Origin of the sequence: Piscibacillus sp. B03 (assembly GCF_052246295.1) — a bacterium.
Classification (GTDB): Bacteria; Bacillota; Bacilli; order Bacillales; family Alkalibacillaceae; genus Piscibacillus.
The window spans coordinates 56,478-114,148 of record NZ_JBQQCO010000003.1; the positions used below are offsets into that span (position 1 = coordinate 56,478).

A 57,671-nucleotide genomic window follows, 5' to 3' on the forward strand; every position below is an offset into this window, starting at 1 on the left:
CGACCTAGTTGAGGCTGAGGCAGGGGACGTCCCTGCATTTGACACACTGAACAATCAACAAGTAAAAGAGCTCAAAACGCAGAAAGAAGAACAAGCCATTTTGCATATAAAAGAATTAGTTCGTGGTGAGCAAGGAAATGAATGGTATCAGCTCTGGCATGAATTTGAAGCTAAAGAAACTTATGAAGCTAAAGTCGCCAATGCTCTAGATAAACTCGAAGCCCAAATTCAGCATAATGAAGCCGACATAAAAACATGGTTACCTATCGAGTACGACATGAGCTACATGCTTGGACGACATACTTCATTTAGCCCTGTTCTCGATCAATTGAAAGACGTCATTGAAGAAGAAGCAGATAAAAAAATAAAACAAACAACAGGATCTGGTTAGAATACAACCAGATCTTTTTTGCACCTTTCAAATAAACTTATGCGTCATACAAGTACAAGAAAGGAGGCACATAATGTCAAATAGCTTTGAGGCACGATTAAATCAAGAAGAATTAACAGAACAGCAACGCCTCGAAATATTAGAAGAATGTATGAGTCAATACGGACATGAAATTAAGCGCGTTGTAAACTCATATGTAAAAAATAAGTCGGACACTGAGGACATTACTCAAGATGTTTTTGTTAAAGTCTACGAAAACTTAAACACCTTCAGAGGTCAGTCCTCATTACGTAGCTGGATTTATTCTATCGCTATAAATAAAAGCAAGGATCATTTAAGGTCTTTAAAGAATCGACAACGAATTTACAAAGAAAAAGTCGTAAACCTTTGGCAGCACAAAGACGAGGAATCACCTGAGAAGCATTCCATGAAACAAGAGGGAATGAAACAAATTTTAAGTAAAGTGAACGAACTGCCCTTAAAATATCGAGAAGTGATCATACTTTATTACTTTGAAGAGTTGGCTTTAAAAGAAATTTCAGAGGTCTTGTCAATCAAACTAAACACCGCGAAAGCACGTCTTCAAAGGGCTCGTAAAAAGTTAAAACCAAAGTTGGAACAAAATGGAGGTGATCAACTTGGATAAAGAGCTACAAAAGGCTAAGGAACAGTATCAGAACGAAGTTGAATTTACAGACCACGACCGAAACCAAGTACTTGAAAAAATCTCTGAAGCTCATCAAAGAACGCCCAAAAAAAGGGTTTTTCATCCCTTTCCAATAGCTGCAGCTTTAATCGCTACATTATTAATTGGCTTTCTATTTTTAAGTAATTACGATCAATTATTTAAACAAAATACGGCATCTCCAAGTTCTGAGTCCGTTGCAGGATATATTGTCAAAATAGAAGATCAACGCGCTTTAGTCACAAATTCGGAGAATGAAACATCAATATGGATTAATGATTTACCCGATCCACTTGATCTAGGGCACCAGATAGAAGGTTCATATGAGGATCATGAAGAATCAGCCATTGAATTAAATGAATACGAAATCACAAATAATGAAACAGTTGAAGATTCTCGAATGACAAAGAATGAAGCAGTCAGAATCGCGCTGACAGAAGCTGATACTAGTGATTATGAGAGAATTGTTATTCGCAACGTTATATTTAATCAGAGCGAACAATTTTGGAGTATCGGAATTGACGTTGATGATTCTGCGATTATCATTAACATCGACGATCAAACAGGCGAAATTCTTTCAGAAGAACATCCTGAAGCAGAGGAACCAAACTTAGATGAAGTCATAAGCAACTATGAAGAAACCATTACGTCATTAAAAAATGAAAACACACAAGAAATCGATTTTGACTCAAAAGATGAAGTTATGGATTATCTAACCCAAGCGATGTCATACTCGTTGGCTGAGAGTCATATTGACACTTATATCGAAGAAAGAGATGACGGACTGTACCTAGTACCAACAGAATTTCCTGTTTTTATTAATACAGATGAAGATTATCAAACATCACAAGAAGACGCTAACACGTACCATGTCACTCAAGAGCAAGATACTGAGTTAACAGACCATATTGAAATGACGTTTATCATTACTAACCATGATGGCACTTGGATTGTAGATGAAGTCGAGGTTGAACAATTAAACCAACCTTCAATAGAGATAGAGTCTGACCAACAAGCAGAGGAAGAGGTCGAGCGCGCCTTACAACTAGGTGATCAATATCAATATAGTTATGAAGGCCAAAAATCTCCTTCTGAAGAATATGAAAACCAAAACCTTGCCTTAATTCATGTCTACGAAGAAAACGACAACGCAACTGCGACATATGGTTGGTATTATATTAACATGGATACTCGAAGCATTTACGAATATGATTTAGCGAACAACAATCTCAATTTACGTTACGAATACCATGATGGAGACTATGTAGAGGTTGAATAACTATTAAGCCTATCGAGGACTAATAAATCTCGATAGGTTTTTTATTTTCTTTAATTAAAATGCGAAACATCTGTTAGAGAAGCGGTTGCAACCTTCCCAAACCATTATTACGAATCTTCTAAAAAATTTCGAGCTCCGTACTATTTATTTTTTTCATTTTTCGATAAAATAAGGAGTATTGAGGATTTACATAGATGGAGGCTTCAACATGAAATACGTTGCTCGTTACTTAAAACCCTATTACTTTCATATGATTATCGCCTGGATACTCATGTTAATCGAATTAACCGTTGAGTTACTCCTTCCATTCTTTTTAGGTAAAATGATTGATGAAGGTATCTTAAATCAAGATCTAAACACTGTTATTTATTGGGGCTCCATAATGATTGTGCTAGCCCTTGTCTCATTTGCAGCAGGAATCATTAATTCGTTTTATTCCGCTCACGTGACATTCAAGTTCGGTTACGATGTAAGGCAAAAGTTATTTGAGAAAGTGCAAGCTTTTTCATTCAAAAACCTAAACGAATACCCAACATCATCACTCATCACACGTTTCACGAATGATATACGAATGATTCAGAATGGTATTTTCATGGGCTTACGCATTATGCTTCGTGCTCCACTGTTAGTTATAGGTGGGGTTATAATGGCCTTCATTGTTAACTGGAAAATTGCGCTTATTTTCTTAGTAACTGTGCCATTATTAATCGGATTTTTACTAATTGTTGTACGCAAAGCCGGAAAACTTTTTAGTAAAGTACAAGAACGATTAGATAACGTGAACCGCGTCATGCAAGAAAACTTATCAGGAATACGATTGATCAAAGCATTTTTAAGAAAGAAACATGAAACGAATCGCTTTGTCGATGCGAATTCAGAACTTATGGACTATACGAAAAAGTCCTTGCGCCTAATTGAAACCGCGATGCCTGTCCTACTATTTGTGATGAACATGAGCTTGTTGTTCATTCTATGGTATGGAAGCAGTGAGGTTCGAGCTGGTAATGCACAAGTTGGTGATGTCGTTGCGATTATAAACTATGCACTACGTGTTTCCATGGCCATATCAATGTTCGGCTTTTTAACGATGGCTATTGCGAGATTAAAAGCATCAGCTGATCGAATCGCAAATGTGTTAGATGCTGAAATTGATCTATTGGAGGCCGATGATGCGAATGATCAATATCAAGTAAAAGACGGTTCCATTGAATTTTCTAATGTGTCATTCCGTTATCCTAACTTAAAAGAAGATGTATTAACTGAATTATCGTTTACCGTGAAACCCCAAGAGAAGATTGCAATCATTGGAGCAACAGGCTCCGGTAAAACGTCACTATTTCAGTTGATTCCTCGTTTATATGATGTTAATAAAGGTGCTGTCTACATAGATGGTCATGATGTTCGTGATTATAAGTTGGACCATCTGCGCCGAGCAATTGGTTATGTTCCTCAAGCCCCGCTACTTTTCACTGGGTCCATAAGAGAAAATATCCGGTGGGGTAAGAACGAAGCTACAGAGGACGACATTATACAAGCGGCTAAAGACGCTCAAATCCACGATACAATTAAAGAACTCCCACATGGTTTTGACACGAAAATCGGTCAAAAAGGGGTTAATTTATCAGGTGGACAGAAACAACGTGTCTCTATTGCGCGCGCGTTAATTAGAAGACCGAGAATTTTAATGCTAGATGATAGTACAAGTGCCCTTGATTTAAAAACCGAGTCTAGATTATTGGATGCCATTCAGGATTATGAATGTACAACATTAATTGTGACGCAAAAAATCACAACAGCAATGAACGCGGATCGTATCTTCTTAATTGATGATGGACGCTTGTTAGACGTTGGACGTCATGATCAACTACTTAAAACATCTGATCTTTATCGTAAGATTGTTGAATCACAGTTTGGGAAGGAGGGTGTGCATGAGCATTAAACAGATTTTCACAGAGCCCTTTAAATATGAAAAAATTGACCTACAAGAAGCTGAACGTGTGGATGACCCAAGAGCCAAACCGAAAGTTCGTGATTGGAAAGGGACTTTGAAACGGATTTGGAATATGATGATGAATGAAAAATGGAGACTAATTTTCGTATTTTTCATGGTGGTCATTTCCTCTGCCCTTGCCATCCTCGGACCCATGATGATTGGTACAGCAGTCGATGACTACATTGATGTTGACCGCGAGTTTGCTGGGTTAGGTCAAGTTATGGTTATCCTTTTATTGATCTATGTATTTTATTCGTTAACGATGTTTTTACAACAATATGTGATGATTGGTATTGCTCAAAATACTGTCTACGATTTAAGAAAAAAACTGTTTAATCAATTGCACCTTTTACCGATTGCGTTTTTTGACAAAAGACAGTTCGGTGAAATTATGAGTCGTGTTACCAATGACGTTGATAATGTTAGTAATACTTTGAACTCATCTGTTATTCAGATTTTCTCAAGTGTATTAACACTAATCGGAACCGTCGCGGTGATGTTTTATTTAAGTCCACTGCTAGCGATTGTGACTCTGACGATTATCCCGATGATGGTATTCGGCATGAAGTGGATTACGAAGAGGACTGGGCCTTTATTTAAAATTCAACAAAAACGACTTGGCGACATGAACGGTTATATTGAAGAAACCGTTTCAGGTCAAAAGATCGTTAAGACATTTTCACAAGAAGATCGAGTCAAACAAACGTTTGATTTAAAAAATGACCAAGTTATGAAGTCCAGCTTTTGGGCGGCTGCCATATCTGGTTTTATTCCAAAGCTAATGAACATGTTGAACTCATTTAGCTTTGCGATCATCGCATTCGTTGGTGGTGTTTTAGTCATTTATGAAATGGCATCCGTCGGTACGATTGTGATTTTCACTGAATTAGCAAGACAGTTTACTCGTCCATTAAACGAACTCTCGAACCAGTTCAATCAACTGTTATCTGCTGTTGCAGGTGCTGAACGCGTGTTTGATATTATTGATGAAGATAGTGAAGAGTTAGATGAACATAAAGCAATTGAGATTGATGAGCCTAGAGGCGATGTGGAGTTTGAAAACGTCACCTTCTCTTACGATGAAGATGATGTGGTGCTGAAAAATGTTTCCTTTAAAGCAAAAGCGGGTGAAACCGTTGCCTTTGTTGGGCACACAGGTGCAGGTAAAACGACGATTATCAATTTAATATCACGCTTTTACAACTATGATAGTGGTCGTATTTTGTTAGACGGAACAGAAATAAAAGATATTAAACGAACTAGTTTGCGACGATATATGGCCTTCGTGCTGCAAGACGCTTTTCTTTTTGAAGGAACTATAAGAGAAAACATTCGCTATGGACGTTTAGATGCTACTGATGAAGAAGTTATTGAAGCTGCGAAGAATGCCAACGCCCATTCGTTTATTATGAAATTCCCAGACCAATACGATACGGTGCTGGACCCCAATGGAAGTGGGATCAGCCAAGGGCAGATGCAGTTACTAACGATTGCCCGCGCATTACTTGCAGACCCTAAAATATTAGTACTCGATGAAGCGACAAGTAGTATTGATACGGTGACAGAAGTTAAAATCCAAGAAGCGCTACAACGTCTAATGAAAGGCCGCACAAGCTTTGTGATTGCTCACAGGCTTAACACAATCCAAAGTGCTGATCAAATTATCATGCTAGAGCACGGGCAAATCATCGAAAAAGGTACGCACGAATCATTGATTAAGCAAGACGGCCATTATGCTGAGTTATATCAGAGTCAACTAGATAGTTTAGCAAATTAGTAATACCTCATGGCGCCACCTTGGCACCATGAGGTATTTTCGTGATTTATCGACCCTATATCGGATTTTATCGACCCTTTTTCTTAAAATATCGACCACGAAATTTGTCGACGGGGTAAAAAAACTCATTTTATCGACCCTTACACTGAATTTATCGACCCCATATCGCAATATATCTACCCTTTTTTGTGATTTATCTACCGCGAATTTTGTCGACGAAGTAAAAATGTGCATTTTATCTACCCTTGTAGAGCATTTATCTAACTTTTAATTAAACCCTAACCTCTGAGCCCAATTCTTTTTCAACAATGCCTGAATGTCTTCATCGATCTGAATCTCTGCTTGAGGCATTCCAGCGGCTCCAGGAGTGATTTCATACTTATCAAACCTGAAAATCATTTTTCCATCATGGATGTACATGTTTTCAAACATATACTTAGGCTGGCTCACCCATTCTTCCAGCTCTTCTTCAAATATTCCTAAACCTTCTTGTTCTAAAAGAGCGTCTTGTACTTTAGGTCTGATGATTTCTCTTGCTTTACGTACATTCTTAAATAGTTCACCTTGCTTTAAAATTCGATTTGTCTTCACATCGACTAACCAAGCATGACCGGTTTCATTAACGTTAGCGCCACCTGTATATTCTGATTCCGTGAAAACTAATGAGTATAGATCTTCACCTGCTTGATACATATCCAAGTTAACCGTTAAGTTGCCCGGCCTCTCTTTAGTGACGTTCCCTTCGATTGCTGATAAAAACTGGTCATTCGTGCGTTTCATATATCCTTTGAAAAAGTTGTTTAGCCCGTCTGATTTAAAAACGGGCAACTCAAACTTAATGCTATAAAGGTCTTCACTTGTTTCATACGTTAATAACCTAATCCCATCAAAATCTGTTTCCACAATATCGAAGCCTTTTTCTTGGTCAACATAAATTTCCTCTGCACTCGAGAAAATAGCTGAGAGTATTTGACCAATAATAAAGCTAATAATAAAAGCAATAACGAAATACTTAACAGTTTGTTTGGCATTGTAATTCATACCGACTCCTCTTTCTAGTGTATTTGTATAGTTTTAGTTAAACCAACATTAGAAGAAATATGCATTTTTACCATAAAAAAATAAAAGCCTTCTTGATTGAAGGCTTTTACTGATTAATCTTTTTGATGTTTATTTAATTTTTTCTGAATGCGCTCATGTCTCTTAATTTCTCGTTTTGTAATTGGAATTGTCTCTCGTTTTAACAAGTTCCAAATGGCGAGTAGCATGATGAGCATAATTACGGTGAACGGTAAGGCGGACACAAGTGACGCCGTTTGCAGCGCGTCCAAACCACCTGCAAGTAATAACACACCTGCGATTGCTGAAATTAAAATCCCCCAAACAAACTTGTGCGATAACGGAGGGTTTGTGCTACCACGTGACGTCATGCTACCTAAAATATAAGAAGCTGAGTCAGCGGACGTCACCAAGAATGTAAAGATTAGTAGTACCGATAAAACAGACATAATAAATGTAAACGGGATATGGTTATACACTTACGGCTATATCATTGTTGACCGCTTCAGCAATTCCAGCTTGATGGTTCAAATCAGCATCAAGTGCTGTACCACCAAATGCTGCAATCCACACACATGCGATGACTGGCGGAACAACCATTACACCTAAAATGAACTCACGAATTGTACGTCCTCTTGAAACACGAGCGACGAACGCCCCAACGAATGGTGACCACGCAATCGCCCAAGCCCAATAGAATACGGTCCAATCTCGAACCCAAGTTCCGCCTTTATATGGTTGAAGCCTGAAGCTATAATTAATAAAGTTCGATATATAATCACCAATGCCTAGCGTGAATGCGTTTAAGATAAAAATCGTTGGCCCAAAAATTAATACAAATACCAAAAGTAATAAACATAATCCTAAGTTTAAATTACTCAGATACTTAATCCCTTTATCAAGCCCTGTAAATGTTGAAGCCATATAAGCTAAAAACATTACAGCTATGATAATTAACTGAACCCACACGGCTGAAGGAATTCCAGAAATCGTCGACAACCCACCGTTAATTTGCATTACGCCTAGGCCCAGTGAAGTCGCAACCCCCATCACCGTTGCAATAACAGAGAGGACGTCAATTGTGTTTGTCACAACAGGTTTATTACCCGTGACAGGCTCCATCGCTTTTGAGATTAGTCCCGCATCTTTTCGTCTAAATTGCATAAATGCAACGACAAGCCCGACTATAGCAAAGACTGACCATTGACTGACACCCCAGTGAAAAAATGAATAACCCATTGCGAGCCTTGCCGCCTCTTCAGTTAATGGCTCAACGCCTTCAAAAGGGGTCTCTAAATAATGAGACATCGGTTCGGCTACTCCCCAGAACACAAGACCTGCTCCGAAACCAGCTGAGAATAACATACCAATCCATGTGAAAAATGGATATTCTGGTCGTTCGTCCTCACCACCGAGTCTGATCTTCCCATAACGACTAAAAGCTAATCCCGCTAAAAATAACACCAAAATAAAAACAGCAATCAAGTAAAACCAACCAAAGTTTGAAGTAGTGAACAAAAATAAACTATTAGCGACTTCACCGAATTGCTCCGGCAAGACCGCACCGATTAAAACTAATATAGTTATGACTATTGCAGACACATAAAAGACTGGATTTTTTAAATGTTTACTGTCCATAAGCTCCTCCTATTCCTATGAATAGAAGAGTTCCTGCTGCTTATAGAACTTTATCTAGAAAGTCTCTCGCACGTTCTGTTTTAGCAGAGGCGAAAAACTCTTCTGGTTTTGCTTCCTCTACTATTTTTCCGTAATCCATAAAAATAATTCTATCTGCGACTTCTTTTGCAAAACCCATTTCGTGTGTGACGACGACCATGGTCATGCCCGTATTCGCAAGTGATTTGATGACGTCGAGGACTTCTTTAACCATTTCAGGGTCTAGTGCAGAGGTTGGTTCATCAAACAGCATGACTTCAGGCTCCATAGCCAATGCACGAGCAATCGCAACACGTTGTTTTTGTCCTCCTGATAAGCTGTTCGGGTAGGCATATTCTTTATCACTTAACCCAACTTGATCTAATAATTTTTTAGCTCTTTCGTCTGCTTCCTTTTTCGATAAACCCTTCACAGTCATAGGTGCGTAAGTTAAATTATCAATCACCTTCATATGTGGAAATAAATGAAAGTGTTGAAAGACCATGCCGATTTTTTGTCTAACTTTAAGAATGTTCGTAGACGGTACTGTAAGGTCTTCTCCATCTACAAAAACATGACCGCCTGTTGGTGATTCAAGTAAGTTCATGCACCTTAGAAGCGTAGATTTCCCTGAACCAGAAGGACCTATTACAGCTACCACCTCACCTTGCTTGATTTCAGTTTTAATATCATGTAACACTTCTAATTTCCCAAAACTTTTACTTAAATGTTCAACCTTAATCACTCTGACTCAACCTCCGTTCAAGCAATTTCCCTAATAAAGTTAAAATCATGACCATCGCATAATAGATCATACCTACAAATAATAAAGGCTCAAAATTCCTGTAAATATCAGCACTCACAACCGTAGCACGGCGCATTAAATCAAGGTAATTAATGACTGATACAATGGCCGACTCTTTTGTTAACGTAATAAATTCATTCATAAGCGCAGGTAAAATATTTTTCATCGCTTGAGGCAAAATGATTTTAAACATCGTTTGCCTGTAAGGAATTCCTAAGGCTTGAGCTGCCTCTTTTTGTCCTTTATCAACAGCCTGAATGCCTGCTCGGATAATTTCCGATACATAAGCTGACGAATTTAAGCCGAATGTTAAAACGGCAGCTAAAAACTCTGGTATATCATAACCTAATAATTGCGGAATACCGTAATAGACCAACATTAATTGTAAGATCAGTGGTGTGCCGCGAAAGACCGATGTATAAAAATCAGCTAACCATCTTAAATATTTGACCTCGCTTATTTTAACTAAAGCAATGACGGCACCTAATATAAATCCGATAATAATTGCGATAATCACAAATCGTAACGTTACCCATATTCCTTCCAACATAAAAGGAATATAAGGCACGATTTGGGTAAAATCCAAATTCATGCCTTAACACCTCAATTCTATTTGTTTAGTCTTGTGTTAGTTCCCATTTTTCCTCAAGTTCAGCAATGGTTCCGTCTTCTAAGAACTGTTCAATCACTGCATTTACATCTTCTTTTAAATCGCTACCTTTAGGAAATGCAACAGCCATACCAGGTGAACTCGTAGTCGGATCATCAAAACCAGCTAACCCTTGTTCTTCGATATAACCTTCCGCAACGGTTTTATCCATGTAACCAACATCGATACGACCCGTTTTTAGTTCTTGAATTAACGTTGTTGCTTGGTCCATCGACTTGATTTCAAAACCATATTCATCTTGAAGTTCCTCAGCACCTTCATACTGAATCGTACCTAGCTGTACACCCACTACTTTCCCTTCTAAATCTTCTAAGCTCTTAATATCGGAATCTTTTGCGGTTACGAACATCTCACCAGAGTGGTGATACTCCGTTGAAAAATCCACATTCTTTTTACGATCATCTGTCGCTGACATACCAGCCATAACCATATCCACACGATCTGCCTGAAGTGATCCAACTAACCCGTCAAAATTCATATCTTTGATTTCTAATTCATATCCAAGTTCCTCAGCAATTTTATGAGCTAAATCAATGTCGAAACCTTCAAATTCCCCTTCCGTTGTAAAAGACTCAAATGGCGGGAAGTCCGCTGATGTCCCCATCACTAACGTCCCTTTACTTTCGTCATCTCCACTACCTGAATTTGAATTTTCCTCAGCTTCACTAGTTCCGCACGCAGCGAGCACCATTGATAGAATAATAGATAAGATCGGTAAAACGATTTTTTTAGACATTGTATAATCCCCTTTTCGAATTGTATATTTATACGATTAAATGAATATTAACACAAAAATATGCATAAAAATACCCTTTCAATTAAAATAAAATAATTCAGATAATTGAAAGGGTTTACAATATAAATAAAAAGTACACCTATTTATTGAGTTAATATTCTATACAAAATCGAATACAACAAAGGAAACTAAATAGAAGCCAATCGTTAGAAAACTCACCTAACAATCAGCTTCTATTATTAGCTACGTCAAAATGCAACTATCTTGTTAAATATATCATCCTTTATTCTAATTTCTATACTATTCATACTCACCAATAATCTCTAATACTTCTTCCACAAGAGACGTGTCGATGGCTTGATCTAAATCTACTTCACCTTTAATGGCTCCATTTGCTTTATACACTTCATACTGATTCTTAATATCCTCGACGAACATACGACCGTTCGGATTTAAACCTGTTACGCCAACTTTTTTCCATAATTCAGGATCTTTTAGCGCCGTATACTCAGTCATAATGTCAATGACTTGATCCACATCACCTGTTCCTTTTATAAATGCGTCGTTATAGTCTCGAACACCTTTTAAATAAGCTGCCATGAAGCGTTGGGCGACATCACGTTTCTCCGTTAAAAACTTAGGTGACCCAAGTACCATCGCAATTTGTGCTTCTGGTGCATAATCCGTTGCATCTTTAAAACGAACATGTAGGTCTTGAGATTCCCCTTGTGTAATAAGTGGCTCAATTTGTAAGGCTGCATCGATCGTCTTGTTCCCCATTGCAGCAAGCATATTACCGAAGTCCGACATCAAGACAAATTCAACATCGTCTCGTGTTAGACCGGCGTGTTTCAACATTTCACCGAAAATATAATCATCTACGGCGTTTTGTGATGACACGGCAATGGTTCTTCCTCTCATATCCTCATAATCAACAATTTGGTCCTGTAAATCTTCTCTAATGACAAATGTAAAATATGAACTACCTTCATTGTTATGTCCTTTATCAGCAATCATTCTGACGTCGATTCCTTGAGCAATTGAGTTGAAGAATGATGCTGTTGAAACACCTCCAGCAACATCAACTTCACCTGCAGCAATAGCAGGAAGCATTTCATCACTGTTTCCAAATGTCGCAAATTCAACTTCTATGTTATAGTCTTCAAAATAGCCCATCTCGTTCGCAATGTAAAAGCCTGCTCCAGATGCTGCGCCGTCTTCAGCAATAACGACAGTTGCGCGTTCTTCTAACGGTTCAAGGCCTTCTTCCGCCTCATTTCCAGAACCTTCTTTAGCCTCATCTTGGCTACAAGCACCTAACACCAAAACGAGTAATAAAAGCGGAATGGCTAACCACTTTTTAATCATACTCACTCTACCCTTCTTTTTGATTTCGTGATTCTTGGACTTCATCCTGTAGATGAGTCCATATTTTTAAGAAAGTATCAGCTGTTTTTGGATCTGACCGTACTTTTGTCATTTGACGCGGTCTTGGTAAATCAATCTTAACCTCTTCTTTAATCGTCCCAGGTTGTGAACTCATTAAGAAAATTCGATCACTGAGTAAAATCGCTTCATCAATACTATGGGTGATAAAGATGACCGTTTTTTTCGTTTCTTCCCAAATTGAAAGTAATTCCTCTTGTAGAATAAATTTGTTCTGTTCATCGAGAGCTGCAAATGGTTCATCCATTAATAGAATTTCTGGGTCATTCGCAAACGCTCGAGCAATACTAACACGCTGCTTCATGCCACCAGATAATTCTTTTGGATATAACTTTCTGTACTTCGAAAGTCCAACTTTTTCAAGATATATATTGGTTCGCTCTTTAATGATTTGCTTAGGTGCATGACGCATCGTTAATCCAAGTGCCACATTCTCTTCAACTGTCATCCAAGGAATAACACCTTGTTCCTGAAACACCATCGATTGTAAAGGACGTTTGGTACCACTTGCTTGAATATCATAATATCCTGAACTAGGTTTTTCTAATCCTGCTAGAATTCGAAGTAGCGTCGTTTTCCCACAACCACTCGGGCCTAATATACAGACGAACTCGCCATCCTCTATTGAAAAGTCTATGTTTTCAAGGGCCATGACGCGCTCTCGATTTTTGATAAATACCTTGGTCAATCCATCCACATGAATTTTTTCCTGATTAGACAACGTCATCCCCTCCTATTTCCATGGAATCAACTTACTTTGTAGGCCTCGTAATAATAACGAGAACAAGTAGCCAAAAAACGATATTAATATGAGTCCTACAAACATCTCAGGTATGAGGAATGCTTTATAATTCATCCAAATCACATAACCTATTCCTGAACGCGCTCCAATCATCTCTGCTGCAACAATTGTTAATAACGCAATCGCCTGCCCCATTTGTATGCCTTCCATCATGACTGGCATAGCCCCTGGCAGTGCAATTTTCATAAAAAAGTCTTTAGGATTTGCACCATAGTTTTTAGCGACATCGGCATACACCTTGTCGATGCTCATAACCCCTGCTACGGTATTGATCACTACTGGAAAAAATACACTTAGTGCAATCGTAACCATTTTTGAAAACTCGCCGATTCCAAAAATAATTAAGATAATCGGTAACATCGCTAGTGTTGGAATTGGCATGAGCGCCATAATTAATGGAGAAAAGAAATGTCTAATCGATGAATACATCCCCATAATTAAGCCAAGTGTAATAGCAGGAATAACCCCAAGTAAAAATCCAAATAGTATTCGGATTAAGCTGACTCTGACATGTTCAAACAGTTCCCCGGATGATCCCATTGATATTAAGGTTTCAATAATGACCGTTGGTGGTGGGAAAAACCTCGGATCGATTACTGACGCTCGTGATAAAAGCTCCCAGAACAGCAACATAAAAACAGGTGATGAGATTGTTAACACTTGTTTGATGCGTTTACTGCGTTGCCGACGTTTTAGATCCTCTTGTTCCACCTCAACAGCTTTTTTTAACTCTTCCACGGCTCTCACCTCTACGCTTCATACTATGCGCTGGGCGTTTATCCGTGCCTGTCCGAATTTTTTTATTCGTAAAAATCTGTGAAAGAGCCTACACGTTTAAAAATAAGACCTAAAATTTGCAAGAATTATTAATATAAATTTGAAAATGAAAATTTGTGAGACATCAGTAATCGTTTATGAGACATAAGGGGCCCAGATGAGGAGTCGATTTTGTCGAAAATGGGTATTAAGCTTGATCTATGAGACATTGAAGCCAATATATGAGACATTGGCTAAACAATCTAACTTCACAAAAAAATCCTAAGGTCCACTTTTGGAACCTTAGGATTTTTCATTTATATTATTAGGGGGAGTTTATGCTTTTAAAGCTATCTTTTTAAAAGGGTGAGAGCTTAAAATTCTTGTTCAGAGTCCTTATAGATTAGATTACATATCAGAGTCAGAATCTTCTTCTGTATCTTCACCTAGATCAGAATCTTCTTCTGTGTCTTCGCCCATACCATCATCTGTTGAATCTTCTTCACCAGTAGTGCTATCATCTGTAGTACCGTCTTCAGTTGTACCGCTATCTTCTTCAGTTGCTGGATCCTCTACTGCTGGATCTTCAGCTGGATCTTCTTCACCGCCACCACAAGCTGCTAAGAAACCTGTACCTACTAATAAAGAACTGATAATTAATTTTTTCATTCTAAACACTCCTTTTTTATATGTTTAAAAATTGTGTGATTGCAACCTGTTTTTGGAGTTGCACTAATCAGATACCCGGCTCAATCACATCCAAAACACATGTCACTGACTTGTAATTAAAGAAATGTTTAGTTAAAACTATAAGTGTCTTAAGTCCTAGATTAGTTTATAAAACATTGGCAAACTAATTAACTCGTCCTCACAAATACCGACCTATTTTTACAAAAATATTTCACCCTCACTCAATTACTCCAACATTTTGTTTAAAAAGTTCTTTTTTTTTATGTTTTAAGATTTAAAAAAACTGGGGTTGATCACCCCAGCTAATTACTTTACATTTAGTTTTAGTTTACCAATGTTTTCGAAGCTTGCTTCATATACTCCTTGCATTAGTTTTTGCGGCATAATAAAAGTTCCAGATGAAACAATCATGTCCTTTTCTAACTTATTTCCTTCTGTGCTCAACTCTTGAACTAACCATTTCATTGAGTTGATTGGGTTTCCTAATACATCACTAGAACAACCAGTGGCAACCGTGTCGCCGTTAAATGTAACTTTTGCGTTAATTGAGTTTAATTGCTCGACTGTAACTCCAGATATAGGTTTACCTACTACTACTTTACCTGCCACAGCTCGATCTGCAACAATTTGAGTTAGGCTTAAATTAGGAAACCAGTCTTTATAACGAGAGTCTGGCACCTCAATACCCGGTGCAATTCTTGTTTTGCTTAGAATCGTATTCTCATCATCGTTTGGATTAATCTCTTGGTCGATTAGAAACATTAACTCTATTTCAATTAATGGTTCAGATAACTTTTCTATCAAAATTTCTCCACTTACGACTGAGTCCTCTGTCAAAGCACCATACAAAGGGGCATTTGCTCCAAATAATTCTTGTGTTTCCTGGCTGGTTAGACTAATCTTATAACCTTTTAAATGATTTCCCCTGTTAGACTCGATTTCTATAAGCTGTCTTTGATATTGATAGGCTTCTCGTAAAGACCCATTGACCTGATAATCGACACTCAGTTTGTCCCCACCTTGATGGGCTTGTTCTAACTTTTCTAGTAAACTCAATTACGTCACTCCCTTAGTTTGCATTCGATTGGGCAACACTTGGGTAACCGTTATGTTTCTCTTGATAGACTTGCCAAGCAAACCAAGTGATAACCACCAACCATAGAATGGATCCAAGAATCATAGATAATGAGTAATCAAGGCCAAACCCTTCTGGTGCGTAAAAGATATATGTTGATGTAACACCAGTCATAACGGTCGCTGGCACACTACAAATCCAGTGAAACTTAGCTTGTTTTAATAGATAAACAGCTGCTGTCCAAAGCATCACCGTGGCAACCACTTGGTTTGTCCAACCAACGTAACGCCATAAAAACGAATAATCGATTTGAGTTAATAGAAATGCTGGTAATGCAACAGGGACAATTAGTAATAGTTTTGATTTTTTCCCTCCAAAATCAATTTTAGTTGTCTGGTTTAATAAGTCACCTAGCATCATCCGCGATGAGCGTAAGGCTGTGTCTCCCGTTGTAATTGGTAGGATAATAACACCTAAGATGGCTAGAATTCCGCCCAATGTACCAAGTGTTGTTTGACTAATCTCGTTAACAACACCCGCTGCTCCACCTGCTGCTACTGCCTCTTGCAACCCTCCAGTGCTACCAAAGAACGTCATACCAGCTGCCGCCCAAATTAAAGCGATCACACCCTCTGCAACCATAGCACCGTAAAATACTTTTCGTCCTTCTGATTCCTTCTTAATCGTTCTAGCAAGAATAGGACTCTGTGTACTATGAAACCCAGAAATTGCACCACAAGAAATGGTGACAAATAATAAAGGCCAAAGCGGTAGCTCACCAGGATGCATATTAGCAAATGTTAAATTAGGAATAGGATTTTCAAATAAGAACAGCATGCCAAACGCAACAGCCGCTGCCATAAATAATAAGATTCCTCCAAAGATCGGATAGACTTTCCCGATTACTTTATTAATTGGTAAAACAGCTGCAACTAATAAGTAAATGAATACAAGAATAATCGCTGTTGTGAACGTTAATGGTGTGATTTGTGCGATTAATTCAGCTGGACCTGCTGTAAATGCAGCAGCTACCAAAATCATAAGTACGATTGAAACAATATTAATCGTTGATTGTGCGTATTTTCCTAAGTATTTTCCAACAATCGTCGGATATTGTGCTCCATTATGTCTTACGGACATCATTCCCGCAAAGTAATCATGTACGGCACCTGCAAAAATCGTTCCAATTACAATCCAAATAAATGCAACAGGTCCATATAATGCTCCTAAAACAGCTCCAAAAATTGGACCAAGCCCAGCGATGTTTAATAGCTGGATTAAGCTTCCTTTCCACCAACTCATAGGACTGAAATCAAAACCGTCACGTTTAGAATAGGCGGGCGTCTGTTTAGTATCGTCCGCGCCAAAAATTTGTTCAACCACCTTTCCGTAAATGATATAGCCAAAGATTAAGATAAAGATGGATGCGATGAATGTCAGCATCACTGGACCTCCTTTCGTTTTTTGAAAATTTAATCGTTATTCTACGCCTCAATTTTGGTCAAATCAACCCCTTTCCAATTAAATTTTTAAAATATTCAAATAAAAACGCTTACATTAAAAAAAGGGGTTGAAAACGCGTCAAACGTGTATTAAGATAAATATTAAAATTTTCGGAAAACAAGGAGATGACAACATGGAAAATCGTACACTAAGAGTCTTTAAAACTACTGACTATCGAGAAAAACCTAACAGCGATGAACTAGCATTCGGCCGAACATTTACAGACCACATGTTTGTAATGGATTATTCAGAATCAGAAGGCTGGCACGATGCCAAAATCGTACCTTATGAACCTCTCAAAGTAGATCCTGCTGCGATGGTATTCCACTATGGTCAATCCGTATTTGAAGGCCTTAAAGCGTACCTTAACCCTCAAGGTGAACCTCTTCTATTCCGCCCACAGAAGAACATTGCGCGCTTAAACCGTTCTAACGAGCGCTTATGCATCCCACCCATTGATGAAGACTTTCTCTTACATGCCTTAAAACAATTAATTCATATTGAAAAAGAATGGATCCCTGAAGCAGATGGCACTTCACTTTACATTCGGCCTATGATTATATCAACAGAACCATTTCTAGGGGTGGCACCATCTAAACAATACAAACTCGTGATTATCCTGTCGCCAGTCGGAGCTTACTATAAAGAAGGGATTAATCCGATTAAAATTGCGGTTGAGAATGAATACGTTCGAGCAGTCCGAGGTGGAACAGGTGAAGCTAAAACAGGTGGGAACTACGCTTCTAGTCTAAAAGCGCAAGAGGTCGCTTCCAAAGGTGGCTACTCTCAAGTTCTTTGGTTAGATGGTGTTGAGAAGAAATATATTGAAGAGGTTGGAAGTATGAATGTGTTTTTCAAAATTGGTGATGAAGTTGTGACACCTCAGTTAAACGGAAGTATTCTCAGTGGTGTTACGCGTAGTTCTGTCATTCAATTATTAGAACATTGGGGTGTTAACGTTCGCGAAAGTAAATTAACGATTGAAGAACTCTACGAAGAATATACGAATGGAAATGTTGAAGAAGTTTTTGGCTCTGGTACAGCTGCTGTCATCTCACCTATTGGTCAATTGGATTGGAATAATCATCAGATGGTGTTTAACAACGGAAAAACCGGCAAATTGGCAAAAGAATTATATGACACACTAACAGGAATTCAATACGGTCGTCTAGCTGACCCGTTTAATTGGGTAGAAAAAGTCACTGCCCATAATGAAATGCACAAAGTAGGTTAAGGCACGAGGCCTTAACCTACTTTATTTTCACTTGATATTGACGCATCCAATAATCTATCTGGCACAAATGTGCGATCAATTGTGGACCTTGCATCAGCTGACCATACCAAGGCTCTTTAAAATCAGCTCCTTGTGAGTCTACCAGTTTCTGAATTTGATCTTTTGACATTACTTCAAGCAATGGACTATTAGAATCTTGTAAAATCTCATTCATCCAATTCATAACTAATTCCGTGTATTTAGGCTGAAATGTTTTCGGATAAGGATTCTTTTTACGATATAAGATGTCATGAGGTAAAATGCCCTCTAACGCTTTACGAAGCAACCCTTTTTCCAAACCGCCTACATTTTTCATCTCCCAAGGGACATTCCATACATACTCCACTAAGCGGTGATCCGCGAATGGCACTCTCACTTCTAAGGTTGCTCCCATGCTCATTCGATCTTTACGATCCAATAATTGTGTCATAAACCAGTTCATATTAAGGTAAAACATCTCACGGCGTTTGCGATCGATCTCACTTTCTCCATCTAATCGTGGTGTTTCGGCGACGGTATCTTGATACCGTTGTTGAACGTAATCTTTAAGGTTTAATTTTTTCTTCCATTCAGGTAAAAGAAGTGCTTCACGATGGTCTAATGAACGAATCCACGGAAAACCATCATCCCCACTCGTCTCTGGGTTATGGAACCATGGGTAACCTCCGAAGATTTCATCAGCACATTCACCAGATAAGCTAACGGTCGTGTCCTGTTTAATCTTATGGCAGAACCAAAGTAAGGATGAATCGACATCTGCCATTCCGGGTTGGTCACGAAGAATAACGGATTCTTTCAACGTATTAAATAGTTCTTCTTCAGTAATAATGCAGTCAGAATGCTTCGTATTAAACTCATCGACCATAATCTTAATAAAATCCCGATCATCTGACGGTTGAAAAGTACTTTTTTCAAAATGTTTGTCATTACCTTTATAGTCAACTGAATAAGTCGGAAGCTGACCTTGGTCCGTTTCTTTGAAATGGTTAGCCGCAATGGCTGTAATGGCACTCGAATCGACCCCACCTGATAAAAACGTTGAAATCGGCACATCAGATACAAGTTGGCGCTTTACTGCATCCACAAATAGGTGACGAACTTTCTCAACTGTTTCATCAAACGAGTCTTGGTGTTCTTCGCTTTTCACGTTCCAGTAGCGCCACTTCTTCACCCCTTCCCTTGTGACCAACATCGCGTGACCCGCTCTAAGCTCATTAATTTGACTAAATATACCATGTCCGGGAGTTCTAGAAGGACCAAGTCCGAACACTTCTGCTAACCCGTCACAGTCGACAGTAGGTTCAATCGAAGGGTGTTCTAAAATGGCTTTAATTTCTGACCCGAAGATGACCTTTTTGTCTGTTTCAGCATAAAAAAGCGGCTTTACACCTAGGCGATCGCGTGCAATAAAAACCCGTTCATTTTTCTCATCCCAAATGGCAAACGCGAAAATTCCATTCAAATGGTCAAGGCAATCTGGTCCCCAGTGTACATAAGCGTTTAAGAGTACTTCCGTATCACATGTCGTTTTGAAGCGATACCCTCGCTTCATTAGCTCTTTTTTTATGTCATTAGTATTGTACAATTCACCATTGTAAATAATGGTATAAGTATTCCCAACATGATTGACAATCATCGGTTGCTTTCCTTTTTCAACATCAATAACCGCAAGCCGTCGATGCCCGAAAGCGACATGCTGATTTAAATAGTAGCCTTCATCATCTGTTCCCCGTTTAATAATCCTACTTGTCATTCTCTTAATAATTTCATCATGTTCCCGATGGTTGATCCCTTCCCATTCAACCCAACCGGTAATTCCACACATATTGCCAACTCCCTTTTTCGTGTAAAAATGCACTTATGGAGTATTATATGAAGGGGAGACTGTATGGTTCTTATTTCTGAATAGACCATTCTCAAGATTATTGTTAAGATAAAAATTACTACATACAAAAAGTGGGTTGTTTTATGGACCAACGTTATTCAAAAGCACAATTCGCATCTATATTAGGAATTATAGCTAACCTTCTTTTAGCCATTATAAAAGGCGTAGCAGGTGTTTTCACCAATAGTAAAGCCCTAATAGCCGATGCTTTCCACTCTGCATCTGATGTTGTAAGCTCTTTTGCAGTACTAATCGGAATTCGAGCCGCCCGTAAGCCACCAGACCCTGAACACCCATATGGGCACGGGAAGGCCGAGAACATAGCGACTTTAATTGTCTCGATCTTATTAATTGTCGTGGGTTTTGAGATTTTACTCGATTCGATTCAATCTATTTGGGATCGAACAACAGAAGAAACAAGCGTTTACGCCTTGTATGTTGTTATTTTTTCCATCGTAGTCAAAGAAGCGTTATTTCAATATAAATACCGACTCGGTAAAAAAATAAGTAGCCCAGCAATCATGGCTGACGCCTGGCACCACCGATCAGACGCCATTTCTTCTTTCATAGCTTTAGCCGGGATTGGACTATCCATTTTAGGACGAGAATATGACATTACCGCTTTATTGTACTTCGACCCAGTTGCAGGAAGTTTAATCGCGGTCTTAGTCATGTGGATGGGCTTCAAACTTGGTAAAGACGCAGTCCATGTCACCCTTGAGACTGTTCTTGATAATGAAGAGGTTGAACATTTCTTCGAATGCGTTATGACCGTAGAAGGTGTCAAAAGAATCGACACCTTCAACGCCCGAACCCACGGCTCTTACGTCATCATTGACGTTAAAATCAGCGTCGATCCGAACATTACGGTTGATGAAGGTCACGCGATCGCCGCACGGGTTAAAGAAAAACTAATGGACAACCACGAGGAAGTTCAGGATGTATATGTACACGTGAATCCGTTTCATTAAATGAAAATCCCTCCCGCTTTGATGTGGAGGGATTTATTCATATCAAAGTTTATGAACGGGTTTTTTGACTTTATGAACGTGTTCCGCTCATTTATGAACGGGTTTCTCTCACTTATGAACGGGTTTCTCTCACTTATGAACGGGTTTCTCTCACTTATGAACGGGTTTCGCTCACTTATGAACGGGTTTTCCGTCTTTATGAACGGCTTCCACCCATTTATGAACGGGTTTTCCGTCTTTATGAACGGCTTCCACCCATTTATGAACGGGTTTTCCGTCTTTATGAACGGCTTCCACCCATTTATGAACGGGTTTTCGAATTTTTATTTTTTCTCTTTAAGTAATCAAAATCTCGTTTATAATCAAAGTCCAACTGATAACGGGTGCCTCTTCTTTGACCTAACTGTTTAAGGCCCGACCTAGCTAATAAATCTCTAGTCGTACTATGTGATTGAATACCCGTGAACTGGCGAAACTCTCGATTGGTAATCTCCTTTTTTCCTAGCAAAAAACTATCTTTTAATGCTGTCATATAGGCATCCGATGATCTTAGTTGACAATTCGGACATTCAAAACGAAGCTGAAAAATTTTCGTACCTAACACTCCGCACTTCGGACACACAATCCCTCTTTGAAGCACGCTCTCATTAACCCGAAACCTCTTAAACACATCCGCTATGTAGTTTTGGTGATTCGCTACCATCTGACTTCCCACCCATTTCATATCACTGATACTCATAACAGGGGTTTTGTAGAGTTCTGAAAGCTCACGTATTTTACTCGAAAGCTTAGGAAGCGTGATCACTTTATCCTGGTATTTGGAGACTGAAGATTTTAGTAGTGCTTGGGAGTTGGTCATAGTTACGAGAGTTTCAACGGAGATTGAAGAAGCACCTATCATTTCTAACCACATTTGTAATTGATATTTTTGTTCTTCAGCTTGTAAAACTGGGTCTTGATAGATTTTATCTTTGTGCAAAACTTGGTTGAATTCATTAAACTCAACTTGATCGCGATAATTTTTAGCTTCAATAATCAGAAAAAATCTCGGAGTTAGTAGTAAGCAATCTATTTGGAAGTAGTATCCGTTAAAAGGTAGGCGTATTTGGAAAATGATGTCGTGCTGAAAATTCATTTTGGATAATTGATAACGCAGCTGGCTTTCTCTATAATAACCGGCGTACTCACGTGAAAGTTGATCCTGGACCATAGTGTAGTTTTCAAAGTGGGAGGTAAGACGTCTAATAAAAGCCTCAAGTTGAAGTAAATAAGGTGGAAGATGAAGTTCTTTTAAAATCATTATTACATAAAAAACCCCTTTCTGTTATTTATATATTTATTATAAAAATTAATCCCAAATAATCAATATAAAAACCAGCCACAAGCCATGGCTGGTTTTCGACATTTATTTAACCGCTGCACGTTCACGCTGTCTTAATTCCACTCGACGGATTTTTCCTGACGTTGTTTTCGGTAACTCTTTAACAAACTCAACTTTACGTGGGTATTTGTAAGGTGCTGTTAGTCGTTTGACGTGATCTTGTAATTCTTCAACTAGCCCGTCACGTTCTGGGTCAACATCGTCTTTTAACACGATAAATGCCTTAACGACAGCCCCGCGCACTTCATCGGGGCTGGCGACGACCGCACACTCTTGAACGTCCGTATGCTTAACTAGCGCATCCTCAACTTCAAATGGTCCAATTGTGTAGCCTGAACTGATGATGATGTCATCACTACGTCCTTCAAACCAGAAGTAACCATCTTCATCCTTCTTCGCCTGATCACCTGTTAAGTAATAGTCTCCACGATAAGCCGCCTGTGTACGCTCAGGGTCTTTATAGTACTCTTTAAATAAAGCCGGGGTCGATTTATGCACCGCAATGTCGCCTACTTCATCAACACCCACTGGTTCACCGTCTTCATTAACAATCTCAACGTGGTTACCTGGTGTCGGCATCCCCATCGAACCAGGGCGAACCTCCATATCACGAGTGATCCCTACTAATAACGTGTTTTCTGTTTGGCCATAACCATCGCGAACGGTTACATCAAAATAACGACGGAATGTATCAATCACTTCACGATTTAGCGGCTCACCAGCAGAAACGGCACTCTTCAAGCTTGATAAATTATACTGATCGAGTCCGTCAACCTTCGCCATTAAACGATATTCAGTCGGTGTACAGCATAATGCATTCACCTTATACTCTTGTAATAGTTGTAAGTACTTTGTTGGGCTAAACTTACCATTGTAAACTAGCCCCGTTGCTCCAGAACCGAGAATGGATAAAAACGGACTCCATAACCATTTCGCCCAGCCTGGTCCAGCGGTAGCCCAAGCGACATCGCCTTCTTCAACTCCTAACCAATTAGAAGCAGACGTCTTTAGGTGAGCATAACCCCAGCCATGCGTATGTACAACACCTTTAGGGTTTCCTGTCGTGCCTGAAGTATATGACAGGAATGCCATATCATCACGCTTCGTATCTGCAATGACAAATTGATCAGAAGCACGAGTCATCAATGCGTCTAAATGTAGCCAATCGTCATGATCAGATCCTACTACGAAACGCTGTAAGTCATTCACCCGACTAACTTTCTCAAACTCAGAAACATATGGATAATAACTAACGACAGCTTTTGCTTCACCGTGAGATAAACGATAATCAATATCTTTTGCTCGTAGCATTTCCGATCCTGGAATGACGACCAGCCCTGCTTTTAGTGCCGCTATATAAATCTGATAAGCTTCAATCAATCTCGGCACAATAATTAAAACTTTATCACCTTTCTTCAAACCATTATCTAAGAAAGCGTTTGCAATTTTATTTGCGTTTTTCATTAAATCCACATAGGTTATGTCTTTTTTATTACCCGCTTCATCCTCCCAGAGAACCGCTTTACGACTACCTTCAGTCGCAAACTTTTCAAACTCTGATACGATGTTGTACTGATCTGGTGCGATTAATTCTTCTCTCTTCATTCGATCCCCTCCGGTAAAATTTATTGAGCGCTCGCTCAAGACACGTTTATTATAACAAAAATTCAGAAAAATTTAAAATATAAAAATATAGAAGACTTTTGACTCCTATATGTATAAAAAAATATGTTAAAATATCATTTAAAGAAAGGGGTAATGTATGATGAAAAATGTTTACTCAACTGATCAAGCTCCAGCTGCAATCGGCCCATATTCACAGGCTGTTGAAGTTGGTGATCTCGTATTTATTTCAGGTCAGATTCCACTTAATCCAGAGTCAATGGAAATGGTCAGTGATGATGTCGCCCAACAAACTGAACAAGTTATGAAGAACTTAGGTGCAATTTTAAAAGAAGCTGGACTTGACTACAAAAATTTAGTTAAAACTACTATATTACTAGATTCAATGAACGACTTTGCTACTGTTAATGAGATTTATGCTAGCTTTTTAGACGAGCCTTACCCTGCTCGAGCAGCATTTGAAGTAAGCGCATTACCTAAAGGTGCCAAGGTAGAAATAGAAGCAGTTGCATCACGAGCGTAGAGTAAAAACTACGCTTCCCTCTCAATTATTCACTTAAATTCTAGCCAAATGAAATGGCATATTTTCTAACCATTTTTATAAAATACCGGTTTACCACCTCTCAGACCTCTGCATATCTCTCATTATATTTTGTAGTAAATTATAATCATTTTAATTTACAAATCATTATTAATAGGTTAATATATAACATGTACTCATTTTAAGAGGAGGAATGATTTATGGTAGACAAGAACCGTCTAACCACTTCAAGTGGTGCCCCTGTCGGTGACAATCAAAATTCAATTACGGCTGGTAGTCGTGGACCGACACTTATTCAAGATGTACATTTATTAGAAAAATTAGCTCACTTTGATCGCGAGCGTATTCCAGAGCGTGTCGTTCACGCTAAAGGTGCTGGAGCGTTCGGTTACTTTGAAGTGACAAACGATGAAATTTCAAAATATACAAAAGCAGACTTTTTAAATGAAAAAGGTAAACGTACTCCTATGTTCATCCGCTTCTCAACCGTTGCAGGTGAATTAGGTTCAGCAGATACAGTACGTGACCCACGTGGTTTCGCTGTAAAATTCTATACACAAGAAGGTAACTATGATTTAGTTGGTAACAACACACCTATCTTCTTTATTCGTGATGCGATTAAGTTCCCTGACTTTATCCATACACAAAAGCGTAACCCACAAACAAACTTAAAAGACAAAAACGCAGTATGGGATTTCTGGAGCCATTCACCAGAAGCACTTCACCAAGTAACTTATTTACATGGTGATCGCGGTATTCCTGCAACTTACCGTCATATGAACGGTTATGGTAGCCATACTTATAAATGGGTAAACGAAGAAGGAGAAGCATTCTGGGTTAAGTATCACTTCATTAGTGACCAAGGCGTGAAAGGAATGGATGTCAACGTAGCTGATGAAATGGCCGGTACAAACCCCGATTATCACACGGAAGATTTATTTAACTCCATTGAAGAAGGAGACTACCCTTCATGGACGTTATACGTGCAAATCATTCCGTACGAAGACTATAAAACTTACAAGTGGGATCTTTTTGATGTAACTAAAACAGTAAGTAAAAAAGATTACCCTAGAATCGAAGTTGGTAAGATGGTATTAAACCGTAACCCTGAGAACTACTTTAATGATGTAGAGCAGGCTGCGTTATCTCCAGCACACTTAGTGCCTGGTATTGAACCATCTCCAGATAAAATGTTACAAGGTCGCTTGTTCTCATACTCTGACACTCAACGTTATCGTTTAGGTGTTAACCATGAACAGCTTCCTGTTAACCGTCCTATTAACGAACCGAAGAACTATCAGCGTGCTGGTTACATGCAAATGGGTGTAGGTCATAATGATACTAACATTAACTATGAGCCAAACAGCTATGACGAAACACCTAAAGAAGATCCAACAAACAAAGTTAATCCGTTTGAAGTTGAAGGAGAAGCAGCTCAAGTAGCTTACAACGAACATGACCACTTCACTCAAGCAGGTGATTTATACCGCCTAATGAGCGATGATGAGAAAACTCGTCTTGTTCAAAATGTGGTAGACCACTTAGGACAGTGTACAATTGAAGAAGTTAAGCTTCGTCAAATTGGTCACTTCTATAAAGCTGACTCAGAATACGGTGAGCGAGTAGCAGAAGGTTTAGGCCTACATGTGCCTGAAGAGGTAAAAGCTTAATAGATTAATTAAACCAGTCGTGAAGATCACGGCTGGATTTTTTATTAAGTAATAATTTCATCTCACATGACATCCTCCTAAAAACATATACATATAATGACAACCATTTAGGAGGAGAAATATGAAACATCGAAACAATCCTAACCAGCATAATCACCCTTACTATTATTATCCTTGGTATGATGTTTACCAAACGTATCATTCCGGACAAATGCCTAGACAGAATTATCCTGAGGTCGATCCAACGGTTTTTAAAGAATCAGCTGAGGCATTTCGTGATTTACTGAATGATGCAAGCGGCATTTTACAAAGGCTTTCGGAATCAGAGGATTTTGCTTTTGAAGTAATGGATGCGGCTCAACAGAATGATATTGAACGTGTTCAAGCTTTACTTGAGTCAACAGGTATCCATAACGAAGTTGAAGTCGACTACAACCCAGATGGCATCACCATGACAATGCAAGCTAATGTTGAAGGAGCAGACTGTTGTCATCTGACAATGGATTTAAGATGGTAAAAAGGTCTGGCTGTTCATTCACAGCCAGACCTTTTCTATTTACTCACTTCAACTTTACTTACGGTATACCCATCCATTTCTTTAATTAAAAATGTGACGTTTTCATATTTAACACTGTCACCTACTTTTAAATCATGCTTCTCGGTTAACAGCCAACCACCTAGCGTATCAACATCGTAAGCTTCTATATCCAAGTCAAACCATTCATTGACTTCACTAATTAAGACACGCCCTTCAACTAAGTATACATTGCGTTCTAATTCTTTGAATAACTCTTCCTCTTCATCGTCAAACTCATCTTGAATCTCACCGACAATCTCTTCTAATATGTCCTCAACTGTTACAATTCCAGAGGTCCCTCCATATTCATCTACTAAAACCGCCATATGAATATGTTCTTTTTGCATTTTCTTAAGTAATTCCTCAATAGGGATGGTTTCAATTACTCTAATAACTGGCCGTGTAAAAGCCTCAATTGTGTCATGTTCAAAATCTTTAATATCAAAAAAGTTCGTGATCACTCGTTTGACATTAATCATACCAACAATGTGGTCATGATCACCTTCAATCACTGGATATCGTGTGTATGTCGCATCACGCACACGCTCTAAAAACTCTTGTATCGTTGTATCTTTTTCAAATGCTTCAATCTGCATCCTGGGCACCATTATTTCTTTAGCAAGTCGGTTATCAAACTCAAAAATCCGATTCACATATTTGTATTCAGCTTGATTAATCTCCCCACTCTGATAGCTTTCAGATAATATAATTCGAAGCTCTTCCTCAGAATGGGCAATCTCATGTTCGGAAGCCGGACTAACTCCAAACAATCGAGTTAGAAGTCGAGCTGAACCATTCAACAACCAAATGAATGGAAACATGATTTTATAGAACCAAATTAAAGGACGTGAAGTCATAAGTGCAATTTTTTCGGTTAATTGAATGGCTAATGTCTTAGGTGCCAATTCACCGATTACAACATGTAAAAACGTAATAATCGCAAATGCAACAGCAAACGATAGCAGATGAGAGATGGAAGTCGGTAGTTCAAAGTAATCAAAGAGTGGTCGTAATAATCTCTCGACTGTTGGCTCACCTATCCAACCTAATCCAAGGGCAGTAATAGTTATACCTAGCTGACAAGCTGATAAATAGGCATCAAGCTCACCTATTATCTTTTTCGCCGCAATTGCACGTTTATCACCTTGTTCAACTAAATGGTCGATCTTACTACTTCGAATTTTGACAATGGCAAATTCAGACGCTACAAAAAAGGCGGTCAATGCGATTAATAAAATGATTAATAATATGTAAATAAGCGTCATTCCCGACATGAGTCACACCTACTTTTAGATAACATCATGACTAGCTTTCCCCACAGGTTCCGTCTTTATCACTAGTTGATTGTGATATAATGGGAATATATCGTTATTAGTTAGAGGGGAACAGTCATGATTTATTTGTTTATCTTAGTCGGGTTTTTAGTTGTGTCGGTATTAATTCATTATATTCAAACTGGATTAGGCTTCAGTCGAGATTACAACTTCTATATTTTTAGTAGCGTTTTAATATTAAGTATTCTTGCCTTCGGACTTGGCTATTTCTTTGACTTTAAATATCATCTATTCTTTATGGGTTATGGCTTTCTCTTTTTTATTGGTTCTCTCATAAGCCTCGCTGTTTCATACTGGTTCAAAGAGTTGAGTTAAAAACCACTGTAAGAGTCTCTATGGAAACGCCCATTTGCCTGATACAAATACTTTTCTGGTATGGCTTTTTCCATTAACGGAAACAACTGTCGCTCTTCCAACCGAACATGCTCATCTAATAACTCTCCTAATAAACGCATATTCTCATAATCAGTATCACTTTTTTCACGTAATTCTTCGATTAACCCTCGAATTTGCGCATGTTGATAAAGCATTTCTTTTACTAAATCCTGTTCTGAATCGTTCACATGTTGTAAGTAAAGTGGAACAAGTATTTCTTCCTCGTCTCGAAAATGATCTCGACCATCTTTTTCCCAAAAATTAATCATGTCACGAATGAGTTGCTTATAAGAATGGTCACTCTTTTCTGTCCCTGCACGCTTCATGTTCAACGCCATCACTAGTGCATGATGGTGGTGATGGGATAATGGATTCAACGCTTCATGCCTTTTCATATCAATCACCTCTTAAAAATATAGTATGTGAAAATATTGACCCCTACCCATCATTTAATAAGTAGAGGTCATAATATTTTTAATTAACAACGATTGTTGCAACCATATCCATATGGCCCTGACCACATGGTACACTGCATCTTACTGTGTACTCACCTGGATCTAGGTGGACAGTCTGACTTCCCGCGTCTTTTAATTCAAAACCATCCACACCATCGATTGTAATGCCATGCATACCTTCCACATTAACAAGTTCGATTTCAATATCACCTGAGTTCACTTCATACGTATCCTGATTAAAATCGAAGTTTGATGCTTCTAACGTAACTTTCTCAGATGCTTCTACTTGTTCAACTTCGCCACTGGAATCGTTATCTCCTCCACAGGCTGCTAATAAAATCATTGAACCTAACAACATCAACATTAACTTTTTCAAAACCATCAACTCCTTAGATTTTTTTACCAGAATTTAAATCCTTTAGATCCTGGAGGGGCATTTTGAATAATATCGATGATTGGGATGGTATAAGCAAAAATAATTAATGCAAATGCCACTCCAATCCAAACTTTCCAATTCTCCAAAATGGCTGGTGGACGGATAGATTCGTCCGCTTCTACGCCAACCGGAAACTCCTCCTGACCTTTTGGTGCAAAGAACGATAGGTTAATCATTAAGACTAGGTAAAGAATTAATGAAATGAATAATAGAGTTCCGCCTATTGCCATGCCTGTTTCATATGCACCCCAGCTTGATGCGACTGGGTGATCAAAGTATGATGTCAATTGCGTACGTCTTGGGTTGCCTAGTAAACCTGAGAAGTGCATTGCACCTGACATGATTAACATTCCGCCTACCCAAAGAATCGTTTGATAGATCGCTATTCCATTCATCTGTTTAGTTAAAACTCGACCTTTTAAATGTGGAATTAACCAATAGCTGATTCCGAAGAATGTTAGAGCAACTGTTGCACCAATTGTTAGGTGGAAGTGGCCTGTAACCCATATCGTATTGTGAACAACTTGGTTCATCTGGTTACTAGCGTTGATTATTCCACCTGCCCCAGCAGGGATGAAAATCAACATCCCCATAAATGGAGCAAAGAATCTAACATCTTTCCATGGTAGTTTTTTAAACCAACCGAACAATCCTTTACCACCTAAACTGCGACCTCGCATTTCAAATGTGGCTAATAGTGCGAATGCTGTCATTAGAGATGGAATAATGACTGCAAACGTTAATACAACCTGGATGAACTTCCACTCATGACTAATTCCTGGCTCTAGTAGTTGGTGGTGGAAGCCTACCGGAATTGAGAATAAGATAAAAAGTAGAAATGCTAGCCTTGCAAGTGAATCGCTGAATATTTTTCCTCCAATAATTTTTGGTACGATTACATACCATGCCATGTAAGCCGGTAATAACCAGAAATACACCAATGGGTGACCGAAGTACCAGAATAATGTTCTACTGAGGGCAATGTTAATCTCATCTACCCAACCGAATGACCATGGTATGAACTGAAGAACAACTGTAGCAACAACCCCAATAGTTGCGATTAACCAAAGAACTAATGTTGCCACTGCCATAAAAGCGAGTAATGGACTTGTTTCTCCTTTGTTCTCTTTTCTCCAATGGTTATATTGACGAATAATCGCGAATGATCCGAAATAAGTACCAACAATGATTAGTGCTAAAGCAATATAAAATAATGGGTGCGCTTCTAATGGTGCATAGAATGTGTAAAGTACGGTAGCTTCACCAAGCATGATGATGATAACACCCAACACCATTCCAACCACCATCATCCAGTAACCAATCCATGCAGACCGCCTTCTACCTTTACTAAAAGCACCTGTTGTTTTGACAACACTGGCATACAGAAAGCCGAAGATAAAGAATGTTGTGAAGACAATCGCCATTAGTACACCGTGAGCGGTTAGAATTTGGTAGTAGTTTAATGACGGCGGTAAGGTTATCATTTCACTTCTAACTAATGTTTGGAGTAAACCAAAGAGCCCTCCAATGGCGATAGCAATAAATGCAATGTAAAAGTGTGCCATACTCAACTTGCTATCTAAACGGTTCATCTACTTCACCTCCAATTCAGCACTCATCACGTGGTGCCCTATGCCGCAATACTCATTACATAAAATCAAATACTCACCTTTTTCGTTGAACTTATAAGTCATTGAGTTCACATGCCCTGGTGTCACCATCATATTGACTCGTGTACCAGCTATTTCAAATCCATGAACCACATCAACTGATGTAACGATAAACTTTACAGTCGCACCTTGTGGAATCTCAACCTTGTTCGGTGTAAAACCAAATGATTGAAGAACCATCACCAATTCGTATTCATTATCACCAATTTGTCTTAGACCAGGTTCATCGAATGGTGGTGTCTCATTCACTTTCTCTGGATCTAATTTTGTTAAATCACTAGGTGGTGCGTGACCAGAAGCAAATGCTTGATAACCTACTGTAGATAAAAATGCAATTAATGTAATGACTCCAATAATTAACCAAACCTTCTCTAACTTATGCATGTGCATATGAATCCCCCCTCAGGATTAACGCGTAATGAACAAATAATAAATTGACAACCAAGAACCAACAATAAAAGCTCCAACTATTAATACAGAAACAAAAGCCCCATACAACTTCTCATCATGTTCTTTAGAACGCTTCATCGGCAGCCCTCCTTATCTCTTTTTCTACTTTTATCTTATTGGTAAAATCATCTAAAGTTTGTGATTTATATCACAAACTCACCATTATTTGTTGACGGAATTGTGAAATATTTCACAATAAGCGCAAAAAATAACACCCTCCATCTTGAAAGGTGTTAATGTATCCAATATTCTTTTAAGGTATCAAAATCTAGAATATGTATTTCTTTTCGGTTGTAAGCAATAACTTGTTCTTTTTTTAGTCGGTTGAACGCCCGATTAACCGCTTCACGAGACACTCCTATCATGCTAGCTAGCTCCGAGTTTGTGATCGGAAGTTGTAGATAAATCTCACCCGTTGATTTCTTTACTCCTAGTTCGTTGGTGAACCTAATGAGCATCATCACAATTCTATGAAATACATCTTGAGATTGAATCGTTTGAAGCTGCTCTTGTAGGTCTAATAATTTCTTTCCCACCACTTTCAAAACTTTAATAGCCACTCCCGGATTTTCTAGCAACAATAATTCAAAATCTTGGATTGGAATACTCACAATTTTTGTATCCGTTAAGGTGATTGCTGTTGCAGGATAAGGCGTTTCATCAAAGAACCCGACGTGTGGAAACATTTCATCTGAATGTAAGACATTAACGATTTGTTCATTACCTTCTTGATTTACCTTGAAAACCTTCACCAAACCAGAACGAATGAAATAAACAGAATGACGCTTTTCATTTTGGCGAAATATGTAGTCGCCTTTTGTTAATTCGCGTTCAACTGAAATCTGTCTTAAACGATTTAACTCCACTTCATTAAGCTCTGTAAAAATTGGAAACTGTCTAAAGAATGATTCTGATTGAAACACATTATTCCCCCTGACGTTTAAGCTTTTTCAATTGTCTTAACCAATCAAATCTCGAAGGTAAGCTCCATTGATAAATTACCGATAACATTCTAAGTGAGACAATACCGATGATTAATAAGATAAACTGCCACATCGTTGTAGCAATGCCAAATCCGACCGCCATTGCACCTAACACAGCCCACATAGCATAAATTTCTTGATGTAACACAAGTGGTTTTCTGCCCGCTAACATATCTCGAATGACACCACCGCCTACTCCTGTTAAAACACCACCTACAATAACCGCACTCATTGGGTAACCAGCCATGACCGCAAATAGTGCACCTTGCACGGCGAATGAAGCAAGACCAATGGCATCAAAGAAAACTCCCCATAACTTTTTGAACCCTAACACCCAGTGAAAAGGGATGAAGAACAAAAGTGTCATCGTTATAAAAGCTATGGTAAATAACATGCTTTGATTCCATATATCTGAGATCGGCAAATCGAGTAGAATATTTCGGATTGTTCCTCCACCAAATGCCGTTACAAAACCTAATAAATAAACACCGAATAGATCATATTCTTCTTCCAATGCAACAATGGCACCACTAATTGCGAAAGCCATTGTACCAATGATGTTCAAAATATCCCATGCCATTGATTGCACCTCCATCTAGTACAAAACTATCATAACAAAATATTGCTTGTTTGATATATGAAATTTTAGGTTTTCCCCATAAAAATAAAAATTTCCCTATAAAATTGAATTTTTCCCCATAAATCCGAAAAGTTCCTCATATATTAAAATTTTTCCCCATAAAAAATACCACGATTCTAGAACGTGGTATTAAGATTTACTACTTTTCATCATTCGACGCATTGTATTAATTGTGTTGAGGTGTAAAGCCTCATGAGCAGCGAAAAACTCGAGTGCTTCACCTAAAGTGTTCATTCCCATGAATTCATGTGGAAGTTCCAAATCTAGCTTTCCACTTACCCTTTCCTCTAGTTCATCTGACTGCTTCTTGAGTAGCTCTAAAATTTCTTCTTTAGAAGGTGGTTCTTCCGCCCAATCGGATGGGCTCGTCCCTCGAGCATAAAACTCTTGATAAACCTCTGACACACGTGGCTCATCTCCTAAAATCCAGACTAGTTTAGAGTCTAAGTTTGCGACTAAATGTCCCGCATTCCACCTTATATTATTATGAAATGGACTGCGAACCTCATCAAAGTGCTCCTCTGGAATTTTTTCTACTAAGCTAACTACCCAACTTCTCCATAACTTAAAGTGCTGTATGACCGCTTCTTCCGTCAGTGCTACTTTTACACTCATATACCTCACTCCTTCTAACCAATACTTTCAACACAAACTGTAAAATTCCTTTCACATAACAAAAACTGCCCCAATAAAATTGAGGCAGTTAATAATTTAATCTAATATTCGATTGTTTTCATCGACATTACTCACACGGTTTTCTTCACGATTTTCATAATCAGAAACGTAACCATCACCTCGACAAACGGTACATGTGTAGTGCCATTCTTCATCGTCCATTAATAGTCCGCTTCCTTCACAAGCCTTACATCTGTGTTCTTGAGATCCCATTTAAACCCCACTTTCTTGTTGTTTATTCTTGATCCAATTAATCACTCCACCTTCTAATATTATGTCCAGATGTCTGCTTGTTAATCCATGTCTTACACGGATTTTATCATCCTTACCTTTAATACTAATTTCAAATTCATTGTCATTTCGAATTTTATCTCGAATGCCTTCAAAAACGAGTACATCACCATTTTCGATTTTTTCATAATCGCTATCATCAACAAATTGTATTGGTAAGACACCAAAGTTAATTAGGTTTTGTAAGTGAATACGTGCGAAATCTTTAACAAGTACAGCTTTCAGTCCTAAGAAACGTGGTGCTAAAGCCGCATGCTCACGGGATGAACCTTGTCCATAGTTGTAACCACCTACAACAGCATGACCACCTTCATCTTTTTGCTTCATCGCACGTTCATAGTACGTATCATCGACAATTTCGAATGTAAACGTACTAATCCTTTGTAGATTACTACGATATGGTAATACACGAGATCCACCAGCTAGTATTTCATCGGTGGAGATATTATCACCCATCTTAAGTAATACCGGGACCTCAAAGTTATCTTCTATTGGTGATAGCTCTGGAATCGATTTAATATTAGGTCCTTTTTCAAGTTCTACATTTAAACCTTCTGCAGGATCGATTGGTTCTTCTAGCATGCCTTGTTCTTTATCAAAATTAACTTTTGGTTCCTTAATCGTCGGATAACTCATATCTAGCGTTCTAGGGTCTGTAATAACACCTGTTAAAGCTGATGCTGCAGCTGTTTCAGGACTACATAAGAACACACTATCTTCTTTGGTTCCAGAACGACCTGGGAAATTACGTGGTGTTGTTCTTAAACTATTTCGACCTGATGCAGGTGCCTGTCCCATACCGATACATCCGTTACAACCAGCCTGGTGAAGACGGCCACCCGCGCTAAGCAAGCTCGCAATATGACCTTCTTCGACTAATTGCGTTAAAATTTGACGAGAAGAAGGGTTAATATCAAAAGAGACACCATTAGCGATTTGTTTCCCTTTAACAATTTCAGCTGCAATTGCAAAATCACGATAACCTGGGTTAGCTGATGAACCAATATAAGATTGGTAAATCGTTTCACCAGCCACTTCACTTACAGGTACTACATTTCCTGGACTTGATGGTTTTGCAATTAAAGGTTCTAATGAAGATAAATCAATTTCATCATGTAGATCATATGTCGCTCCACGGTCTGCCGTAATCTCTTGCCAATCTTCTTCACGACCTTGTTGTTTTAAGAAACGCTTAACCTCCTTATCAGAAGGGAAAACTGTCGCTGTTGCACCAAGCTCAGCACCCATGTTGGCGATTACGTGACGATCCATTGCTGATAGATCTTTTAAGCCTGGGCCATAGTACTCAATGATTTTTCCAACTCCGCCTTTTACATCATGACGACGTAACATTTCTAAAATAACATCTTTAGCACTTACCCAATCTGGAAGTTTACCAGTTAACTTCACACCCCAGACCTCAGGCATTTTTACGTAAAAAGGTTCACCAGCAATAGCCATGGCAACATCAATTCCACCTGCACCCATAGCTAGCATTCCCATACAACCATTCGCACACGTGTGACTATCAGAACCTAAAAGTGTACGACCAGGTTTACATAGTTTTTGCATATGAACAGGGTGACTAACACCATTACCTGGACGGCTAAAATATAGGCCAAATTTCTTTGCAGCACTTCTTAAGAATAAATGGTCATCAGGGTTTCGGTGATCTGACTGAATTAAATTATGGTCAACATATTGAGCTGATGCTTCAGTTTTCGCACTATCAACACCCATCGCCTCAAGCTCTAACATAACCATTGTACCAGTCGCATCTTGAGTTAATGTTTGATCGATTTTTAAACCAATCTCAGTTCCAGGTTTCATTTCACCTGAAACAAGATGATCTTTAATTAACTTTTGAGCTACATTCAGTTTCATTTGAAAACTCCTTTCCATATTGTCCGTACATATCCACGCTTATAAAAAACGTTTCTATGTAAAATTTACCCATAACTAAGTAATAGCAAACCTCACAGCTGTTATAACAATTATTATTTTGTGCAAAACATATAAATTTACACTACAAAAATAGTGACATTGTAGGATTTTCACAAAAATCATTTACGAACATATGTTCTTTTTTTATAATATGGACAAGTAAATTCTAGGTGGAATATTTTGGAGGTGTTCAATATGGACGGAACCGGTTATATCCTAATCTTGTTCGCCTTTGGTTCTTTTATTGTTGGATTAATATCCCTTGTCGTGCAGGTTGTGTTAGCAATTATTAAGAAAAAGTAGCTTAATACAGTAACCATATCTTGAATAAAAAGGAAAAGTGAACTTAGTAGAGAATATAAACATTAATAAACTTTTTAAAGGGGATTATATATGTTAAATCAGGTTTGTGTTATCACCATTCGTGTCAAGAACATTAAGACATCAATTCATTTCTATACGGAGTTGCTAGGGTTTGAAGTGGATCAGTACTACGGAGATACCATAGCGAGTCTTAAACATCCAAACACACCCGAACACACCCGTTATACTTGAAGAACATTCAGATTTAGATACTTCTAATAACGTTGTACTCGCTTTACAATCAGATAACATCGATCAAGACATATCTAAATTGAAAGCTAATGGAATTACTTTCTTACATGACCCTAAACCTTGCCCACCAGGTCGCTTCACAACACTCACAGACCCTAACGGAAACATAAATCGAATTACTAGAGTTTTCCAAAGTGAACAAGTAACGATTAAACGCCTCACAAATACTGCGAGGCGTTTAATATTTTATAATTTCTTATAAAAACCAGTAGCTGAACCAATGAAGCCATTTCGTTTATAAAAATCATGAGCTTCCTTACGTTCGTTCCGATTTCCACTATTTAATGTCACCATTTGACAACCTTGATTCTTTGCCCAATTTTCTGATGCTTTTAACAATTCTCGGCCGAACCCTTTTCCACGCACTGACTCCTTAACGACCATTGAAACAATACGCACATAAGAATCATCATCCTCATAACGAAACGCACGGATCATACCTGACATACCCACAAGTTTACCTTCGACCTCGTAAACTAAGGTATGGTAATCTGGGTGTTTATTAATCTTAGAAAAACGTTGCTTCATTTTCTTATCACTCGTTGGATAACCTAACTCACCCATCAAATCCGCAAGACCTTGCACATCTTCTATAGTTGCTTCTCTAATCATGTCACGATCTCCTTAGCATAATTTCGTAAAAACTCGATATCCTCTTTATACTGAAAATCCTCATCCGGAACCAACTCTACATCACGCCATTCAACCTTTTGCACTAACCCGTCTGGATCATGCAACGTTTTTTCTCCCCCAGTTACCTTAACACGGAAATACTTAACCACTGCTAGATCAGACTCTTTAACAAATAATTCATCTACCACGTTTACATGGTATCCTGTCTCTTCATAAACTTCCCGCACACAGCAATCTTCAAATGTTTCTCCCTCTTCAACACCGCCAGAGGGTACGGACCACATTTTAACCTCATGGGGTAAACCTTGATAAATCATTAACAATTCTTGTTTTTCATTAACACAAACTGCAGCTGCACCTTTCCATTTACTCATTTTAAAAACTCCCTTCTGTATCGTTAAACTTCGAGATTATCCTTTTGTTCCCTGCTTAAACAAAATTCAATCAAACGTTTGTTTAGATTTAAAAATTACAACTTGAAAACTTACATATAAGCATTTAAGTTAGAATAAGTATTACTATCAAATTGACAGTTAGGAGAGAAGAACATGAAACGTGTTGCTGTCTTTTGTGGTTCAAGAGAAGGAACCAATAAATTATATATGCAAGAAGCTAAAAAACTGGGTGAGCAATTAGCTAAACACAATATTGAACTCGTCTATGGTGGTGCTGTTGTTGGGCTCATGGGGGCAGTTGCAGAAGGTGTTATAGAGAACGGTGGAACTGTAACAGGTGTCATTCCTAAACGTTTAAAAATGATTGAAATTGCTCATGAGGGGCTCAATCAACTCCATGTTGTAAAGGACATGCACGAACGTAAAGCGATGATGGCTAAGCTATCTGATGCATTTATCGCACTTCCAGGTGGTGTTGGAACTTTAGAAGAGTGGTTTGAAGTGTTCACCTGGGCACAAATCGGATATCACCAAAAGCCATGTGCGTTACTTAACACGAATGGTTACTATACACCGTTAGTAAATCTATTCGACCACATGATTACTGAAGGGTTTGCTGATCCACATTACAAGGAAAATGTAATAGTTGAAGATAATGTTAATGATTTGATTAAGTGCTTAACTACATAAATATATTATGGGTCTATGAATACCTGCATTCATAGACCTTGTTTGTTTAAGATGGTTCAATTTCAACTGAGAAGTTTTCATCTATGGTCGTGCTCATCAAGAGATTGGATAACTCTATCGTAAACGTATCACCATTTCCAGGTACGGTGACACCGAATAAATTTCTATCACGGTCCACACTCGTTTTTAAGTGACGGTAGTTAACTTCTTCTCCCTCTAAATCTTTAATCGTAAAGTGATTGAAATCAGAAATTTGACCCCCAAAGTACGGTAGTGATACATTAACAGGCGTATTAAACTTAGAAGAGGCACCATCGTTCTCTACTCTAAGATATACGTATAAGCCTTCTTTAGTAAAATCAAGATGGTCGATAAAGAATTCATTGCCTGAAATCTCACCAATCGATTGATCAACTTCCAACTTCTCTTGATACTTAACCTCTGATGTATCAACATTGAACGCTAGTTTGTCATCTTTAACATAGTGAATTTTTTTAATCGTAATATCTAATGGATCTGGAAACTCATCTGTAGCTCTTATTGGTAACTTTACGTCATAACCATCTATTTTATCTTTAAAATGGTAAACATTTTCATCGTTTATATCTGTTTCAACCCCATACAAATTGTGATTCTCGGCTTGAATAAAAAGGGTATTTCCACCCAGTTGATGTTCTAACTTCTCAATAGTTAAATTGAGTTCGTTCGTATCTATTGTCTTATTGATAGGAATTTCGAATTCATATTGTGCATGTTGTTCTTTATATTCATTCAATGGAATGGTTTGATCAATTAGTTGAAGTCGATTGTTATCAAATCCTATCTCGACATCGAACACAAATTCTCCATTGACGTCATCTATTTCTGATTCATCATGATCTAGAGGTAAATACCTTATCGCTTGATAGATGCGTCCATCGTGATAAACAGGTTCTCTAGTCATCCAATTGTCTCTAAGCGTATACTCGTTATGTGAAAGGTGAAGTGAACTATGCAAACGACCTTCTGGAACGTCACCCACTTTAAAACTATAAAACAGATAAAATCCTTCTGTGTTATACCAAATGCGATCTATTCGAGCATCATTCAAATTATTATGTTCTTGAACAAACGTTTGTTTAATTTCATCAACAACTCCAACCTCTTCAGCTCGTTTCAACCCAGGGACTTCTTCGTAAAAGTACTCGTTTAACTGCTCTTCTGTCTCAAAAACTGTCCATTCATAAGCAGCATCTCTCTTTTTCATAACTAACTCTCTTAAATCTTCTTGTTCATTCATCATGTAACTGTGTAATTTGAAGTAAAAATGTTCTTCTAATCGTTCTTGTCTTTCATTCAATAGTTCAATTTTGTATTGATAAGTATCCAAGTATGATTCTAATTCTTCCAAGCTCATATCTTCATCATACTCAGTCAAATCCAAGTCAATATCTAAATCATCCGGGTTATCAATTAGTTCCTTCTCTTCTTCTACTTCCTCAAGAGGTTCTTCATCAATATCTTCAACCACCCCTTTGGAATCTGGATTAGTCGTCACTTGAATGATAATTACAAACCCAACAAGCAATAGAGCCCCGATCATAACCTGTAAGGTAATACGTTTATTTATAGTCTTCTCCTTCAACCTTCTCCCCCTTACTCATCTAGTGACAAGTCAACCTCAAATGTTGTTCTCTCTGTAATTGATTTTGGATAAGTCAAATCTGATATGGTAATTTCCAATTCTTCTGCTTCCTCAAAAAGCTTCTTAGGAATAGAAATTCCACTCCCAACAATACCTATTTCACTCGTGAAATCATTGCCATCTTGGTCGACTACTGACATTACGTTATTAAACTCCTCACCACGTTTAGCAAATTGACTTAGAATATGATCTGCTTGAAGGCCACTCATTTGTGGTTTAACCCTTAGCTCAACTATATAATCACTTTGTCTGTTCATTACTGTGGAAAGTATATAATCTACACTATTAACCGTAGCAATTTTTTCGTCGACAACTTTGTTATCTTTACCTATGAATTCCTCTGTGTTGAGAGTAAAAGTAAATTCATCATCACTTATTAAAATTACTTTACTTAGTCTAAAATCCACCTCTCCCACATAATCCTCCGTATTATACATTTCTATTTCAAACGGGTCTTGAATATAATCATTAAACATCACGGTGCTACTACGGGTATTAATTTCACCCTCTACAGCAAATAATCTACTATTATTAGATTCATAATCTAATAATAAATAATTACCATGTATACGTCGCTTCACCTTACTTAGAGACAATTTCAAATCCTCTTCCTCATATAAAACCTCATCTAAAGGTACATCAAACGCATATTTGTCTTCTTTTTCTTTCTCAAAAACTAACGGAAGATCTTTACCTAATAAATTGTGGTCACCAGATTGATTCATTAATGCAATATCATATGTATAGTTGTCATCAACTTGAGTTAGTATGTCACCTTGATTGTTTTTAAGCGGCTCTATTTGAACAAGTGAATACAGCTTATCCTCAAATATAAAGAATCCTGCCCCTCGTTTATTAATTGCTCCACTTTCATCATGGCGAAAGGAGGCATGATAACCCTCTTCATCTTCACGGTATTCAGTACTATATATAATATTAATCCCCATAGAGTTATACCAAATAGATTCAATCATAAATTCATTCTCGTCTTGGTCAAAAACAAAACTTTCTTCAACATCTTGTACTAATCCTAGCTCAAAAGCTTTCTCTAACCCCGGAATAGAACTCGAAAACCTTTCTATTAACTCTTCCTTTGAGTATACTTCCATATAATTAGGTTTATACTGTTCTTCTTCTTCAACAAAATCCTCTGGGTTGGCTTCTAGTGACTCTTCCTCTTCTTCCTGCTCCGATTCAAGAGTCAACGTTTTCTCAGTAGGTTCTGTTGTAAATTGTGTATATAGGATGAATACTATGGCCATCACAACGACGATTCCAATCTGATAAGGTTTCATTGTTTTTCTCTTTGACATAGGTCACTACTCACTCCCAAACTCTCTCAATCTTACTATCTTTACCTAACGTAATTTTATATACATCCGGATTTTTTAGGCTTTTCCACTCTTCAAAACCATATTGACGATCAAAATGGTTTAACATCAATATCATCAAGTTACCGTGCGTCACAATGATTGTTGATTTAACTCTTCCAAGTTTAATAGCTTCAATTATAGGTAAAAAGCGCTGCATCGCTTCGAAACTAGATTCCCCACCTGGCAATTTAAAATGTAAGTCTTTAAAGGACTGTTCCAAGGGCTCCATAAAGTTATCTAGCGTTTGACCGCTTAGTATCCGCTCTTTTAAATCTTCATGGACATAGATATCCAAATTTTTAGATTCAGCAGTTGGTAAAATTGAATGGACAGCCCTTGTGTATGGGCTTGTGATTATTTGTTCTACAGCTATATTTTCAAAGAAATCAGCTAGTTGCTGAGATTGATCTTTCCCTTTGTTTGTTAACTCACAATTAGGAGCTTGTCCAGTTGCTTGACAATGTCTAACTAAATAGATGACCTTTTCCATATTTGTAACCTCCTCCAAACTTTATTTCGACAAAAATATGTAAAATCCTTGAATGTATTCATTTTATATAGTAAAAAAATAGGTGGTGGAGCCAGTCTCCACCACCTATTTTTCGTCTACTTTAATTTTCATTAAAAATGCTACTCTATTATTATTTCTTAACTCATCTAAGGAGTCAAAATCCTCTATGGCACTTTCAGAATCGCTTTGATAAAAAGTAGCGATTGTGTATTCTTCCCCTGCTTCAAGTTCCGTTGAGCCTTCAATTAGATAACCATGTGAGGTTGGAAAGCCTTGTTCTAATAATGTATCCATTTTTGAAGTATAAGTTCCACGACTGTCCTCACTATAACTATAAAGTCTTAAGTCTAATTTTTCATCAGCAGGGTCTATGATTGTCCAACCAATTGACTCTGAATCCACATTAATATTCTCATCTATTGAACGTATTTGACCTTGTTCACCGCTCACTTCGGTACCATACTCAAAAACTTCTATCCACAAATCCATTTTTGTGTTTTCTGAATCATGGTATGTGATATCAAATTCAAAAATCGGCCCTAAACTCAATCGTTCAGCTGCTTGCTTAGTATCAAATTCTTCAAGCGGCTCAATTGTTGCAAGACCTTTTTTGCTTTCTGTTGCACTACAAGCCATTAACAATAATAACAATAACAACACAAAATACTTTCTCATATTCCCTTTATCTCCTATTCTTCCTCAAGCGCAACTTTTACAGCTTTATTGGCGTGCATAATCGTTGTGTCAAAGACTGGAACATCAACATCGTGTTCGTTAATCAATAACCCAATTTCAGTACATCCAAGAATTATACCTTCTGCTCCTTGATTAACCAACTCTTGAATGACATTTAAATAATAAGCTTTAGATTCTCCTTTTAATTCCCCATGTACAAGCTCATTGAAAATAATGTCATTTATTTTGTCCTGCTGCTCTTCTTTTGGAACATTCACTTCTAACCCATACTCTTCAATACGTTCTTTATAAAAAGGTTGTTCCATCGTATATTTGGTTCCGATCAAACCTACTTTTTTAAGCCCTTTATCTAATATAGCTTCCGCTGTCGCATCTGCAATATGCAGTATAGGAATTGTAATACGTTCTTCAATAATCTCTACGACTTTGTGCATCGTATTAGTCGCCAATATGATAAAATCTGCTCCTGCAAGCTCTAAAGATCTCGCAGCATACCATAGGGAGTCGCCCGCTTTCCACCATTCACCTTTAGTCTGATTCTCTTCAATTGGAGCAAAATCCACACTATACATAATAATTTGAGCAGAATGCAGTCCACCTAATTCTTGATTTACTTTTTCGTTGATTAACCGGTAATAAGTTGCTGATGATTCCCAACTCATACCTCCAATTACACCAATGGTTTTCATAATTTCACCTCTCCTCGACATTACCCGGGAAATATTTTCACAAAACTACAAATTTATATCTGTAGATTCGACAAGTTGTATCCCATAGTGGTCTATTAATGCTTTCCAAGCTTTTTCGTTTTCTTCCTCAAATCCCGGAATGCAACTCATCCCATCTGATAAAACATAGATGTTCTTCAACCATTTTATATCATCAGAGAAATGTTCTACAATTTGTCGAACTGATTCATACACGCAATGAGATTCTGCTTCACCTGCTATAATGACTTTATCAAACTGTCTTACATACTTTAATAGATCTTCGTTTGTTTGATTTTCTCGACTATACTCGGGTTTAATAATTCCGTACATTTCACTTAACGGGTCTTGACCTTTAACTACTTTAGTCACCTTCGTTTGTCGAGCAATGGAGTGAAAATGAACCATTCTAGAGAATTGACTCTCTAAAGCAGCTCCAGGTGTTCCCATAATACAATGATATGGCCAGATGCATAGATTTTTTTGACCTTTTTCTTCTAATTTACGTACATAGTCTATACTAGCTTTCTTCTCTTTAACCGGAATCCATTTTTCATCTTTCAAGTCTTCAGAAGTTATAATCGTAAGTGGCTCGGGGTGCTTACCTTCAGAATCTACCCACCATGATGGATGGAAAATTTGATTTAACTCATGTGTATCTAATGAAACAGCGATGTTTGTAATTTTATCTAAGTTGTTATATAAAAATTTAGTCGTTCGTTCTACATCTTTGTGAGCTCCAGGTACACCTAAAGCCCCTTCTTCCATGAAATCATTTTGAATATCAATTCCTAAGTAAAGTACTTTTTGTTGGTCTTCATGTGAAGGCTTAATATCTTCATTTAGTGCTAACGAAACAACTTCATTCAAGTCAACTTTTTCATATGTACCTATTTTTGCGACATTCACAATCTTTTCAAAAGATGTGTTAATCATGTCATCCCCTCCCTATGATATATTATAAACGATATGGAGTTGACTTTCATTTTTCCAAATTTCTGTTGACCCTAACGTTACGTCATAGCTTAAAGTAAAATTGAGGTGATGAGATGTATCAAGTTAAGGAAGTATCTGAACTGTCGGGAGTTAGTGTGCGCACACTTCACCACTATGACAAAATAGGATTATTAAAACCGTCTAATGTTAAAGAAAATGGGTACCGATTATATAACGATGAGAACCTTCAACAACTACAGCAAATTTTATTCTTTAAGGAACTTGATTTTTCTCTACAAGAAATCAAAGAATTTCTGTCTGATGAAACGTTCGATCAAACTGAAGCCTTACTCAACCACAAAACATTATTAGAGAAGAGAAAGCATCGCCTCGAGAAGCTAATTAATACGATTGACGAAACGATTTATTCAATGAAGGAGGGTAAAGAAATGAGTAAGAAAAAGATGTTTGAAAGCTTTAGCATGGTTGAGATTAATGCTCATCAACAAAAATATGCTAAAGAAACAAAAGATAAATACGGTCATACGGATGCCTATAAACAATCTCAACAACGAGCTTCACAGTACACCGAACAAGATTGGCAATCCATACAAGAACAGTCGAACAGTATTTATACTCGATTAGCTAACTTGATGGATCACCCAGCGGATGATGAAGACGTACAAAAAGTCATCGGTGAATGGCATTCGTTAATTAACGACAACTTTTATGAATGCCCACCCGAAATGTTTAAAGGATTAGGTGATATGTATGTTAGCGACGAACGATTCACCCAAAACATTGATCAATATGGCAACGGCTTAGCCGAGTTCATGAAAGATGCTATGCACATTTATAGTGATAACATGACTAAATAGAAAGCTGATGGTATTGTGACGATAACAGCCCACGTCCGGAGCCTGTAGTAAGTTTGACTTAGCATGTTTGAGGCTGGGACAAAACAATTTTTAACCTAGAGAAAGACGAATATTAGGGTGCTTGTGACTCCTAATATTCGTCTTCATTTTTTTGCCATGTCAAAATGCTTCGCTTACCGCAGGCACGGCTTCAACTTCACAAAACTCACTCTTGTTCGTTTGGTGGGATTTTCAGCTCGTGCTGTTCCTGCAGGTGTCTCAGCATTTTGACAAGGCTAATAGCACTCAATGTTCGTTTTCTGATAAGCTACTTTTCTTTTGTCCCAGCCTCCTTAAAAATTTTTTAGCCGACACCAAAACCGAACGTTCTCTAACAGACAAAAAGCAGGCTATTAAAATGTTTTTGTCGGAGATTGAACTTAGAGTATTAGGTGTTAATTTTTCGGAGTGTTATAAATATCTTAATAAAATTAATAGCAAGAAAGTTAAAGTTGAGAGAGAAAAAGGAAAACATAAATTTATTCCAATAGATATACACAACAGAATAATCTCTTTAGCCATTCGGGATTTACGTAATGAGAATTTACGTCTTACCCAACGCGCAGCTGCTTGTATGATTGTTTTATTAGCTGAAACTGGAATGCGGATTGGCGAATTTAGAATTTTGGAAGTAGATAGCTTGGAGAAAATAAGTATTAAAGGTGAATCCGAAGTCTTTTATTATCTCAACTTTAAGACTTTTAAAACAGTGAAAGAAAAAGATTTTAAGTGGACTAGAAGTTTTATTACAGAAAACGCCCTAATTGCTTATAAAACACTTACCGAGATATTTAGAGAGAGAAGAAAGTCAGATTACTTATTTGTTAAGGAAAGTGGAACAGAAGTATCAAAAACCTTATTACGATATCGCCTAGTGGAGTTCTTTTATCGACATCAAAATGATTTACAGCTCGATAAAATTATGGACCACGAAATAAGCCAGTTTGCCGTGACAAGAAAGAGAAATTTCAAATCTGCAAAATTTATTCCAGATGATGAAATGGATAGAGATATTTACTATGTTACCTTCCATCAATATCGGGTCGTACTAGCTTCGATTTTATACAATAAAGGTTATCATCTAGATTTCATTCGCCAACATATGAACCATTTAACCGAAGAAATGACCAAACATTATATTCGCCTTAAAGAAATCGAAAAATTAGAGGTAAATGCCATCGAGACGTTGCAGAAGAGGTCATCGAAGGACGGTTCAACACTTATATCAGATGCAAATGAAGCCTCTGATAAATATATAAGAGAAGAACTACAATCTGTACAGTATCAGGAGATTTATAACCAGATTAATAGGTTTCTGAAAAAGAATAAATTTAACATTTTCACAGATATAAATGAAATTATAGATAGACTTTCAAGAACTGATCACCCGATTGCAGACATGGAATTGGGTATATGTGCGAAGTCCTTCAACAAACTCTGCGAACGAAATGAATATATATCAAGTATTAATGATGCCTATTATCTTGGTGTTCAGATTCATTCATTAGATGATTTACCATATTCGGTAAAACGATTCCGCGAAAAGACGAGTATCATTGCATACAATGAAAAATTGTACAAGAAAAACCAAAAATATCGTAACGAATTTGAAAGAGAATTAAAAGGTATTAGAAAATATATTGAGCGAAAGTTAAATCCAGAGTTAATGTTGCTTAAAGATGAAATTTGTGACATTGGTTTTGAAGGAGTTCATAACAAATACCCCAAACTTACGGAGATTATCGGAAACATCAGTGATATTGAAAAGGAAGTGCAGAAATGGAACGAGAAAACATTATAGATGCCACTCAGGAACGTTTAGAACAATTCAATTTAGGTGGTTTAAATCGTTATAAGGAAAGTACCCAAGAACAGTTTATTACGATTGAACAATACTTTCTTGAAACCGAGGAACGGATCAAAAAAGCTCTTGAAGAAATTAAGTCCATAAACTTCAATATTCGAGGGATATGTAATGCAACAAATATTTCTAAAAGTACCATTTACAACAAGCCGAATACATTGCGTTTATATATTGAGAAACGTATTGATGTGATTGAAAAGCAAGACATACTACCAAAAAGCAAACAAGGGAAGACACAGGAACGAATGGCAGAACTTGAGGCTTTTCTTGATAAGTCCATTATAGACCAAATAGAATTTAATAATTTGAAAGTACATAATGAAGATTTGCAAGATGAGGTTAATCGACTTGCCAATAAAAATGAACTTTTAAACTTGGAACGTGCCGAGCTTGTTAAAAAAATAAATGAAATGGAGTTAGAACTTAGGAAATTACGAAATAAAAAAGGAAATGTCATTCCATATAATCAGGATAAAGTTAAGGTATGACTTATTAAAAATCCTGATGGGAATAGAATTGTATAAGGGGCTTCCCTATTAAAAATAGAATATAAAGAGCAGCAAAGCAATAAACGGTTTTGTTACATATCGCATAAAACTATTTTAAAATTTTACTGCTTATTGTTATGGTACTTTTGTTTACAAAATAAATGGGTCAGTTCAGAGACTAACCCATTTATTATAAATTTGTCATTCCCAGTTAAGCTAAACCACCCGTTAAAACAGGAAAGAGAATAGAGCGTTGAATGTGCCGTTTTCAAACATGATATAGATTCCTAGTGCTATAAAAACAATGGGAACGATCCAACGTTGATACTTCTCAATTTTTTCCGCTACAAAGTTCAAATGGGCTAAACGATAGCCGGCATAGAGTAAAACACCAATCATAATTAAAATGACGATAATCGTAACAACGAGTTCAGTCGCATTTAACGTTGTGAAATACGGTACATAAATGGAAAAGTCATCCGCACTGGAAGCCAATACGATAAAAGTGACTGACACCCATAACTGATTAAACCTACCTGAAGAAAATATGGACAAAATTTTGCCTTCATCTTCATCCTCTTCTCCTTTAATCCATATTTTTATACCTAAGTAAAGTGGTAAAAGTCCAAGTATTCCTATAACCCATTGTTGGGGAATTAGGTTAACAACTCCTAGAGCAACTACAAGACTTGCTCCTATAACAAGTATCGTTCCAATATACTTACCTATCCAAATATGTTTTTCCTGTCCTTTTTTAATTTGCGAAAACAAGAGAATCAAAATAACAAGATAATCAATTCCTGTTGCTACATAAACAGCAGCTGCTGTTAGTATCGTTGTAATCATTTTTTCAGCTCCTTTTTGGGATAGGGCTTCTCAATGGAAAGAAAAGCCCTTAGATTGCAAATATATGTTTATATTTATCTCTCTTTCACTCGCATTAGCCTTAAACCATTTAATGCTACCAAAAGAGTTGCTCCCATATCTGAAAGTATGGCAATCCAAAGTGTTAACCAACCGGGGACAACCAGTAATAAGGCAATAAATTTAATAGCTAGTGCAAAGGTAATATTTTGCTTAATTATAGTAAGTGCTTTTCGGCTTAGTTTCACAGAAAATGGAAGTTTTCTTAAATCGTCCCCCATTAAAGCTACATCTGCTGTTTCAAGGGCAGTATCTGTTCCAGCTCCACCCATTGCAATTCCAACAGTAGAGGCAGCTAACGCAGGGGCATCATTGACACCATCTCCAACCATCGCTACGTTGCCATATTTAGATCTCAATTGTTTAATAAATTCTAATTTGTCTTGTGGCAATAGTTCTGCTTGAATATCCGTTACCCCAACATGACCTCCAATTGCATTGGCTGTACCTTTGTTGTCACCTGTAAGCATGATGGTTTTTTTGATTCCAAGTTGATGTAACTTTTGAATAATTTCCTTGCTTGATTCACGTACTTCATCAGCTACTGCAATGACAGCAAGCATTTCTTTTTCGGTTCCAACCACCATTACAGTTTTACCCTGATTTTGAAGGGACTTAACAAGTTGATCTTGTTCGTTATTAAAATCAACTGATAGATTCTCAAATAATTTCGGATTTCCAATGTAGTAAGTCGTGCCGTTAATAGTACCCTTAATTCCTTTTCCTGTGATAGAAGAGAAATCATCCACAATTACATCATAAGGAATGTTCTCCTCTTCTGCTTTTTTCATAATGGCTGAAGCGAGAGGGTGCTGAGAGCGATATTCTAATGCAGTAATGATAGATAACATTTCTTTTGCATTTCCCTGATTGTTTATCACTTTAAAATCTGTTACAACTGGAATTCCTTTTGTTAATGTACCCGTTTTGTCAAAGGCAATCGCTTTTAAGGCGCCCATTTCTTCCAGATAAATTCCGCCTTTGATAAGCACACCTTTTTTAGCTGCATTTCCAATGGCTGAAACAATAGAAATTGGGGTTGAAATAACTAATGCACAAGGACAACCAACGACAAGAACAGCTAGCCCTTGGTAAACCCATGTTCCCCAGCTCCCACCAAATAATAATGGTGGCACAACAGCAACCAGTCCTGCGATAATCATAATAATAGGTGTATAATATTTTGCAAATTTATCTACAAACGCTTGAGATGGCGCACGTTCCCCTTGAGCCTCTTCGACAAGGTGAATAATTTTGGAGATTGTTGTATCTTCAACAAGCTTTGTTACTTTAACCTCAAGCATTCCCTCTTCGTTTAATGTTCCTGCAAAAACTTCATCATCCACTGTTTTCTCGACAGGGACTGACTCGCCTGTAATAGCCGCTTGATTAACAGCAGAGTAACCATTTACTACTACACCATCCATAGCAAGCTTTTGACCGGGTTTCACAATCATAATATCGCCAACAGCAATATCATCAACATGGATCATCATTTCTTGTCCATTTCTTCTAACAAGCGCCTCTTTAGGAGCAATATCCATTAAAGATCGAATCGATTGTCTTGCTCGATCCATAGAGAATCTTTCTAGAGATTCACTAATTGCAAAGAGAATAACAACAATTGCACCTTCTGCCCATTCGCCAATAATAGCTGCTCCAATAATAGCCACTGTCATAAGAGTTTTCATGTCAAATTCAAAATGTAGCAAGTTTTGAAACCCGACTTTAAAGAGTGAATATCCGCCAATTACTATCGCTGCTGCAAACAATAGGGAAGTAATAATATTTTCTTCTCCATTAACAAACTGAGAAATATAACCAAAAACGATTAATAAAGAAGCATATAATAACGTGCTGTGTTTTTTATAAAATGGCTCTTTTTCTTCTTTAACCTCTTGTTTCTCTTCTCTTAATGGTTTATCTTGAGTCACTTTAAGATTTTCAAAAGCACCAGCTTTTTCTAATTCTTCAATGGTTGTATCGCCATATACCTCGATTTTAGACGCTCCAAAATTTACTTTTGCATCCTGAACCCCTGATAAGTTTTTTACATTCTTTTCGAATTTGCCCGCACAATTAGCACACGAAAATCCTTCAACCCGGTACACGTTTTTATCCTGATGAACAACAATTGGTGATTGCCGTTTTGGTTTTTCAGGCATTACTTTAAGGTTTTCAAAAGCTCCTGCTTTCTCTAATTCTTCAACAGTTGCATCACCATACACAGATATTTTAGATGCGCCGAAATTAACTTTTGCGTCTTGAACATTGGGTAGTTTCTTAACATTTCTTTCGAATTTCCCTGCACAATTCGCACATGAAAAGCCTTGTACTCGGTAGGAAGTCATTTCCAATTCGGATCGATCGGCTTGTTCAGACATTTACCTCCACCTCTTTCTTGTGTGTTAATGCAATCATCATAATTTGTTTGATATGTTCATCGTTTAACGAATAAAAGGAGAGCTTTCCTTCCTTTCGATATTTGACAATCCTTTGCTTATAAAGTGTTCGTAAATGATGAGAAGCATTAGCAACCGTAACTCCTAAGATATTCGCTATATCACAAACACATAGTTCATCATCTCGACATAAAGCATAGGTGATTTTTGCTCTATTTTCGTCGGCAATTGCTTTTAACATTTGAGAAACACCTGAAATATCTACTGCTCGTAAATCACCCTGTATTCGATTAACTTTTTCCTCGTCATAACAAAAAATTTCACAAGTATCTTTCTTATTCAAATCATCACCTCATTCAAGTATTTGTTTGAATATAGAATAACCTTTTTTCATTTCTTATTCAAGTGAAAACTTGAGTGAAATAAAAGAAGAATTGGGATTTCCCATTTTTAATAATAATTTCCTCAACTAATCTTCCCGTTAGGAGTCTCAGTGCAATATGAATAACCGGATTACAATGTAAAATCAGTAAAAAATCACATGCAATATTAGCTATAGCTTAAAATGTTCTACAATGAGATGATTGATAAGAAAAAAGAATAAAAGCGTCCAATAAAAATGGTTAATTTATTTTATTATCATGAATGTTTGTTTCCTATTTTAGATATTTATCATATAGGAATGTGTCCAACTCATTACATTAGGAAAACTCAATACTTTACAGGGTTTATTTACTTGGACATATTTTAAGGTAGTATAAGAGCTGGGTTTATTATGCAAAAGCTTGAAGGTGATGGTATGGCCTTTGTTCATGCTGGTGGAACCATTCACCGAAAGGATTTAAAAGAGGGCGAGACTCTGCGCGTTGATACAGGTTGTCTCGTTGCGTTAACAAGAGACGTTGATTATGATATTCAATATGTCGGTGGAGTTAAAACGGCGTTATTTGGTGGTGAAGGATTATTCTTCGCTACTCTTAAAGGACCTGGATCAGTTTGGGTACAATCGTTACCATTTAGCCGTTTAGCTAGTCGTGTGTTTGCCGCAACGCCCGAACGTGGAGGAGAACAAAAAGGAGAAGGCAGCTTAGCCCAAGGCTTATTCGACATTTTCGGTGGCGACAGAAGATGATTTGAATGACTCATTAATATTTTACACATACTAACCTTAATTCTTCGGATTGAGGTGATGATAGATGGGTAAAGATGAACATAAATCTAAAAGCAGAAATCCCATAGCGCAAACGCCTAAGAACCAACTGAGAGCTCAAGATGTTGAGTTTTCTCAATCAATGGCTGATCAAGAAGATTTAGAAGCACAAGCAAGAGCTCGTGAGGCTGAACGCCGCCAAGAAAATCAAAAACGATAGTAAGATGAAACGAGGTTGGGACAAAAGAAAAGTAGTTGATCAGGAAACGAATATTGAGTGCTTTTAGCGTAGTCAAAATGCTGAGACACCTGGTCGGCTAAAAACGGCCACGTCCTGCGCCTGCGATTACTCGGCGCAAACTTAAGCAAAGAAGTAACGCAAGCAGCATTTGTGGCCAACGCCGACACTAGACCGTCCAGGTCGTCGCAGGAACAGCACGAGCTGAAAATCACCCCAAATGAACTGGAGTGAGTTTGGGGAAGTTGAAGCCGTGCCTGCGGTAACAGAAGCATTTTGACTTAGCAAAAATGAAGACGAATATTAGGAGTGATATGCTCCATAATATTCGTCTTTTCTAGGCCTACAAATGTTTTGTCCCGGGCTCGTTTCTATTTACGTTTTATACCAATAACTCTTCCCACTTGTTTCGGTCGACTCATGCCTTTATGAACCGACCAGGCTTCCTCGATTTTATGAAGAAATTCATCAGGAAAACTTGCTGATTTTCTAGTTTGATGATTCACACCAATAACCATTTGTTCACTCGTTGCAACAGGCGTTCCTGCTTCATTTTTCATAATAAAAAACAAATGCATGCGTTTTGAGTCATAGTCAATTAATTGCCAATCCAGTTGTAATGTTTCACCTAGTAGAACTTCTTTCAAGTAGCAAATATGTGATTCCAATGTGAAATATGTATAGTTATAATCATTTAATTTTTCACGTGTAATGCCAAGACTTAACATCATTTGAAAACCAGCTTTACTAAAAACTTTGGCGTACTCTGCATCATTCATATGCCCGTTATAATCGACCCAATCTTCTTAAACCTGAACCTTGTAATTTAATGAAACAGTCATCCAGTTTCCTCCTTTTAAAAATATGCTAGCAGGGATTGCCCTACTAGCATACAGGTTTATATTTTTTGTTTTTTCAAGCGTAACGAGTTCGATACAACCGATACGGAGCTAAATGCCATGGCAGCTCCCGCTACCCATGGAGCTAGTAAACCAACTGCTGCGACTGGAATACCCATACTATTATAGAAGAATGCCCAGAATAAGTTCTGTCTTATATTTCTCATGGTTTTCTTACTCAATTTAATCGCGTAAGAAATATTGGACAAGTCTCCTCCAACTAACGTTACATCAGCTGCTTCTATTGCAACATCCGTACCCGTTCCTATTGCCATACCTATATCAGCAGTCGCTAACGCTGGAGCATCGTTAATACCGTCACCAACCATCGCAACTTTCTTACCTTCATCTTGTAATTTTTTCACTTGATCAGCTTTATGCTCAGGTAAAACTTCTGCGAATACGTTGTCTTCAGAAATACCAACTTCTTTTGCAACTGCTCTAGCTGTTCGAGTGTTATCCCCAGTCATCATATAGACTTCAACACCAAGGTCTTGTAATTCTTTAATGGCAGCTGTTGAAGTCGGTTTTACCGTATCAGCAATTGCGATCACAAACCTTAGTTCTTGATCAATAGCTGCTAAAACAGCTGTTTTGCCTTCTTTTTCAAACTCTTGTAGTTTATCTTCGGCAAAATCTGTATTAATTCCTTTTTCAGTCATTAATTTTCTTGTTCCTATTAATATCTCTCGATCCGACACATTAGCTAGAATCCCGTGACCGGAAACTGCTTCAAACGTTGATGGATCTTGCACTTCATAATCATGTTCTGTTGCATAAGCCATAACCGCTTCAGCTAACGGGTGCTCTGAACGTTTTTCAGCTCCTGCAACTAAAGCAAAGTCTTCTTCAGATCCCGAAATAGTTACAACATTTGTAACACGCGGCTTTCCTTCTGTAATTGTTCCTGTTTTATCTAATAAGACAGCTTCAATAGACTGTGTGCCTTCTAGGTATTCTCCACCTTTAAATAAAATCCCTTTCTCTGCACTACGCCCTGAACCAACCATAATAGAAGTTGGTGTCGCAAGACCTAATGCACAAGGACAGGCGATTACCAAGACAGCAATTGATGCTTCCAATGCTGATGACCATACACCAGGATCAACAATCAAGAACCATACAAAGAATGTGACAATGGCAATTGCAACAACTATTGGCACAAAGATTCCAGAAATTTTATCCGCCATTCGTTGAATTGGAGCTTTTGAACCTTGTGCTTCTTCAACGATTTTAATAATACCTGAAAGTGCAGTATCTTTTCCTACCTTTTTTGCCACCATAGTAATTGTACCGTTTTTATTAATCGTCGAACCTATGACAGGATCATTTTCATTTTTATCGACTGGAATTGATTCTCCTGTAATCATCGATTCATCGATGGATGACGACCCTTGAATCACTTCACCATCGACTGGAATTTTTTCACCTGGTTTAACGATAATGTGATCCCCGACTTGAACTTGCTCTACCGGGATTCGCTCCTCTTCACCATTGCGTAAAACGGTCGCTTCTTTTGCTTGTAGTTTTAACAAATTCGTAATAGCAGCTGTTGTACGTCCCTTTGCCAATGCTTCAAAATATTTACCTAGTATAATGAGTGTAATGATGATGGCACTTGTTTCAAAATACAATTCAGCATGCATCGTTAAACCTGTCTGCCACATCAAGGTCTGAACCACACTGTAAAAATACGCTGCTGAGGTACCTAATGCGACTAATACATCCATATTAGCACTCTTATTGGCTAAAGCCCTGTAAGCTCCAGTGTAAAATGGCCAACCAACGTAAAATTGTACGATTGTCGCTAATACAAATTGTGTCCAGGGATATTCAATAAATGCTGGTGCTGACAAACCTATGTCAAACGGCATATGCCCCAGCATGGTTAATAATAGTGGGAAAGAAAAAATTGCTGAAAAGATAAACAGCCTTTTCTTTTCACGAATTTCTTTTTCCTTGTGAGACTCTTTTTCCTCATTATCTTGTTTAACGACTGCTTCATAACCTAACTTTTTAACTTTTTCTAAGACATCGTCTAATGATACGACCCCAGGGGTATATTCAATCGTTCCAGATTCTGTCGCTAAGTTAATGTTAGCTTCCTTAATACCTTCCATTTTAGAAAGGCCTTTTTCAATTCGGGTTGAACATGCAGCACAAGTCATCCCTCTAATATCGAGCTCAACCTTTTCTTCTTGAACACCGTAACCCAGCTTTTGAATCCGATCGATTACATCGTGAACAGTAGCTTGATTTTCATCAAATGAGACTGATGCTTTTTCCATTGATAAGTTCACATTCGCATCGACCCCATCCATCTTATTTAAAACTTTTTCTATTCTAGTAGAACAGGCTGAACACGTCATACCTGTAATATCTAATTGGGTTTGTTTACGGTTATTCTCTTCCGTAGCCAATTATAACCCTCCTTTATTTTGAGTACTGCTTGATGACTTTCATGAGTTCATCCATATATTCATCACCATTACCTTCTTTAACCGCGTTCGTCACACACATCTTGGCATGGCGCTCTAACATTTGATACCCAACTTTATCTAGAGCAGCTTGAACTGCAGAGATTTGCACCAACACATCGACACAATAGCGATCGTCTTCTACCATCTTTTGCAAGCCTCTAACTTGACCTTCAATTCTTTTCAACCGATTCGTTATACCCTCTTTTTCTGAATTCGTTCGAGGTACAACAGGTTCATCTTGATTCACCATTTTAACGTCTTTTTGGTCCACTTTTTTCACCTCTCAATTAATACACTATACCCCCCTAATGTATTTTGTCAACAAAAAGAAGGTGTTATATTTAAAATAGGCTATTTTATTAATACAAAAACTAAACTTATGATACATTTTTTAAAATATATATAACCATTAGTTTGTTTATAAATCGAGCTATAAAAGATCCCCGCTCTATTTGAACGGGGAATACCAATTAAGCTACAACATCGTAGCCTTGTTCGTCGATTGCTTCCTTAAGCTGATCAACTGAAACTTTTGAGTCATCATATTTAACGTCAACTTTACCTTCACCTAGGTTAACGTTTACTCCTGATACACCATCTAATTCATTTAATGCACCTTCAACTGAAGATACACAATGTCCGCATGACATACCTTGAACCGTCAGTGTTACCTCTTTCATGATTATGACCCCTTTCTTAAATTGTCTGACTTTAATATATCATACCCCCGAAAGGTATTCAATGTTAGTGCTCAAAAAAACTTTTAATTCTTAATCATAAAATCAACTTGTCTATATGATACCCACTCAAAGTATTTTTATCATAAACATGAAGACAAGCGTATATCTTAGTAGAGTAATGAATATTTAAGGAGGCACACTTAATGAGTGTAGTCGTATTTTCAAGTGTAATTATAATAATTAATCTGTTAACCATTCTAATTTTTATACATCCATCCGGCAAACAGATGGAGTCTATGATTACAACAATGGTACTTACATCTTCTACAGGGTTATCAATTGGTTTCCTTGCATGGGTGTGGTTTGGTGGTCAACCCATAGTTGCAACATTATTAGCCATTGGACTTTCCGCTTTAGTTGGCATGTTGATTGGCATGAAGTTCGGAGTGAAATGTCAGGTTGAGGGGTTTTTCTCTGGTTTAATGGCGTCGATGATGGGGATCATGCTCATTATGATGTTTGACAAGCAAGATGGTCTCTTCCTACTCATGACTGGATTAGCTTTTTTAGTAGGGATTACTGTTTTTTCTATTGCCAAGCAGCACGAGTTAAAGTATTCATTACTATCAGTGTTATGCATTTCCATTACTTTGGTATTTTTTCTATTTCCTAAAGAAGTTATTAATCAACCTTACCAGCATGAACACCATAGTCAAATTATTCTCACTTTGCTAACATAGATACAAGAATCTCTAGAGAGGGGGAGATTAATGAATATGGGTGGCGTTTCGTTTATTGGAATATTCTTATCTTTGATACCGATTGTACTCACAATTTTGGTCATCATATGGATTTTGCAGATAAGAGATTATAATCATAAGCAAGTGGAACA

General features: G+C 37.7%; 60 protein-coding genes and 3 pseudogenes (2 of these 63 cut by a window edge). 22 read left to right on the forward strand and 41 right to left on the reverse strand.

The features are described 5' to 3' along the window. From ACTWQB_RS03215 to ACTWQB_RS03235, 5 genes are all read left to right on the forward strand, one after another. Window positions 1–391, forward strand: partial view of an HD domain-containing protein gene (locus ACTWQB_RS03215; RefSeq protein WP_443137744.1) — the 3' portion only. Its footprint begins 185 nt before the window's first position; the window shows 391 of its 576 coding nt (coding positions 186–576); the start codon falls outside the window, past its left edge; it ends in the stop codon at window positions 389–391. Window positions 392–464: 73 nt separating this feature from the next. Further along, a complete protein-coding gene (locus ACTWQB_RS03220; RefSeq protein WP_443137745.1) occupies window positions 465–1,037 on the forward strand; it encodes a sigma-70 family RNA polymerase sigma factor in 573 nt (190 codons plus the stop codon). Next, complete coding sequence (locus ACTWQB_RS03225; protein WP_443137746.1) at window positions 1,030–2,355, forward strand: hypothetical protein; 1,326 nt, start codon at window positions 1,030–1,032, stop codon at window positions 2,353–2,355. The genes ACTWQB_RS03220 and ACTWQB_RS03225 overlap by 8 nt, the downstream gene beginning before the upstream one ends. Window positions 2,356–2,563: 208 nt before the next feature. Beyond that, window positions 2,564–4,294, forward strand: a complete 1,731-nt coding sequence (locus ACTWQB_RS03230) for an ABC transporter ATP-binding protein (protein ID WP_443137747.1) — start codon at window positions 2,564–2,566, stop codon at window positions 4,292–4,294. Next, window positions 4,284–6,125, forward strand: coding sequence for an ABC transporter ATP-binding protein (locus ACTWQB_RS03235; RefSeq protein ID WP_443137748.1), 1,842 nt, complete (start codon window positions 4,284–4,286; stop codon window positions 6,123–6,125). Before ACTWQB_RS03230 ends, ACTWQB_RS03235 begins: the two co-directional genes overlap by 11 nt. A gap of 267 nt (window positions 6,126–6,392) precedes the next feature. On the opposite strand, the gene ACTWQB_RS03240 is transcribed toward ACTWQB_RS03235, so the two are convergent. The 11 genes and pseudogenes from ACTWQB_RS03240 to ACTWQB_RS03290 form a co-directional block, all read right to left on the reverse strand. Continuing rightward, a complete protein-coding gene (locus ACTWQB_RS03240; RefSeq protein WP_443137749.1) occupies window positions 6,393–7,166 on the reverse strand; it encodes a DUF3298 domain-containing protein in 774 nt (257 codons plus the stop codon). 113 nt (window positions 7,167–7,279) lie between these two features. Then, window positions 7,280–8,822: pseudogene (locus ACTWQB_RS03245) on the reverse strand (BCCT family transporter). Window positions 8,823–8,862: 40 nt separating this feature from the next. Continuing rightward, on the reverse strand, window positions 8,863–9,585 hold the full coding sequence (locus ACTWQB_RS03250) for an amino acid ABC transporter ATP-binding protein (protein ID WP_443137750.1): 723 nt from the start codon (window positions 9,583–9,585) through the stop codon (window positions 8,863–8,865). Further along, window positions 9,578–10,237: an amino acid ABC transporter permease gene (locus ACTWQB_RS03255; RefSeq protein ID WP_443137751.1), complete on the reverse strand. Its 660-nt coding sequence runs from the start codon at window positions 10,235–10,237 to the stop codon at window positions 9,578–9,580. Before ACTWQB_RS03255 ends, ACTWQB_RS03250 begins: the two co-directional genes overlap by 8 nt. A gap of 25 nt (window positions 10,238–10,262) precedes the next feature. After that, window positions 10,263–11,051: a transporter substrate-binding domain-containing protein gene (locus tag ACTWQB_RS03260; protein WP_443137752.1), complete on the reverse strand. Its 789-nt coding sequence runs from the start codon at window positions 11,049–11,051 to the stop codon at window positions 10,263–10,265. Window positions 11,052–11,351: 300 nt separating this feature from the next. Next, window positions 11,352–12,416: an ABC transporter substrate-binding protein gene (locus ACTWQB_RS03265; protein ID WP_443137871.1), complete on the reverse strand. Its 1,065-nt coding sequence runs from the start codon at window positions 12,414–12,416 to the stop codon at window positions 11,352–11,354. Window positions 12,417–12,426: 10 nt separating this feature from the next. Then, window positions 12,427–13,218, reverse strand: a complete 792-nt coding sequence (locus ACTWQB_RS03270; protein WP_443137753.1) for an ABC transporter ATP-binding protein — start codon at window positions 13,216–13,218, stop codon at window positions 12,427–12,429. 12 nt (window positions 13,219–13,230) lie between these two features. Then, complete coding sequence (locus ACTWQB_RS03275) at window positions 13,231–14,037, reverse strand: ABC transporter permease (RefSeq protein ID WP_443137754.1); 807 nt, start codon at window positions 14,035–14,037, stop codon at window positions 13,231–13,233. Window positions 14,038–14,463: 426 nt separating this feature from the next. Further along, the gene (locus ACTWQB_RS03280) at window positions 14,464–14,724 is read right to left on the reverse strand and encodes a hypothetical protein (RefSeq protein ID WP_443137755.1); all 261 of its coding nucleotides are present in this window, start codon (window positions 14,722–14,724) and stop codon (window positions 14,464–14,466) included. Between the two features lie 327 nt (window positions 14,725–15,051). Then, on the reverse strand, window positions 15,052–15,801 hold the full coding sequence (locus ACTWQB_RS03285) for a 2-keto-4-pentenoate hydratase (protein ID WP_443137756.1): 750 nt from the start codon (window positions 15,799–15,801) through the stop codon (window positions 15,052–15,054). Between the two features lie 13 nt (window positions 15,802–15,814). Next, window positions 15,815–17,263: a carbon starvation CstA family protein gene (locus ACTWQB_RS03290; RefSeq protein ID WP_443137757.1), complete on the reverse strand. Its 1,449-nt coding sequence runs from the start codon at window positions 17,261–17,263 to the stop codon at window positions 15,815–15,817. A gap of 193 nt (window positions 17,264–17,456) precedes the next feature. Here ACTWQB_RS03290 and ACTWQB_RS03295 point away from each other — a divergent pair, with 193 nt between their 5' ends. Continuing rightward, on the forward strand, window positions 17,457–18,557 hold the full coding sequence (locus ACTWQB_RS03295; RefSeq protein ID WP_443137758.1) for a branched-chain amino acid aminotransferase: 1,101 nt from the start codon (window positions 17,457–17,459) through the stop codon (window positions 18,555–18,557). A gap of 16 nt (window positions 18,558–18,573) precedes the next feature. On the opposite strand, the gene asnB is transcribed toward ACTWQB_RS03295, so the two are convergent. Continuing rightward, window positions 18,574–20,421: an asparagine synthase (glutamine-hydrolyzing) gene (asnB, locus tag ACTWQB_RS03300; RefSeq protein ID WP_443137759.1), complete on the reverse strand. Its 1,848-nt coding sequence runs from the start codon at window positions 20,419–20,421 to the stop codon at window positions 18,574–18,576. A gap of 143 nt (window positions 20,422–20,564) precedes the next feature. On the opposite strand from asnB, the gene ACTWQB_RS03305 reads away from it, so the two are divergent. Next, on the forward strand, window positions 20,565–21,452 hold the full coding sequence (locus tag ACTWQB_RS03305) for a cation diffusion facilitator family transporter (protein ID WP_443137760.1): 888 nt from the start codon (window positions 20,565–20,567) through the stop codon (window positions 21,450–21,452). Between the two features lie 171 nt (window positions 21,453–21,623). Here ACTWQB_RS03305 and ACTWQB_RS03310 read toward each other — a convergent pair whose 3' ends face one another. From ACTWQB_RS03310 to mbcS, 3 genes are all read right to left on the reverse strand, one after another. Further along, window positions 21,624–21,749: a hypothetical protein gene (locus tag ACTWQB_RS03310; RefSeq protein WP_443137761.1), complete on the reverse strand. Its 126-nt coding sequence runs from the start codon at window positions 21,747–21,749 to the stop codon at window positions 21,624–21,626. 4 nt (window positions 21,750–21,753) lie between these two features. Further along, entirely contained in the window at window positions 21,754–22,752 is a 999-nt protein-coding gene (locus ACTWQB_RS03315; protein ID WP_443137762.1) for a nuclease-related domain-containing protein, read from the reverse strand. 105 nt (window positions 22,753–22,857) lie between these two features. Further along, window positions 22,858–24,438, reverse strand: coding sequence for an acyl-CoA synthetase MbcS (gene mbcS, locus ACTWQB_RS03320; protein ID WP_443137763.1), 1,581 nt, complete (start codon window positions 24,436–24,438; stop codon window positions 22,858–22,860). Window positions 24,439–24,598: 160 nt separating this feature from the next. Between mbcS and ACTWQB_RS03325 the strand changes: the two genes are divergently transcribed. The 3 genes from ACTWQB_RS03325 (at window position 24,599) to ACTWQB_RS03335 (ending at window position 27,184) form a co-directional block, all read left to right on the forward strand. Next, window positions 24,599–24,979, forward strand: coding sequence for a RidA family protein (locus tag ACTWQB_RS03325; RefSeq protein ID WP_443137764.1), 381 nt, complete (start codon window positions 24,599–24,601; stop codon window positions 24,977–24,979). A 218-nt stretch (window positions 24,980–25,197) separates the two neighbouring features. Further along, a complete protein-coding gene (locus ACTWQB_RS03330) occupies window positions 25,198–26,667 on the forward strand; it encodes a catalase (protein WP_443137765.1) in 1,470 nt (489 codons plus the stop codon). A 121-nt stretch (window positions 26,668–26,788) separates the two neighbouring features. Beyond that, window positions 26,789–27,184, forward strand: a complete 396-nt coding sequence (locus tag ACTWQB_RS03335; protein ID WP_443137766.1) for a hypothetical protein — start codon at window positions 26,789–26,791, stop codon at window positions 27,182–27,184. A gap of 35 nt (window positions 27,185–27,219) precedes the next feature. Here the strand turns inward: ACTWQB_RS03335 and ACTWQB_RS03340 are convergent, their stop codons facing one another. Beyond that, complete coding sequence (locus tag ACTWQB_RS03340) at window positions 27,220–28,509, reverse strand: hemolysin family protein (protein ID WP_443137872.1); 1,290 nt, start codon at window positions 28,507–28,509, stop codon at window positions 27,220–27,222. Between the two features lie 126 nt (window positions 28,510–28,635). On the opposite strand from ACTWQB_RS03340, the gene ACTWQB_RS03345 reads away from it, so the two are divergent. Continuing rightward, a complete protein-coding gene (locus ACTWQB_RS03345; protein ID WP_443137767.1) occupies window positions 28,636–28,893 on the forward strand; it encodes a hypothetical protein in 258 nt (85 codons plus the stop codon). On the opposite strand, the gene ACTWQB_RS03350 is transcribed toward ACTWQB_RS03345, so the two are convergent. From ACTWQB_RS03350 to ACTWQB_RS03395, 10 genes are all read right to left on the reverse strand, one after another. After that, on the reverse strand, window positions 28,890–29,348 hold the full coding sequence (locus ACTWQB_RS03350) for a hemerythrin domain-containing protein (protein ID WP_443137768.1): 459 nt from the start codon (window positions 29,346–29,348) through the stop codon (window positions 28,890–28,892). The two genes, ACTWQB_RS03345 and ACTWQB_RS03350, sit on opposite strands and share 4 nt — an antisense overlap. Window positions 29,349–29,427: 79 nt before the next feature. After that, complete coding sequence (locus ACTWQB_RS03355; RefSeq protein WP_443137769.1) at window positions 29,428–29,784, reverse strand: cytochrome C oxidase subunit II; 357 nt, start codon at window positions 29,782–29,784, stop codon at window positions 29,428–29,430. A 23-nt stretch (window positions 29,785–29,807) separates the two neighbouring features. Further along, entirely contained in the window at window positions 29,808–31,436 is a 1,629-nt protein-coding gene (locus tag ACTWQB_RS03360) for a b(o/a)3-type cytochrome-c oxidase subunit 1 (protein ID WP_443137770.1), read from the reverse strand. Continuing rightward, window positions 31,437–31,904: a cytochrome c oxidase subunit II gene (locus ACTWQB_RS03365; RefSeq protein WP_443137771.1), complete on the reverse strand. Its 468-nt coding sequence runs from the start codon at window positions 31,902–31,904 to the stop codon at window positions 31,437–31,439. 18 nt (window positions 31,905–31,922) lie between these two features. Further along, window positions 31,923–32,042: a cytochrome c oxidase subunit 2A gene (locus ACTWQB_RS03370; RefSeq protein WP_443137772.1), complete on the reverse strand. Its 120-nt coding sequence runs from the start codon at window positions 32,040–32,042 to the stop codon at window positions 31,923–31,925. 155 nt (window positions 32,043–32,197) lie between these two features. Then, a complete protein-coding gene (locus ACTWQB_RS03375) occupies window positions 32,198–32,887 on the reverse strand; it encodes a Crp/Fnr family transcriptional regulator (RefSeq protein ID WP_443137773.1) in 690 nt (229 codons plus the stop codon). 1 nt (window position 32,888) lies between these two features. Further along, the gene (locus tag ACTWQB_RS03380) at window positions 32,889–33,527 is read right to left on the reverse strand and encodes a trimeric intracellular cation channel family protein (protein WP_443137774.1); all 639 of its coding nucleotides are present in this window, start codon (window positions 33,525–33,527) and stop codon (window positions 32,889–32,891) included. Between the two features lie 189 nt (window positions 33,528–33,716). Then, entirely contained in the window at window positions 33,717–34,202 is a 486-nt protein-coding gene (locus ACTWQB_RS03385; protein ID WP_443137775.1) for a DinB family protein, read from the reverse strand. Window positions 34,203–34,298: 96 nt separating this feature from the next. Beyond that, entirely contained in the window at window positions 34,299–34,475 is a 177-nt protein-coding gene (locus ACTWQB_RS03390; RefSeq protein WP_443137776.1) for a hypothetical protein, read from the reverse strand. Next, window positions 34,476–36,437, reverse strand: coding sequence for an aconitate hydratase (locus tag ACTWQB_RS03395; RefSeq protein WP_443137777.1), 1,962 nt, complete (start codon window positions 36,435–36,437; stop codon window positions 34,476–34,478). Window positions 36,438–36,692: 255 nt separating this feature from the next. Between ACTWQB_RS03395 and ACTWQB_RS03400 the strand changes: the two genes are divergently transcribed. From ACTWQB_RS03400 to ACTWQB_RS03410, 3 genes are all read left to right on the forward strand, one after another. Continuing rightward, the gene (locus ACTWQB_RS03400) at window positions 36,693–36,800 is read left to right on the forward strand and encodes a putative holin-like toxin (RefSeq protein WP_443137778.1); all 108 of its coding nucleotides are present in this window, start codon (window positions 36,693–36,695) and stop codon (window positions 36,798–36,800) included. Window positions 36,801–36,890: 90 nt separating this feature from the next. Next, the gene (locus ACTWQB_RS03405) at window positions 36,891–37,052 is read left to right on the forward strand and encodes a VOC family protein (protein ID WP_443137779.1); all 162 of its coding nucleotides are present in this window, start codon (window positions 36,891–36,893) and stop codon (window positions 37,050–37,052) included. Next, on the forward strand, window positions 37,045–37,314 hold the full coding sequence (locus ACTWQB_RS03410; protein WP_443137873.1) for a VOC family protein: 270 nt from the start codon (window positions 37,045–37,047) through the stop codon (window positions 37,312–37,314). Before ACTWQB_RS03405 ends, ACTWQB_RS03410 begins: the two co-directional genes overlap by 8 nt. Here ACTWQB_RS03410 and ACTWQB_RS03415 read toward each other — a convergent pair. After that, a complete protein-coding gene (locus ACTWQB_RS03415) occupies window positions 37,299–37,724 on the reverse strand; it encodes a GNAT family N-acetyltransferase (RefSeq protein WP_443137780.1) in 426 nt (141 codons plus the stop codon). The genes ACTWQB_RS03410 and ACTWQB_RS03415 overlap by 16 nt on opposite strands. After that, window positions 37,721–38,119, reverse strand: a complete 399-nt coding sequence (locus tag ACTWQB_RS03420; protein WP_443137781.1) for an NUDIX hydrolase — start codon at window positions 38,117–38,119, stop codon at window positions 37,721–37,723. Before ACTWQB_RS03420 ends, ACTWQB_RS03415 begins: the two co-directional genes overlap by 4 nt. A 174-nt stretch (window positions 38,120–38,293) precedes the next feature. On the opposite strand from ACTWQB_RS03420, the gene ACTWQB_RS03425 reads away from it, so the two are divergent. After that, window positions 38,294–38,830, forward strand: a complete 537-nt coding sequence (locus tag ACTWQB_RS03425) for a TIGR00730 family Rossman fold protein (protein ID WP_443137782.1) — start codon at window positions 38,294–38,296, stop codon at window positions 38,828–38,830. A 46-nt stretch (window positions 38,831–38,876) separates the two neighbouring features. On the opposite strand, the gene ACTWQB_RS03430 is transcribed toward ACTWQB_RS03425, so the two are convergent. From ACTWQB_RS03430 to ACTWQB_RS03455, 6 genes are all read right to left on the reverse strand, one after another. Continuing rightward, window positions 38,877–40,454, reverse strand: coding sequence for a hypothetical protein (locus ACTWQB_RS03430; RefSeq protein WP_443137783.1), 1,578 nt, complete (start codon window positions 40,452–40,454; stop codon window positions 38,877–38,879). 11 nt (window positions 40,455–40,465) lie between these two features. Continuing rightward, window positions 40,466–41,827, reverse strand: a complete 1,362-nt coding sequence (locus ACTWQB_RS03435) for a hypothetical protein (RefSeq protein WP_443137784.1) — start codon at window positions 41,825–41,827, stop codon at window positions 40,466–40,468. A gap of 10 nt (window positions 41,828–41,837) precedes the next feature. Next, entirely contained in the window at window positions 41,838–42,377 is a 540-nt protein-coding gene (locus ACTWQB_RS03440; RefSeq protein WP_443137785.1) for a histidine phosphatase family protein, read from the reverse strand. A 105-nt stretch (window positions 42,378–42,482) separates the two neighbouring features. Next, window positions 42,483–43,073: a hypothetical protein gene (locus ACTWQB_RS03445; protein WP_443137786.1), complete on the reverse strand. Its 591-nt coding sequence runs from the start codon at window positions 43,071–43,073 to the stop codon at window positions 42,483–42,485. 14 nt (window positions 43,074–43,087) lie between these two features. After that, window positions 43,088–43,783 (reverse strand): aspartate/glutamate racemase family protein, encoded by a 696-nt coding sequence (locus ACTWQB_RS03450; protein ID WP_443137787.1) that lies wholly within the window; start codon window positions 43,781–43,783, stop codon window positions 43,088–43,090. 45 nt (window positions 43,784–43,828) lie between these two features. Then, a complete protein-coding gene (locus tag ACTWQB_RS03455) occupies window positions 43,829–44,737 on the reverse strand; it encodes a hypothetical protein (protein ID WP_443137788.1) in 909 nt (302 codons plus the stop codon). A 113-nt stretch (window positions 44,738–44,850) separates the two neighbouring features. On the opposite strand from ACTWQB_RS03455, the gene ACTWQB_RS03460 reads away from it, so the two are divergent. From ACTWQB_RS03460 to ACTWQB_RS03470, 3 genes are all read left to right on the forward strand, one after another. Then, complete coding sequence (locus ACTWQB_RS03460; protein ID WP_443137789.1) at window positions 44,851–45,615, forward strand: MerR family transcriptional regulator; 765 nt, start codon at window positions 44,851–44,853, stop codon at window positions 45,613–45,615. A gap of 151 nt (window positions 45,616–45,766) precedes the next feature. Further along, complete coding sequence (locus tag ACTWQB_RS03465) at window positions 45,767–47,455, forward strand: tyrosine-type recombinase/integrase (RefSeq protein WP_443137790.1); 1,689 nt, start codon at window positions 45,767–45,769, stop codon at window positions 47,453–47,455. Next, window positions 47,434–48,006, forward strand: coding sequence for a hypothetical protein (locus tag ACTWQB_RS03470; protein ID WP_443137791.1), 573 nt, complete (start codon window positions 47,434–47,436; stop codon window positions 48,004–48,006). Before ACTWQB_RS03465 ends, ACTWQB_RS03470 begins: the two co-directional genes overlap by 22 nt. 228 nt (window positions 48,007–48,234) lie before the next feature. Here ACTWQB_RS03470 and ACTWQB_RS03475 read toward each other — a convergent pair whose 3' ends face one another. From ACTWQB_RS03475 to ACTWQB_RS03485, 3 genes are all read right to left on the reverse strand, one after another. After that, window positions 48,235–48,852 (reverse strand): CadD family cadmium resistance transporter, encoded by a 618-nt coding sequence (locus tag ACTWQB_RS03475; protein ID WP_443137792.1) that lies wholly within the window; start codon window positions 48,850–48,852, stop codon window positions 48,235–48,237. 74 nt (window positions 48,853–48,926) lie between these two features. Next, window positions 48,927–51,314, reverse strand: coding sequence for a heavy metal translocating P-type ATPase (locus tag ACTWQB_RS03480; RefSeq protein ID WP_443137793.1), 2,388 nt, complete (start codon window positions 51,312–51,314; stop codon window positions 48,927–48,929). Continuing rightward, window positions 51,307–51,675, reverse strand: a complete 369-nt coding sequence (locus ACTWQB_RS03485) for an ArsR/SmtB family transcription factor (protein WP_443137794.1) — start codon at window positions 51,673–51,675, stop codon at window positions 51,307–51,309. Before ACTWQB_RS03485 ends, ACTWQB_RS03480 begins: the two co-directional genes overlap by 8 nt. Before the next feature lie 423 nt (window positions 51,676–52,098). On the opposite strand from ACTWQB_RS03485, the pseudogene ACTWQB_RS03490 reads away from it, so the two are divergent. Beyond that, a pseudogene (locus ACTWQB_RS03490) lies at window positions 52,099–52,464 on the forward strand (AIM24 family protein); the annotation flags it as partial. Window positions 52,465–52,528: 64 nt separating this feature from the next. Then, window positions 52,529–52,702: a YfhD family protein gene (locus ACTWQB_RS03495; protein WP_443137795.1), complete on the forward strand. Its 174-nt coding sequence runs from the start codon at window positions 52,529–52,531 to the stop codon at window positions 52,700–52,702. A gap of 389 nt (window positions 52,703–53,091) precedes the next feature. On the opposite strand, the pseudogene ACTWQB_RS03500 reads toward ACTWQB_RS03495, so the two are convergent. The 4 genes and pseudogenes from ACTWQB_RS03500 to copZ all read right to left on the reverse strand — a co-directional run. After that, window positions 53,092–53,508: pseudogene (locus tag ACTWQB_RS03500) on the reverse strand (thioesterase family protein); the annotation flags it as partial. 110 nt (window positions 53,509–53,618) lie between these two features. Further along, entirely contained in the window at window positions 53,619–56,039 is a 2,421-nt protein-coding gene (locus ACTWQB_RS03505) for a heavy metal translocating P-type ATPase (protein WP_443137796.1), read from the reverse strand. Window positions 56,040–56,052: 13 nt separating this feature from the next. Beyond that, window positions 56,053–56,349: a metal-sensing transcriptional repressor gene (locus tag ACTWQB_RS03510; protein ID WP_443137874.1), complete on the reverse strand. Its 297-nt coding sequence runs from the start codon at window positions 56,347–56,349 to the stop codon at window positions 56,053–56,055. Window positions 56,350–56,569: 220 nt separating this feature from the next. Beyond that, window positions 56,570–56,779, reverse strand: coding sequence for a copper chaperone CopZ (gene copZ / locus ACTWQB_RS03515; protein ID WP_443137797.1), 210 nt, complete (start codon window positions 56,777–56,779; stop codon window positions 56,570–56,572). A 203-nt stretch (window positions 56,780–56,982) separates the two neighbouring features. On the opposite strand from copZ, the gene ACTWQB_RS03520 reads away from it, so the two are divergent. Together ACTWQB_RS03520 and ACTWQB_RS03525 are read left to right on the forward strand one after the other, a co-directional pair. Beyond that, the gene (locus ACTWQB_RS03520; RefSeq protein WP_443137798.1) at window positions 56,983–57,519 is read left to right on the forward strand and encodes a hypothetical protein; all 537 of its coding nucleotides are present in this window, start codon (window positions 56,983–56,985) and stop codon (window positions 57,517–57,519) included. A gap of 30 nt (window positions 57,520–57,549) precedes the next feature. Next, window positions 57,550–57,671: the 5' portion of a hypothetical protein gene (locus tag ACTWQB_RS03525; protein WP_443137799.1), read on the forward strand. 52 nt of this gene lie beyond the right edge of the window; only the first 122 of its 174 coding nucleotides appear in the window; the start codon lies at window positions 57,550–57,552; the stop codon falls past the right edge of the window.

Excerpts from the sequence above, each read along its gene's own strand:
- ACTWQB_RS03220 (WP_443137745.1), top strand. The coding sequence starts at position 465 with ATGTCAAATAGCTTTGAGGCACGATTAAATCAAGAAGAATTAACAGAA.
- ACTWQB_RS03230 (WP_443137747.1), top strand. The coding sequence starts at position 2,564 with ATGAAATACGTTGCTCGTTACTTAAAACCCTATTACTTTCATATGATT.
- ACTWQB_RS03235 (WP_443137748.1), top strand. The coding sequence starts at position 4,284 with ATGAGCATTAAACAGATTTTCACAGAGCCCTTTAAATATGAAAAAATT.
- ACTWQB_RS03240 (WP_443137749.1), bottom strand. The coding sequence starts at position 7,166 with ATGAATTACAATGCCAAACAAACTGTTAAGTATTTCGTTATTGCTTTT.
- ACTWQB_RS03255 (WP_443137751.1), bottom strand. The coding sequence starts at position 10,237 with ATGAATTTGGATTTTACCCAAATCGTGCCTTATATTCCTTTTATGTTG.
- ACTWQB_RS03260 (WP_443137752.1), bottom strand. The coding sequence starts at position 11,051 with ATGTCTAAAAAAATCGTTTTACCGATCTTATCTATTATTCTATCAATG.
- ACTWQB_RS03280 (WP_443137755.1), bottom strand. The coding sequence starts at position 14,724 with ATGAAAAAATTAATTATCAGTTCTTTATTAGTAGGTACAGGTTTCTTA.
- ACTWQB_RS03290 (WP_443137757.1), bottom strand. The coding sequence starts at position 17,263 with ATGCTGACATTCATCGCATCCATCTTTATCTTAATCTTTGGCTATATC.
- ACTWQB_RS03295 (WP_443137758.1), top strand. The coding sequence starts at position 17,457 with ATGGAAAATCGTACACTAAGAGTCTTTAAAACTACTGACTATCGAGAA.
- asnB (WP_443137759.1), bottom strand. The coding sequence starts at position 20,421 with ATGTGTGGAATTACCGGTTGGGTTGAATGGGAAGGGATCAACCATCGG.
- ACTWQB_RS03305 (WP_443137760.1), top strand. The coding sequence starts at position 20,565 with ATGGACCAACGTTATTCAAAAGCACAATTCGCATCTATATTAGGAATT.
- ACTWQB_RS03315 (WP_443137762.1), bottom strand. The coding sequence starts at position 22,752 with ATGATTTTAAAAGAACTTCATCTTCCACCTTATTTACTTCAACTTGAG.
- mbcS (WP_443137763.1), bottom strand. The coding sequence starts at position 24,438 with ATGAAGAGAGAAGAATTAATCGCACCAGATCAGTACAACATCGTATCA.
- ACTWQB_RS03325 (WP_443137764.1), top strand. The coding sequence starts at position 24,599 with ATGAAAAATGTTTACTCAACTGATCAAGCTCCAGCTGCAATCGGCCCA.
- ACTWQB_RS03330 (WP_443137765.1), top strand. The coding sequence starts at position 25,198 with ATGGTAGACAAGAACCGTCTAACCACTTCAAGTGGTGCCCCTGTCGGT.
- ACTWQB_RS03335 (WP_443137766.1), top strand. The coding sequence starts at position 26,789 with ATGAAACATCGAAACAATCCTAACCAGCATAATCACCCTTACTATTAT.
- ACTWQB_RS03340 (WP_443137872.1), bottom strand. The coding sequence starts at position 28,509 with ATGACGCTTATTTACATATTATTAATCATTTTATTAATCGCATTGACC.
- ACTWQB_RS03345 (WP_443137767.1), top strand. The coding sequence starts at position 28,636 with ATGATTTATTTGTTTATCTTAGTCGGGTTTTTAGTTGTGTCGGTATTA.
- ACTWQB_RS03350 (WP_443137768.1), bottom strand. The coding sequence starts at position 29,348 with ATGAAAAGGCATGAAGCGTTGAATCCATTATCCCATCACCACCATCAT.
- ACTWQB_RS03360 (WP_443137770.1), bottom strand. The coding sequence starts at position 31,436 with ATGAACCGTTTAGATAGCAAGTTGAGTATGGCACACTTTTACATTGCA.
- ACTWQB_RS03365 (WP_443137771.1), bottom strand. The coding sequence starts at position 31,904 with ATGCACATGCATAAGTTAGAGAAGGTTTGGTTAATTATTGGAGTCATT.
- ACTWQB_RS03370 (WP_443137772.1), bottom strand. The coding sequence starts at position 32,042 with ATGAAGCGTTCTAAAGAACATGATGAGAAGTTGTATGGGGCTTTTGTT.
- ACTWQB_RS03380 (WP_443137774.1), bottom strand. The coding sequence starts at position 33,527 with ATGGCATGGGATATTTTGAACATCATTGGTACAATGGCTTTCGCAATT.
- ACTWQB_RS03385 (WP_443137775.1), bottom strand. The coding sequence starts at position 34,202 with ATGAGTGTAAAAGTAGCACTGACGGAAGAAGCGGTCATACAGCACTTT.
- ACTWQB_RS03390 (WP_443137776.1), bottom strand. The coding sequence starts at position 34,475 with ATGGGATCTCAAGAACACAGATGTAAGGCTTGTGAAGGAAGCGGACTA.
- ACTWQB_RS03395 (WP_443137777.1), bottom strand. The coding sequence starts at position 36,437 with ATGAAACTGAATGTAGCTCAAAAGTTAATTAAAGATCATCTTGTTTCA.
- ACTWQB_RS03400 (WP_443137778.1), top strand. The coding sequence starts at position 36,693 with ATGGACGGAACCGGTTATATCCTAATCTTGTTCGCCTTTGGTTCTTTT.
- ACTWQB_RS03405 (WP_443137779.1), top strand. The coding sequence starts at position 36,891 with ATGTTAAATCAGGTTTGTGTTATCACCATTCGTGTCAAGAACATTAAG.
- ACTWQB_RS03415 (WP_443137780.1), bottom strand. The coding sequence starts at position 37,724 with ATGATTAGAGAAGCAACTATAGAAGATGTGCAAGGTCTTGCGGATTTG.
- ACTWQB_RS03420 (WP_443137781.1), bottom strand. The coding sequence starts at position 38,119 with ATGAGTAAATGGAAAGGTGCAGCTGCAGTTTGTGTTAATGAAAAACAA.
- ACTWQB_RS03425 (WP_443137782.1), top strand. The coding sequence starts at position 38,294 with ATGAAACGTGTTGCTGTCTTTTGTGGTTCAAGAGAAGGAACCAATAAA.
- ACTWQB_RS03435 (WP_443137784.1), bottom strand. The coding sequence starts at position 41,827 with ATGTCAAAGAGAAAAACAATGAAACCTTATCAGATTGGAATCGTCGTT.
- ACTWQB_RS03440 (WP_443137785.1), bottom strand. The coding sequence starts at position 42,377 with ATGGAAAAGGTCATCTATTTAGTTAGACATTGTCAAGCAACTGGACAA.
- ACTWQB_RS03445 (WP_443137786.1), bottom strand. The coding sequence starts at position 43,073 with ATGAGAAAGTATTTTGTGTTGTTATTGTTATTATTGTTAATGGCTTGT.
- ACTWQB_RS03450 (WP_443137787.1), bottom strand. The coding sequence starts at position 43,783 with ATGAAAACCATTGGTGTAATTGGAGGTATGAGTTGGGAATCATCAGCA.
- ACTWQB_RS03455 (WP_443137788.1), bottom strand. The coding sequence starts at position 44,737 with ATGATTAACACATCTTTTGAAAAGATTGTGAATGTCGCAAAAATAGGT.
- ACTWQB_RS03460 (WP_443137789.1), top strand. The coding sequence starts at position 44,851 with ATGTATCAAGTTAAGGAAGTATCTGAACTGTCGGGAGTTAGTGTGCGC.
- ACTWQB_RS03470 (WP_443137791.1), top strand. The coding sequence starts at position 47,434 with ATGGAACGAGAAAACATTATAGATGCCACTCAGGAACGTTTAGAACAA.
- ACTWQB_RS03475 (WP_443137792.1), bottom strand. The coding sequence starts at position 48,852 with ATGATTACAACGATACTAACAGCAGCTGCTGTTTATGTAGCAACAGGA.
- ACTWQB_RS03480 (WP_443137793.1), bottom strand. The coding sequence starts at position 51,314 with ATGTCTGAACAAGCCGATCGATCCGAATTGGAAATGACTTCCTACCGA.
- ACTWQB_RS03495 (WP_443137795.1), top strand. The coding sequence starts at position 52,529 with ATGGGTAAAGATGAACATAAATCTAAAAGCAGAAATCCCATAGCGCAA.
- ACTWQB_RS03510 (WP_443137874.1), bottom strand. The coding sequence starts at position 56,349 with ATGGTGAATCAAGATGAACCTGTTGTACCTCGAACGAATTCAGAAAAA.
- copZ (WP_443137797.1), bottom strand. The coding sequence starts at position 56,779 with ATGAAAGAGGTAACACTGACGGTTCAAGGTATGTCATGCGGACATTGT.
- ACTWQB_RS03520 (WP_443137798.1), top strand. The coding sequence starts at position 56,983 with ATGAGTGTAGTCGTATTTTCAAGTGTAATTATAATAATTAATCTGTTA.